Source organism: Enterocloster sp. (assembly GCF_057861365.1).
The window spans coordinates 1-57,671 of the sequence record NZ_DBMACH010000018.1 but is presented as its reverse complement, the minus strand read 5'-3'; the positions used below and the strand labels follow the sequence as shown (position 1 = coordinate 57,671).

Here is a 57,671-nt window from a genome sequence, read left to right as displayed (position 1 = left end):
GACTTTTGACGATTCCCGGAGTGTAGGTGCTGCCGCCTCCGGCGATGACAAGTTTAAATGTTTTCATTATATACCTCCTGAGTGATTACAAGTGAGTTATTCTTCACGTCCAAGGGCTTTTTCGACGATGGAACGTTTTTTGCTGACAACAGGGCCATAGATAATTTGTATATTATTTCCTTTTACAACAAGACCAGCTGCTCCTGTTGGGGCAAACCATTCTTTATCCTTTACAACAGAGGCGTCTTTTACCTCTACGCGCAGACGGGTCATGCAGTTTCCGATATTTTCAATATTGTCAGGTCCGCCCAGTCCCTCGATGATGCGGGCTGCGGTTTCAGCATCAGCTTCTTTCTTTGCTTCTGCTTTATTTCCGGAGCGGATCTGGGATTTTACTGCTGCTGCATTGGCAGCCAGGTCGATTACATCCTCGCCGTCTTCGCGTCCCGGTGTTTTCAGGTTGAATTTCACGATCAGGAAACGGAAGAGGAAATACATTACAACGATCTCAATCAGACCTGCAACTACATACATAGGCCAGTGTGTCCGTCCGATTCCTGCCGGAAGGTTCAGTACAAGGAAGTCGATAATGCCGTTGGTAGCACAGACACGGACATTTAACAGATATACGATCATCTGGAACAGTCCGTCCATGACAGAGTAGATGACCCACAGCATGGGAGCTGCAAACAGGAAGGTAAACTCCAGTGGCTCTGTTACGCCTACTAAAGAGGCAGTAAGTGTGGCCGGGATAACCTGAGCCTTTGTGGCGGCCTTTTTCTCTTTTTTGGCAGTAGCGATGAAAGCCAGAGCAACACCGATGACGCCAAAGGTCTTCATAAGTCCATAGGTTAAGAATCGGGCAGAGTCGGGCATGGAAGCAACAGCAGGGTCGCTGAGAAGAGCCAGGAAAACAGGCTTTGCGCCTACGATCTGCTCTCCGCCAATGATCATGCTGTCTCCGATTGCGGAATAGAGGAAGGGAGACCATACCAGATGATGGAGGCCGGTAGGGATCAGAATACGGTTTAAAAATCCATACAGGAATACTCCAAATGCGCCAGCGCCTGCCATAATGCCTGTGAGGGCATTGATTGCTGCAGCTGCAACAGGCCAGATATAGGCAGCTGCCAGTGCCAGCACTAATACAATGGGAAGAAGCACGATAAATACGAACTTGCTGTTTCCATACATAGCCATGGCACCCTTAAATTCAGTGTCAATAAAGCGGTTGTGGACTAAGGCTACGATTACGCCCAGGATCATGCCCAGGAATACGCCCATGTCTGTTACATGGTAGCCAAGACAGATCGTCTGGCCTGTACCGTAGAGTGCGCTGGCAGTATCACCTTCCGCCATCAGTCCCGCAACACTGAGCCAGCGAGAGTTGGCTGCAAGCCAGATCAGATAACTGACAAGTGATACGAATGCGGCGTCCGCTTTTTTCTTTTTTGCAAGACTCATTGAGACGCCTACACAGAACAGGATTCCAAGATTGCCGATTACTGCGCTGACTCCGCCATTGATAAATTTTCCAGCTGTATATAAGATACCCCCCTCTGATACAAATGCTGTGTTGCACATTACAGAAGACAGAGCCTGGAGCATACCGGCAATAGGTAAGAACAGAACAGGGCCCATCAAAGCTTTGGAAAAGCTCTGCATGGCGTTCATAACTTTTGCTTTCATGATTCATTCTCCTTTTTCATTCGTTTTCTGTCGGAAGGCGCCATTCCGTTTCGATGTTTGAATTATATCATTTTGAATAAAAAAATCTACTATTTTGTGATAGTTTTAAACATATTCACATAGATTGAAACATGTTTCATTAATGAAATCGGATGTAATGAGAATTGGTTGCGCAGATGGACAGAGTATCGTATAATTTCAGTGAAAATTACACAAAATATGGGTTTGGGATAAAATAGAGGGAATGAGAGATGAAACACGATATTTATAAGCTGGCAGAACAATATCATTTAAATGAAAGTGAACAGCAGATGTTTCAGTCGCTTTTAGAGGCGGCAGACCAGAATATACAGTACAGCGTAAGGGAGTTTGCAGCACGGAATTACGTTTCGCCGGCAGCACTGATCCGTCTGAGTAAAAAGATGGGATATACTGGTTATACGGATATGGTATATCGACTGGGATTTCTGGTACAGAATGAGATAAATAATAAGAATCATGAGTCAGATATTACAGCTTTTATCGGAGAGATACCATTTGAAAAAATGAATCGTTTTCCGGAACTTCTGAAAAAACACAGACATAATCCCATTTTGATTACAGGTACCGGATTCTGTGCCCCCTTAAGGGATTTTTTTGTGCGCAAGCTTCTGGTTATGGGTTACTGTGCCATTGGATCGAATAATTATGAGGTATATGAGGGAAATGCCCTTTCGGCAGGAATGGTAATTGCTATTAGCAAAAGCGGCACAACAGACACGATTATTAAGCCTGTCCGGGATGCCTGCGCACATGGAATTGATGTGGTGGCTTTTACGGGAGGAGCCCATTCTATGATTGCTGATATGGCAGAATTATCATTTGTACTTTTGGATGATAAAATATTAGATGATCGGAATCTTACAGCTAATTATTTTTATGCAAGAGTTCTTATTCTATTTGAGTATCTGATGGATATGACATGGGAAACAGAATAAAGTATAAGATAAAAACAGGACGCCGCACTGCAAATGATCGGTTTATGATCGTAATTGCTGTGCGGAGTTTGTTTTTTAGAGTTTATGTTAATGAGTTAATGTGTATTTTCAGGATGATCCGCATAAATTTTCCCCATCATTTTCCAGGCAATCACTGCGGCTATAAGCTCTGCTATGGGGAAGGAGATCCAGATGCCTGCGGGTCCCATAAAGCGTGAGAGAATCCATCCCAGAGGAACAATGATTACAAGCTGGCGCAGAAGGGAGATGATCAGGGAAGGGCGTCCCTGTCCCAGAGCCTCAAAAACTCCGGCTGCTATGAAAGCCACAGAGGAAATCAAAAAACTGGGGCCGATCATGCGCAGGGCTTCTGTCCCATACTGCATCAGCTCCGGATCTGCATCAAAAATACGCAGAATCGGGCCGGGAAAGAAAATGGATGCAATTGTTCCGGTGAGTGTAACAACGGTTACCAGGCCAAGGCTGCAGCGAATGGTACTGCGGACCCTGTCATGGCGTTCGGCTCCATAGTTATACCCGATAATGGGACGCATTCCCTGGAGAAGGCCGTTGCAGGGAAGGTTTACAAAGGTTTGGAGTTTAAAATACAGTCCAAAGGCTGCTACATAGACGCTTCCAAAGGTAGTCAGGATTCCATTTAAAATGCCGGTTAACAGGGAAGGCATGGCTAAAAGCAGACTGGATGGAATTGCAATACTATAAATAGAACGAATCAGTTCGCGGTTCAGATTCATAAGTCTGGGCCGAATGGATACGCCCAGATTGGTTTTTAAATACACAAGAATATATAGAAGCAACGCCCCAAACTGGCCGATCACTGTTGCAACGGCAGCGCCGGATACACCCATGGCGGGAGCGCCGAACCAGCCGAAAATAAGGATCGGATCTAAAACAATGTTGATCAGACAGCCGCTTGCCATGAGAAACATGGTGGTTTTCATCCGCCCTACACCCTGAAAGAGTTTTTCCATGTACATTTGCAGAACTTGACCGGAAGAGAGACAGAGCACAATGAACGTATAGCTGCAGGCCCATTCGAATATTTGGGGATTATCTGTAAACATCCCAAGAAATGGTCTTGTAATAAAAATGCCCAGAGCAATAAATAACAGACAGTGTATCAGGGCCAGAGAGAGGCCGGCAGATGCCAGATGATCGGCCTTGTTCCTGTTTCCTGCTCCAAGACTCATGGAAATTAAGGAGCTGACACCTACGCCCAAGCCCACTCCAAGAGCCATGATGATATTCTGAAGAGGAAAGGCTAGTGAAACGGCAGTGATGGCATCTGTGCCCAGTCTCGATACCCAGATACTGTCTACAACGTTATAGAGAGAATTGATCAGCATGGACAGCATCACAGGCACTGCCATGGAAACAAGAAGAGGAAAAACCGGCTTTTCCAGCAAAAAACGTTGATTCTGTTCCATAATAAAACCTCCTGTAAGGACAAAAAAAGCCCTCCCGCCTGTTTTGATGCGGGAAGGCTTGCATGCCATTGATAAATGGAAAATGTATAAAATTATATGTTCGCAATAGAAAAGTCCGACCCCGCAGCCTCTAATATCTGCAAAATCAGACCTCTCAGTGCGCCTCCAGGGACTCGAACCCTGGACAAATAGATTAAGAGTCTACTGCTCTACCAGCTGAGCTAGAGGCGCATGTCTATGTGTTGTTGTGTGACACGATAGACATTATAGGGGATAGAAAGTTATTTGTCAATAGTTTTTTGAAAAATATTTACATCCATCTGATTATAAGGAATTTCAATGCCTGCAGCATCAAATTCCAATTTGGTTTTTTCGATAATCCGCCAGCGGGCGCTCCAGTAATCCTCTGTAGCGGCCCATCCACGGGAACCAATGATTACAGAGCTTTCAGCAAGCTCGCTTACATAAACAGTAATGGGTTCATCTTGAATGATTTGAGGATCTTCTCTGTAAATGCGTTCCAGAATCGATTTTGCCTGTTTTAAATCTGAAGAGTAGCTGATGCCTATAGTCAGATCAATGCGCCGCTTTTCCTGAGCTGTCACGTTGGTAATTACAGCATTTGACAGGGTGCCGTTAGGGATGGTGATTCGACGGTTGTCAACGGTGAGCAGGGTAGTGTATACAAGGCCGATATTTAAAACCTGCCCCTCTACCCCCTCGGATACAATATAGTCGTGGATCCCAAAGGGCCGCATGACCAGAATCAGGATACCTCCTGCAAAGTTTCCCAGACTTTCCTGCAGAGAAAGGCCGATTGCCAGAGTGGCGGAGCCCAGCAATGCGATGATGGAGGTCGATGGAATTCCTATTTTTTCCAGTGCCATAAAGATAACAATAGCATAGGTAATGGCATTTGCGAGAGAAATAAGAAATTTACTCAGGCTTAAATCCATATTCATACGGTCAAAGGTGCGTTTTAAAAACCGGCGGAGATAAAAGGCGATCCGGTTTCCGATAATGATGATGACAGCGGCATAGAGAACGCGGTAGCTGAGGGATAAAAGTCCGGGCGTCCATGAGCGGATCGTTTCTAAAATTGCATTGGGCTTTAACTGCTGAAGGTCTTCGTGAACCTCCTGCACAATGGCCTGTGTTTCCTCTAAGGTGGGGATCGAGGGAGTTTGTAGGGTGAAGTGTATCATTCAAATAACCTCCTGTTGTCTGATGGTGTAAAAATTATAGCATAAATAAAATCTGAAAGACAGGAAATAATGTCAGGACTGCTCCTGCAGCTGTTTTTGTATATGGCAGATATAGGACGCATATAAGCACAGCATATCATAAGAATTGGTCAGGTTGCGTCCGCAGATCTCCTGAATACGGTGCAGGCCCGGATACGCAGAGAGCTTGATGAAATGGGGATTCCCTATGAAGAGGTTGTGGGAACGGGAACCATAGCGACACTGAAGGGAAAAAAGGATCATCCGGTGATTGGTCTTCGCTGTGATATTGATGCGCTTTCCATAAAAGAAGCGAAGGAACTGCCGTACCGTTCTGAAAACGACGGGGTGATGCATGCCTGCGGTCATGACGGGCATATCAGTATGCTTTTGACAGCGGCGAAAGTATTGTCTGATCACAGGGACGAACTGAACTGTACAGTAAAACTGATTTTTCAGCCGGCTGAAGAGAAAACAAACGGCGCACTAAAAATGTTGGAGACTGGAAGAGTGGGACATCTGGATACAGTGGTAGTAAGTATCTGTACCTTCCATTCCGGAACCATGGCCAATATTTTTGCAGAGACAGCAGAATTAAGCGGAACTGTGAGAACCTTCAATCCGGAGCTTCGCAAACACTGGTCAATGGAGCTGTATTTTATGTACAGTATTTATTAGATGCACAGGAACAGTTTTAGCAGGCAGAAACTGCTGTACCGCAACGAGGTACGGCAGTTTTTTATGTACATGAAAATCAAGATATGATACAATATTGATAAATATTAAGAAATAGGAGAAGGGCTATGAATACATGCTTTTACAATATTCGTCTTCTGTCAATGGACAAAAATATAGAGATTATACCGGGAGAGGTATGGGTAGAGGGGAATCGGATTACTTATGCAGGTCCGTCGATGAGGGGGGATGAACCGCAGGTTTTGGGATCTGCCCCTCCTGTCTGGGATCGTGAAATCGATGGAAATGGCAATCTTCTCATGCCGGGCTTTAAAAATGCCCATACTCATTCCGCTATGACGTTTCTGCGTTCCTATGCAGATGACCTGCCGCTTATGGACTGGCTCCATACTCAGGTATTTCCTATGGAAGCAAAGCTGCAGCCGGGAGATGCATTCTGGCTGTCCAGACTGGCTGTAATGGAGTATCTGACCAGCGGCATGACGGCAGCTTTTGATATGTATCCCTGGCCGGAGGAAATGGCAAGAGCCTGTGTGGAAAGTGGTTTCAGAACCGTTTTAGTAAGCGGGCTGAATGATTTTGTGTCATCTCCTGAGGGGCTGGAGGAGGATTATCTGAAATTCAATTCCTATGATCCGTTGGTAAGCTATCAGCTGGGCTTTCATGCAGAGTATACCACCAGCCGGAAGATTCTGGAGGCGGTAGCAGATCTGGCTCACAAGTATAAGGCTCCTGTGTTTACCCACAATTCAGAGACAAAGGGTGAAACAGAAGGATGTCTGGAGCGCTATGGGATGACGCCGACTGCATTTTTAGATTCTCTGGGAATGTTTGAATACGGCGGAGGCGGTTATCACTGTGTCCACATCACAGACGAGGATATGGATATCTTTAAAAAGCATGACATGACCATTGTTACCAATCCCGGTTCCAATGTGAAGCTGGCAAGCGGAATCCCCAGGCTGAACCGGATGCTTGAAAAGGGAGTTCGTCTTGCGATCGGAACAGACGGACCTGCCAGCAATAACTGTCTGGATATGTTCCGTGAAATGTTTCTGGTTACAGGCCTTACAAAGCTTCGCGAAAATGATGCTTCCGCCATGCCTGCGGAGGAAGTGCTCAAGATGGCCTGTGTGGGCGGCGCTTATGCCATGGGGCTTACAGACTGCGACTGCATCCGAAAAGGAAAACTGGCGGATCTGGTTTTGATCGATCTGCACCAGCCTAATATGCAGCCTGTCAATAATATCGTAAAAAATTTGGTTTACAGCGGCAGCAAGCAGAATGTAAAGCTGGTTATGATTGACGGAACAGTCCGGTACGAGGACGGAACCTTCTTTATAGGAGAAGATCCTGAAGAGGTATACCGCAGGGCCAATGCCATCATAGAGCGAATGAGACAGGAGGCGTAGAAGCCGGGAAAAATTATTCTGTCGAAAAATAAAAAAAGTAGTTGACAACTCTCTCAGCCTGAGCTATAATACTCGTTGTGTTCAGGAAAATGCGCCTCTAGCTCAGCTGGTAGAGCAGTAGACTCTTAATCTATTTGTCCAGGGTTCGAGTCCCTGGAGGCGCATTAAAAGGTCTGATTTTGCAGATAATGGAAGCTGCGGGGTCGGACTTTTTTTGTGTCTGAAAACAAGTGTGAACAGGCTGTAGGATTATTTTTTCTTTTTGCAGTTTAATGCTGTTTCCACTTCCTTAAAGCATTTGCTCAGATGAAGGAAACGCCGATCCAGATCCCGCCGGTCGCAGGTGGCGCGCTGGAGTTTTTTTACAAAACATGGAGGAAGAAGCATAAAAGTCATAAACCTTCTTTCTATAAATTATATTGATACCCCGGTATCCGGATTTATCTGTAGGAAGATCCGGCGCCGGGGCTTTTTGGAGTCTGCTTTATTCTTTATCATATGCCGGGATTTCCCTGGCTGCTACCAGCTTGCAGATGGGATTTCCCATAGAGGAAAATTTTTCCTCATATTCTGTCATTACATTTCCCTCATTCATGGGACTGTGGTGGAGATCGAAGGTATGGGCCTTGATCTGCCAGCCAGCCTGGGGGATAGCTTCCAGGGAATAATCGAAAAGTCCCCGGTTGTCTGTTTTAAACTCGATCACGCCGTCGCGGGCAAGAATCTGGTCATAGACAGCCATGAAATCGGGAGAGGTAAGGCGGCGTCTGGCGTGACGATCCTTAGGCCACGGATCTGAGAAATTTAGATAGATGCGGTTTACTTCGCCGGGAGCGAAATAGTCAGCCATGGCCTTTGCGTCAATGCAGAGGAAATAAATGTTATCCAGTTCCAGTCCGGCTCTTTTCTGCAGGCCTCTCAGAAGTACGCTGGAATACCGTTCGATTCCAATGTAGTTGATATGGGGATTTTTCTGAGCCAGCTCCATGATAAAGCGCCCTTTTCCCATTCCTACCTCTATTTCGATGGGATGGTCATTTCCGAATACCTGGTTCCAGCTTCCTTTGTGGAGGGCCGGTTCCTGGATCACATAGGGACTTGAGGTGATGGTTTCCTCTGCCCCGGGAATATGTCTTAAACGCATAGATGTATGTCCTCGTCTTTCTTTGCGGTCAAACCGCAGGGAAGTGTAGTTGTTTTATCCGCAGACTGCGGTTTTTGTAAGGATGATCGGACTTATTTTAACATTCAAATGGGGGAAATGCAACTGTGAAACGCAGGCGGAAGCCTGTCAAAAACGAGAAAAACGGTTTCAAGGTATATTTTTAGGATATGATCATATAGTTCCTTCATAAAATCCTTCCAATTCCTAGTGCAATTTCAATATAAATAAGGTATAATATGAACACAGAGAGTTTCTGTAGAAATCTGCTGATACAAAGGAGGAAGGGATATGTCAAACCTGGAGCATACCACCAGCTGGCAGCAGATCCAGCAGGGGGTCAAAGAGGCAGAACGTTTGATTGTGAATAAAAATTATAATCTGGTGATGGTAAAAGCAAGACAGACATTAGAGTGCATGGTTCGCTGTATGGCGGAGAAGGCCTGTCTGGTGGAGGGCGATCTGTCAGATACCATTGACCAGCTGTATGAAGGCGGCTGGATCAATAAGACGACAAAAGATAATTACCATACCATCCGCATTCTTGGGAATAAGGCGGTGCATGAAAATGACAATACAGCGTATAATGCCAATCAGGCATACCAGCTTTTAACCCAGGAGGTTCATGCTTTTTCTCATGATGGCGGCGCTTCCGGAGGGGGGCGGACCCAGAGAATATCTTCCGGAGGAGGCCGGGAACGTACTGGACAGAGGGGAAGCCAGAGGCCTGCATCTGCTGGAAACCGTGCGGGAGGCAGCCGGCCTGTCCAGGGGCAGAGAACCCAGACCGGACATTCCGGTTACAGCTCCGGACAGCGAAATCCAAATGTCAGACGGAGAAAACGCAGGGGAGTATCACCGCTGTTTTATCTGTGGCGTCTTCTGATTCCGCTCCTGGTGGTGATCCTTCTGATCGTAGTGATCCAGATGATCCGTCCCGGAAAGGATGAGGTTAAAGATACGGCAGCTCCCACTGAAAGCTCACAGACGGTTGAGAGTATGCCGGAAACAGAGCCGGAGACAGAACCGGAGACGCAGCCGGAGGCTGAACGTTATGTAGTGACAGGCAACAGCGTAAATGTTCGTACAGAGCCGTCCACCAGCAGCCGTATTCTGGTACAGCTTTCTCAGGGCACAGAGGTGGATTATGTAAAGCGGTATAATAATGACTGGACTGTGATTAACTATGACGGACAGGAGGCTTATGTTTCCAGCCAGTACATTGAGAAAAAGGCTTCGGAGAGTGAGCCTTCTTCCGAAGAGGATGCAGAAAGCGCCAGTGGAACAGACGCAGCAGAAGTTCAGGCTCAGTAGCAGAAAATTTCCAGATATTTGAAATTAAAGGAGATATGTCATTCATGGAAAAGGGAGGGCATATCTTTTTTATTGTATTGTTCTGAAAAAAAATTTGTTAAAAATTTATTTATTCTACAAAATGCCACTGGTAATTTCAGAAAAAAAGAGTATTATAAGGGAATATAAAAAGGAGGCGTAAAAATGGACAAAATAATTGACCGGTTATCTGACATTGAGAAAGCCGCCGGATCTTTAATGGACGATGCAGGAGTCCGAAAGAAGGCTCTTGCAAAGGAAATGGAAGAGAAAACGGCGGCTTTTGACAGAGAACTGGAGCAAAAAACAGCTGCGCGCATTTCATGCATCCAGAAGCAGATGGAGCAGGAGATGCAGGAGGAACTGGATAAGCAGGCCGCTGATGCCAGGGGCATGATCGCCCGTTTGGAGGAAACTTATGAGAAACAGCATAAATTGTATGCAGAGAGCCTCTTTCGGAGCATGATAAAGGAGTGAGCCTATGGGAAGCTTGATTCATTACAGCGGCATTTCTACCAAGATAAGGGCTATGGAACGGTGGCGTATTAAGCCGGAACAGTTTGAACAGATGGCCGCTTTGGAAAGCGTTCCTGAGGCAGTCCGTTTTCTTCGCTCCCTGCCGCCGTATGAGAAGATTTTTTCCGGTGTTGAGGATAAAGAACTCCACAGGGGGAGGATTGAACAGCTTTTGAACCTGGCCCAGTACGAGGACTTTGCAAGTCTGTATCAGTTTGCCAATATGAAACAGAGGCGGTTTTTAGACCTGTATTTCATGCATTATGAAATAGGGATCGTAAAGACCTGCCTGAGAAACGGAGCCGGACGCCGTGAGGCCGCTCAGGATCTGTCGGGTTTTAAGGAGTTTTTTGACCGCCATTCTTCTGTGGATCTGGCCCAGCTTTCTCAGTGCCGTTCTATTGATGAGGTGATTTCGGGTCTGAAGGGTACGATTTACTACAGTCCGCTGGAAAGCCTGCGGCAGAAGGGACAGGCAGTTCTTCCGGCGTGTGAGACAGCGGTGGATATGCTGTATTTTAAAACGGTGTGGAAAATAAAGGAAAAATATCTTTCTGGACAGGAAAAAAAGGATCTGACCCAGTGCTTCGGTACCCGGATGGATATGCTGAACCTGCAGTGGATCTGCCGGGCAAAGAAGTATTACCATCTGCCTGAGGGTGAAATTTATGCAATGATCATTCCGATCAGCCTTCATCTGAAAAAAACAGAGATCCGGGCTATGGCCCAGGCAGAAGATGTGGAGCAGGTTTACGCGCTGATCCGAAACAGCTGGTACGGACGGCTGGATCTGGGAAACCTGGAAAAAGGACAGAGCCTGGAAGAACCCTGCAGGGAAGTGATAGACCGTATTTATGAGCTTACCAGCAGGAAGGAGCCTTATTCTGCGTCTGTACTCAATTCATACCTGTATTTTAAAGAGAGGGAGATTGAGAAAATCATTACTACCATTGAGCGGATCCGCTACGGAGTGGCGGCCGGCATATAAAGGGGGTTTTAAAACGTGATCGAAAAGATGAAGTTCTTAAGTATTACCGGCCCCAGAGAGGATATTGACCGGGTGGCGGATACCTATCTGTCCCGATATGAGATCCACCTGGAAAATGCTCTTTCTGAGCTGAAAACGGTAAAAAACTTAAGACCGTATATTGAAGTTAATCCGTACAGGGATCAGCTGGCCATGGCCAGAAGCCTGATGGAGCGGTTTGGAGGACAGCTGCCGGAGGTAAAACGGTCCGGAGAGGAAACTCTGCCAGACATTCAGGAGGCGTCCGCTTTTGTGGAGCGCTTAAGTGAAGAGTTAAAGGAACTGACAGACCGCAGAGAGGAGCTTTTGATCCAGATCGAGGCATTGAAAAAGTCCAAGGATCGGGTGGCTCCCTTTACGGAGCTGAACTACAGCCTGCGGGAGATCCTGGGCTTTAAGTTTATCAAGTTCCGCTTCGGACGCGTTACCAGAGAGTATTATGATAAGATCAATAATTATGTATATGATACAATAGACACCGTTATGTTTAAGTGTCTGGAGGATTCAGAATATGTCTGGTTTGTATATTTTGTACCGGACAAGCTGTCGGAAAAAATCGACGCGATCTATGCTTCTATGCATTTTGAGCGTGTGTTCCTGCCGGATGAATATGAAGGCACGCCGCTGGAGGCAGAGCATGTTCTGGAAGAAAAGATCCAGGCATTGGAGGCCGAGAAGTTAGAGGCAGAACAGGCGGTAAAGACGATTCTGGAGGATAAAAAAGAAGAGCTTACAAAAGCATGGATGCGGCTGGAGCGCTTCGGGATCAATTTTGACGTGCGCAAGCTGGCAGCCTGCACCATGCACAATTCCAATAACTTCTATATTCTCTGCGGCTGGATGTCCGAAAGCGACGCCAGAGCCCTCAGAAAGGAAATTGAGGGGGATGAGAATACCTTCTGTATTGTAGAGGACAACCGGGGAAATATTACCAGCACCCCTCCGACCAAGATGAAGAATCCGGGACTGTTTAAGCCCTTTGAAATGTATGTGGAGATGTATGGACTTCCTTCCTACAATGAGATCGACCCGACGATCCTCATTGGGATTACTTATTCCATTCTGTTTGGATTTATGTTTGGAGATGCGGGACAGGGACTCTGTCTTCTCATAGGAGGCTTTCTTTTGTATCGATTTAAGAAGGTGCGTCTGGCGGGAATTATTTCCTGCTGTGGCTTCTTCTCAACGATTTTCGGCTTCCTTTTCGGCAGCATCTTCGGTTTTGAGGATATCATAGACGCCATATGGCTGCGTCCTCAGGAGGCAATGACAGACCTGCCCTTTATCGGCCGTCTGAACACCGTGTTTGTGGTTGCTATTGCGATCGGTATGGGTATTATTCTTTTGTGCATGATCCTCAATATCATAAACAGCGCCAGAGTCCATGATACGGAAAAACTCTGGTTTGATACGAACGGCGCTGCGGGCCTTGTCTTTTATGCGGCTCTGGCAAGCGTGATCGTGCTGTATATGAGCGGAAAAGCCCTTCCTGCTACGATTGTTCTGGTTATTATGTTTGTGATCCCTCTGGCTGTGATATTCTTTAAGGAGCCTCTGACAGCTATGGTGGAAAAGAAATCCGAGAAGATATCCGGCGGTGTGGGAATGTTTATCACTCAGGGTATTTTCGAGCTCTTTGAAGTGCTTTTAAGCTATTTTTCCAACACACTTTCTTTTGTTCGTGTGGGCGCCTTTGCAGTGAGCCATGCAGCCATGATGCAGGTGGTGCTGATGCTTGCTGGCGCTGAGGCGGGAGATCCCAACTGGGGCATCGTCATCGGCGGCAACCTCTTTGTCTGCGGTATGGAGGGACTGATCGTGGGGATCCAGGTGCTTCGTCTGGAGTATTATGAGCTGTTCAGCCGTTTCTACCGGGGCAGCGGACGGGCATTTGAGCCTTATGGAAGATAGGAAAATGTAAAAAATTACAATATAAGGAGAACAAAATTATGAGTTTATTAGTTAAGATCACATTGAGCGCAGCACTTATTTTAAGTATCGGAGTTCCCTTTGGAGCATTTGCGGCAGGAGAGAAGACAAAGGGACGCTATAAGACAGCTCTGGGAGCAAATCTGTTTCTTTTCTTCGGCACCATGGTGATCGCGGCTGTACTGATGTTTAACGGAAATGCATTTGCGGCAGAGGAAGCGGCTTCCGCAGTCGGTTCAGCGTCATCTGCAGCCGGTATGGGTTACTTATCTGCAGCTCTTGCAACCGGTCTTTCCTGTCTGGGCGGCGGTATTGCAGTATCTGCTGCAGCCAGCGCAGCGTTAGGAGCTATCAGTGAGGACAGCTCGATTCTTGGTAAATCCTTAATCTTCGTAGGTCTTGCCGAAGGTGTGTGTCTGTACGGTCTGATCATTTCCTTTATGATCCTTGGTAAGCTGTAATGAAAATGTATCTGATCAGCGACAACATCGACACCTGGACCGGCATGAGGCTGGCAGGTGTTGAAGGGGCTGTGGTACATGAGAGGGAGGAACTGAAACAGGAACTGGATAAGGTCCTGGCCGATAAGGATATAGGCATTATCCTGCTGACAGAGAAGTTCGGCAGGGAATTTCCGGAGATCATCGATAATGTAAAGCTGGAACGCAGGCTTCCATTGATCGTGGAGATCCCGGATCGCCATGGTACCGGCCGCAAGCCGGACTTTATCACCTCTTATGTAAACGAAGCCATTGGACTGAAGCTGTAGGGCGCAGCCGCCCAGGCACATTTTTTCAGAGAAAGCAGGTGAATCGCATGACAACAGAAGAAAAACTGAAGCATTTTCAGGAAATCTGCATGACAGATGCCAGAGAAAAAAGCGCCCGTATGCTGGATGACTGCGTCCGGGCTCTGGACGCGGCCTTTGGGGAGCATAAGGCAGAGGCAGAGCGCAGGGCTGCCATGCAGGAGGAGGCCCAGAAGGAAAAGCTGGAGCGTGAAAAAAATAAAAAGCTTTCCATCGGACAGCTGGATTTAAAGCGTGAAATAAGCCACAGACAGGAGGAGCTTAAGGATAAGCTGTTCGTGGAAGTAAAGGATATGCTGGCGAATTTTATGGAAACAAGAGAGTATCAGGAGCTTCTGGAACGGCAGATCCGGAGCGCTAAGGAATTCGCAGGAGATGAGGCGCTGATCGTTTATATGGATCCCTCTGATGAGGATAAGGCCCGCAGACTGGCTCTCCACAATAACGTGACGGTAAAGATCAGCGAGTATTCCTTCAGCGGGGGGATCCGGGCTGTGGTCCCGTCCAAGCATGTTCTGATCGATCATTCCTTTGACACCAAGTTAAAGGAAGCCAGACATGATTTTACATTTCATTTGGGAGGTAAGTAAATGACGAAGACAGGTGTGATCTACGGCATCAACGGCCCTGTGGTTTCTCTGGAGGGAGATCCCGGTTTCCAGATGAACGAAATGGTGTACGTTGGAAAGGAAAATCTGGTAGGCGAAGTCATCGGACTTACCTCACAAAAGACAACGATCCAGGTCTATGAGGAGACCAGCGGCTTAAAGCCGGGAGAGGTTGTCACCGGGACGGGAGCGCCTGTGTCCGTTACCCTTGCTCCGGGTATTCTAAGTAATATTTTTGATGGAATTGAGCGACCCTTAAGCAAGATCGCAGAGCACAGCGGTTACTCCATCAGCCGGGGCATCAGTGTGGACTCGCTGGATACTTCCAAAAAATGGGATACACATATTACAGTGAAAAAGGGCGAACGGCTGATGCCGGGAACCATCATTGCAGAGGTGCCGGAGACAAGAGCGATCGTACACAAGGTCATGGTTCCGCCGGACATGGAGGGCTATGTCATTGACGTGGTTCCAGACGGATCGTATACGATCAATGATATGCTTGTAAAAGTTCAGCTGATGGACGGTTCTGAGAAGGAGCTGACCATGACCCAGAAGTGGCCCATCCGTGTGCCAAGGCCCGCTGCCAAGCGTTTTGCGGCTACCCGCCCTCTGATTACGGGACAGCGTATCCTGGATACCATGTTCCCTCTGGCAAAGGGAGGTACGGCTGCCATTCCCGGCGGTTTCGGAACCGGAAAGACAATGACACAGCATCAGATCGCCAAGTGGTCCGATGCAGATGTGATCATCTATATCGGCTGCGGCGAGCGCGGAAATGAGATGACTCAGGTATTGGAGGAGTTTTCAGAACTGATCGATCCAAAGAGCGGAAATCCTCTGATGGACCGCACCACACTGATCGCCAATACTTCCAATATGCCTGTGGCGGCTCGTGAGGCAAGCCTGTACGCCGGATTGACCCTGGCTGAGTATTACAGGGATATGGGATATCATGTGGCTATTATGGCCGATTCTACCTCCCGGTGGGCTGAGGCGCTCAGAGAGCTGTCCGGCCGTCTGGAGGAGATGCCTGCAGAGGAGGGATTCCCGGCTTACCTGGCATCCCGTCTGTCTGCTTTTTATGAGAGAGCAGGCATGATGCGCAATTTAAACGGAACAGAAGGCTCTGTAACGATTATCGGAGCTGTGTCACCCCAGGGTGGCGATTTCTCCGAGCCTGTGACCCAGAACACCAAGCGTTTTGTGCGCTGCTTCTGGGGACTGGATAAGAGTCTTTCCTATGCAAGGCATTTTCCGGCGATCCATTGGCTTACCAGCTATTCCGAGTATGTAAATGATTTGTCCTCCTGGTATATGGACAACGTAGACCAGAAGTTTGTAGATTACCGCAACCGTCTCATGGCTCTTCTGACACAGGAGAGCAGCCTGATGGAGATTGTAAAGCTGATTGGTTCTGATGTTCTGCCGGATGATCAGAAGCTGGTTCTGGAGATTGCCAGAGTGATCCGTCTGGGCTTTCTGCAGCAGAATGCCTTCCATAAAGAGGATACCTCTGTACCCCTTAAGAAGCAGTTTAAGATGATGGAGATTATTTTATATTTGTACAAGAAGTCAAAGACCCTGATTTCCATGGGTATGCCAATGTCCGTCCTAAAGGAGGATCCTATTTTTGACCGTATCATTTCCATCAAGTACGATGTACCTAATGACCGTCTGGATCTGTTTGACGAGTATAAGACCCAGGTAGACCGGTTCTATGAAAATGTAGTGGAGCGCAACGCATAAGGAGGATTCAGATGGCAGTTGAATATTTAGGTTTAAGTGAGATCAATGGCCCTCTGGTGGTTCTGGAGGGCGTTCAGAATGCGGCATATGATGAGATCGTGGAAATGACCGTAGCCGGAAACACGAAAAAGATCGGCCGTATTATCGAAATATATGGAGATAAGGCAATTATTCAGGTTTTTGAGGGGACAGACGGTATGGCTCTGCGGAATACCCATACAAGGCTTACGGGACATCCTATGGAGATTGCCGTGTCTGAGGAGATGCTGGGACGGACCTTTAACGGAATCGGAGAACCCATTGACGGGTTGGGAGACATTATTTCCGATGTGCGTCTGGATATCAACGGACAGCCCTTAAATCCCGTTTCCAGAGAATATCCCAGAAACTACATCCGCACAGGCATCTCCGCCATTGACGGGCTTACGACCCTAATCCGGGGACAGAAGCTGCCGATCTTTTCAGGAAACGGCCTTCCCCATGACCAGCTGGCAGCCCAGATCGTACAGCAGGCGTCTCTGGGAGAAGGTTCGGATGAGTCCTTTGCCATTGTTTTCGGAGCTATGGGCGTAAAGCATGACGTGGCGGATTTCTTCCGCAGAACCTTTGAGGAGAGCGGCGTTTCCGAGCACGTTGCCATGTTTATCAATCTGGCAAACGATCCGGTGGTAGAGAGGCTGATCACTCCCAAGATCGCCCTGACTCTGGCAGAATACCTGGCCTATGAGAAGGGGATGCATATTCTGGTTATCCTGACGGATATGACCTCCTATGCGGAGGCGCTGCGTGAGGTTTCCTCATCCAAGGGTGAGATCCCTTCCAGAAAGGGATTCCCAGGCTACCTCTACAGTGATCTGGCTTCTCTTTACGAGAGAGCGGGGATTGTGGCAGGCCGTCACGGCTCTGTGACTCAGATCCCTATTTTGACTATGCCCAATGATGATATTACCCATCCCATCCCTGACCTGACGGGATATATCACAGAAGGGCAGATCGTTTTGGACCGGCAGTTAAACAGCCAGTCTGTATATCCGCCCATCAGCGTTCTTCCGTCCCTGTCCCGTCTGATGAAGGACGGCATCGGAGAGGGCTATACCAGGGCAGATCATCAGGATGTGGCAAACCAGCTTTTCTCCTGCTATGCCAAGGTGGGAGACGCAAGAGCGCTGGCTTCTGTAATCGGTGAGGACGAGCTGTCGCCTCTCGATAAAAAGTATCTGGAATTCGGACGGGAGTTTGAGAGCCGTTTTATCGGCCAGACCCACTATGAGAACCGTTTCATGACAGAAACCCTGGATATCGGCTGGGAGCTTCTTCGTATGCTTCCGAGAGAGGAACTGGACCGTATTGATACAAAGGTTCTGGATCAGTTTTACGAGAAAAGGTGAGGTGACGCAGCATGGATCCGAATACATTTCCCACCAAAGGAAATCTGATCGCGGCTAAAAATTCCCTGAAGCTTGCCACTATGGGCTATGGTCTTATGGATAAAAAGAGAAATATTCTGATCCGGGAGCTGATGGGGTTAATTGATGAGGCAAAGGGAATCCAGTCGGAGATCGACGCTGTGTTTACGGCTGCTTACCAGGCTCTCCAGGAAGCGAATATTGAGCTTGGGATCAACTATGTCCAGGAGATCGGCATGTCCATGCCTGTAGATGACGGTGTAGGGATCAAGGCACGAAGTATTATGGGAACGGAAATCCCTCTGGTGCGTCATGAACAGGGGCCTATGAAGGTGGCTTACGGTTTTAATAACACTTCAGAGTCCCTGGACATTGCCAGACAGCACTTTGAACGGGTGAAGGAGCTTACGATCAAGCTTTCCATGGTGGAAAATTCTGCCTATCGCCTGGCTAATTCCATCAAGAAAACCCAGAAGCGCGCCAATGCCTTAAAAAACATCACAATTCCCCATTATGAAGCGCTTTCCAGAACCATTTCCAATGCCCTTGAGGAGAAGGAAAGAGAGGAATTTACAAGACTTAAAGTAATAAAGCGGATGAAGGCTGAAAAACCTTGACAAATCTGAACAAAACAGATATAAATGATAAGGTAAAAACTGACATTATCGAAAGAAGCGGATTCCTGAAGGACTGTTTAAAACGGGTCTGCGCCGGGCGGCGCTTTCATTTCAGGACTCCCGTCATCTAGGAGGAAAAATTGATGAATAAGACAGAGTTTATCGCAGCAGTTGCTGAGAAGGCAGAGATTTCCAAGAAGGATGCTGAGAAGGCAGTTAAAGCGTTCACAGATGTTGTAACTGAGGAGTTAGTAAACGGCGGCAAGGTACAGTTAGTTGGATTTGGTAACTTTGAGGTTGCTGAGAGACCTGCAAGAGAGGGAAGAAACCCCAAGACAGGCGAGGCTATGACCATCGCAGCTTCCAAGACACCAAAGTTTAAGGCCGGCAAGGCATTAAAGGATGAGGTTAATAAATAATTCATGAGACTTGACAAGTTTCTTAAGGTTTCCCGCCTGATCAAGCGCAGGACTGTAGCCAATGAAGCCTGCGACGCAGGACGCGTCCTGGTCAATGATAAACCGGCTAAGGCGTCCTTAAATGTAAAAACAGGCGATATTATCGAGATCCAGTTCGGAGCAAAGGCTGTAAGAGCTGAGGTTCTGGATGTACAGGAAACTGTAAAAAAGGATGAAGCAAAGGAACTGTTCCGTTATCTGTAGGTCAAAGGTCTGATGGCCGGGGTTCGGAACAGGCTGTGGCATACAATGGCCCGCCTCCCCATATATTAGGTTTAGGGACTGCCCTTAAACTGAATATATGGGGAGGTTTTTGTATGGAAGAAACGCTTGGCAGCATCCGGCCCCACCGGATCACCATTCAGGATCGCAAGACTGCCGGAATTACCGGAGTATCAGACTGTGTGTCCTTTGATGAAAATGAGGTGGTGCTGGATACCGATATGGGACTTTTGACGATTCGGGGAAAGGATCTCCATGTGAACCGTCTGACTCTGGAAAAGGGAGAGGTAGATCTGGACGGAACGGTGGAAAGCTTTGCCTACAGTTCCAATGAAGCATTGCGGCGGTCGGGAGAATCCTTGTTTGCCCGCCTCTTTAAGTGATAGGAGGTGGGGGCAGATGAGCGAGCGTATCCGCTATGAGCTTCTTCTTACAGGCTTGAGCCTGGTTATGGGAGGATGGCTTATGATCGTCTATGACAGCCTAAGGCTGCTGCGCCTTTTGATCCATCATAATTCCCTTTTTATGGGAATGGAAGATTTTTTTTACTGGATCTATGCTGGAGGAGCCGTATTTATGCTGCTGTATGAACAGAATGACGGAAGCTTTCGGTTTTATGCCGTAGCAGGTGTATTTTTAGGTATGGCGGCATATGATCGTTTTGTGAGCCGTATCTTCTTCCGGTGCTTGAAAAAGTTTAGCAGATGGTTTAAAATAACAAGAAAGGATAATTCCGGATCATAGAGAGCGGGAGTCAGGAGAACAGGGATGGCATATTATGGGAGGTCAAAGCGTTTAAGACGCGGCAAATGGGAAAATCGGATGGCAATCATAGGTATAACTATGGTAGTCATTTCTCTTGCTGTGGCTGTAAATGCAAAAGGGGCTTCTTTAAAGCAGGCAGACCTGGATTACAGACAGAAGGAAGCGGATTTGGCCCGTCAGGTCCAGGATGAGGAAAACAGGACCAGAGAGCTTGAGGAATACAAAATTTATGTACAGACCAAGCAGTATGCAGAAGAAGTAGCAAAGGAAAAGCTGGGTCTGGTAAATCCGGATGAGATCCTTTTAAAGCCCAGACAGTAAGCCGTGTGTCGAATGGGGTCGAAGGATTTTTGCACCCTTTAACTGAATATGACAGATATTTCCTCTCCGGTCTGCGTATACTGGATAAGAGGCGGGCTTTTTGGTATTGGAAGTCCGTCAGCGCAGATTGGAGGGATTTTTTTGTTGTCGGGAAGACGGGAAGTAAGAAGCAGATCAGATGTAAATTATTATACAGCCAGGAAATTGGAGGATATGGCAAGATCCATGGAGCGGTTGGCAAAAGCTTTTGACGAGGGGATGCACAAGACAGGAAGCCTGACAAGAGATGACGGGCTGGCTGCTATGCAGACTTCCGCATCCATGGTGTGCCAGGACTGCAGCCAATGCGGTATTTATGCAGAGAGTGAGCGGGAGGACAGTTATTATCTGTATTATCTTCTCCGGGCATTTGAACAGAAAGGACAGATCGAAAAGGAGGATATGCCCCGCCCTTTTCTGGCCGGCTGCCGCAAAAAAGAGGATTATCTGGCCCAGTTAAACCGCAGTCTGGCCCGTGCTGCCATGAATCTGTCCTGGAAGAACCGTTTTCTGGAAAGCCGTGACGCAGTGGTATCCCAGTTTCGCGAGCTGTCCCTGATCCTGGGAGAATTTTCTCATCAGATCGATCAGGCGGCAGATATAACGGAGGAATATGGATACATAATGAAAAAGCTGTTCCGCAGGTGCCATGTGGCAGTGGAAAATATGCTCATCCTGGAGTATGAAAGCGGAAGAAGAGAGGCTTATGTTACAGCCCGCACCACCAACGGACGGTGCATGACTGCAAAGGATGCCTCAGAGCTTATGAGCGAGGTGATCCCCGGGACGAGGTGGAACCCTGCAAAGGACAGCCGCAGCATTATCACAAGACAGAGCGGAACCGTGCGTTTTGAGGAGGATGGGGAGTATCAGCTCCTTTACGGGGCAGCCAGAGTGCCGAAGCAGGGGGAACGGTGTTCCGGGGATAATTATACCTTCTGCGAAAGTCCGGGAAGTCAGGCCATGATCAGTCTCTGCGACGGCATGGGCTGCGGTGAGCCGGCCTGTGAGGAAAGCGGACAAGTGGTAGAACTGACGGAAAATCTTTTGGAAACAGGTTTTGGACCCAGAGCAGCCTTTAAGCTGGTAAATGCCGTGCTTTTACTGGCAGGAACGGAGCAGCATCCGGCGGCTCTGGACATGAGCTGCGTGGATCTGTACACAGGAGTGCTGGATGTTATGAAGCTGGGGGCAGCGCCTACCTTTGTGCTGGGACAGGAGGGGGCAGAGGTTTTGGAAGCAGGGCAGGTTCCGGCAGGGATTTTAAGTGAAGCGGAGCCGGTGATGCTGTCCAGAAAGCTGTGGGATGGGGATCACATTATCATGGTGACAGACGGGGTGTTAGATGCCCTTCCGGGAGAGGATAAGGAGCAGGCTATGTGCCAGTTTCTGGAAAGTCTGGACTTTATGCCGCCCCAGGAGATGGCAGAACGGATTTTGGAATTTGCCCTTTCCTTCGTGCCGGGAGCCAGAGATGATATGACCGTGCTTACAGCAGGAATCTGGAAAAAGGAGTAGAAAGAGAAGACAATGGATAAGCTGACAGAACGGGTCAGAAAGACGATAAAAGAGCATCATATGGTGAAGCCGGGAGACCGGGTGATGGCGGCGTTGTCCGGCGGTGCAGATTCGGTATGCCTGCTGCGGATCCTGGTTCAGTTGAGAGATATTCTGGGAATCCGGCTGAGGGCCGTTCATGTCCATCATGGGCTGCGGGGAGAGGAGGCGGACCGGGACAGCCGGTTTGCAGAGGAACTCTGCCGGGAGCTTTCCGTGCCTTTTTCCCTTATTTATGCAGATGTAAGGGGACTGGCGGACAGAGAGGGGATTTCAGAAGAGGAGGCAGGTCGTATCCTGCGGTATGAAAGCTTTGAGTCAGAAGGAAAAAAGTGGGAATCAGAGGAGCCAGGGGCAGGCACCTCCTCCGTGAAAACAGCAGTGGCCCATCACAGCGGGGATCAGGCAGAAACCATTTTACATAACCTGTTTCGCGGCAGCGGCCTGGGAGGGTTAAAGGGGATGCCTTATGTGCGTGGAAATGTGATCCGTCCTCTTTTGGATGTAAGCGGAGAAGAAATACGGGAATACCTGAGGGAGAGAGGGTTTTCATGGAAGGAGGATTCCACCAATCATACAGACCATTATACCAGAAACCGCATCCGCAGGGAGATCCTTCCGGCGGTGGAGAAACGGATCAATCCCGGAGCCGGGGCCAATATCCTGCGCATGGGAAAGCTGGCGGCAATGGCGGACAGCTATTTAAGGCAGCAGGCAGGACGGTGGCTTGAGATATGGGCGTTGGATGAGAATAATGGAACCAGGAGCATTTTTCTGCCGGAAAAACCGTTCAAAGAGGCCGATGCCATTTTACAGCTGTACGCAGTGATGGAGGTTTTAAAGGAGCTGGCTGGTTCATCAAAGGATCTGGGACTGGTTCACGGTCAGGCTGCTGCGGAGCTGTTTGACCGGCAGCCAGGACGCCGGATCGATCTTCCGTATGGTCTTGAGGCCAGGAGAGAATATGGGGGGATACGGATTGGGGGAATAAAGGCATTTTCTGGGAAGAACAGGGAGAAAGAGGGGGCATCAGAAGGGCTGGATTTTCTTCCAAAGCCGGTTTTTACTGTATTTTCTTACAAAAAAGGCCTTTCAATTCCTAAAAATATGTATACGAAATGGTTTGACTGTGATAAAATAAAGGGTACGCCCGTCATCAGGACCAGACAGCCGGGAGATGAGCTGGCCCTTTCGCCAGGGGTTCACAAGCCTCTCAGAAGGTATATGATCGATGAAAAAATCCCTTCTGAGCTTCGTGACCGGATTCCTGTTCTGGCAGATGGAAACCGTGTGATGTGGGTTATCGGATACCGCATCAGCAGCGATTACAAGATAGACGAAGCGACAAAAAGAGTATTTCAGGCAGAACTTCCCGACAGTGAGGAAAGGAAGCTGCCTGCAAAAAGAAAAGATTAAAAACGGAGGATAAAATCATGGCAGATAAGATCCGCGTATTGCTCACAGAGAAGGAAGTAGACGAGAGAATCAATGAGGTAGCAGAGCTTATTAACAGAGATTATGAGGGAAAGCACGTCCATCTGATCTGTATTTTAAAGGGAGGCGTGTTCTTTACCTGTGAACTGGCCAAGAGACTGACCATTCCCGTATCCATGGACTTTATGTCTGTATCCAGCTACGGCTCAGGCACTGTATCCAGCGGTGTAGTGCGTATCATCAAGGATCTGGATGAGCCGCTGGAGGGGAAACATGTTCTCATTGTGGAGGATATTATTGATTCCGGCCAGACACTGGCATATCTGATCGAGGTATTAAAACAGAGAGGCCCGGCGGATATCCGTCTGTGCACCCTTCTTGACAAGCCGGAGCGACGTGTGAAGAAGCAGGTAAAGGTAGACTATACCTGTTTTACCATTCCGGATGAGTTCGTAGTGGGATACGGTCTGGATTTTGACCAGAAGTACAGAAATCTGCCCTACATCGGAGTAGTAGAGCAGGAGGACTGATGTCCTTTGGTATGTACAGAGTATTACATCATTTGATTGAAGGAGGCAGACATTGAGACAGCAGCAGACATTCAGAGGATTTGTATTTCTCATTATGATGCTGGTACTGCTGGCCTTTGCGTTTAAATTTACGTCTACGGCAGGGGCAGGAGACAGGCTTACTTATCAGGAGTTTTTACAGGTTCTCGATACGGAAAAGGTAGAGGAGGCGGTAATCAGCCAGAATCCCCAGGCACCTACGGGTACAGTAACCCTGACTCTGGAGGGAGACCGGATCGCCCGTCAGAACGTTTCGGATGTAAAGGAAGCAGAACAGCTGCTCAGGGACCGCAACATTGATTATGCAGTAGAAGGCGTACCGCAGGAAAATACCATGCTTACTGTTGTGATGCCGTTTCTCCTTTCTATTGTTGTGGTAATTGTGATTATTACGATGATGAACCGCGGGGCGGCCGGAAACGGAGCAAATGCCAGAATGATGAATTTCGGCAGAAGCCGCGCAAGGCTCAGCCGTGACAGCAAAGTGAACTTTTCACGGGTAGCAGGACTTGAGGAGGAGAAGGAAGAACTGGAAGAAGTAGTTGATTTCCTGAAGAATCCTCAGAAATATACTAGCGTGGGGGCCAGGATCCCCAAGGGACTTCTTCTTGTAGGCCCTCCGGGAACAGGAAAAACCCTTCTTGCCAAGGCAGTAGCCGGAGAAGCTGGAGTTCCGTTTTTCTCTATTTCCGGTTCTGATTTTGTGGAAATGTTTGTAGGTGTGGGTGCATCCCGTGTCCGCGACCTTTTTGAAGAAGCTAAGAAGAATGCTCCCTGTATTGTATTTATCGACGAGATCGATGCAGTAGCCCGCCGCAGAGGAACCGGTATGGGCGGAGGCCATGATGAGAGAGAGCAGACCTTAAACCAGCTTCTGGTAGAGATGGATGGTTTTGGGATCAACGAGGGAATTATTGTCATGGCGGCTACCAACCGTGTAGATATCCTGGATCCTGCAATCCTGCGTCCCGGCCGGTTTGACCGCAAGGTTGCTGTGGGACGGCCGGATGTAAAGGGAAGGGAAGAGATCTTAAAGGTTCATTCCAAGGAAAAGCCCCTGGGAGAGGACGTGGATCTGCACCGGGTAGCTCAGACGACCTCCGGCTTTACAGGCGCGGATCTGGAAAACCTGATGAATGAGGCAGCAATCCTTTCTGCAAGAGAAAACCGCCGTTTTATCCGTCAAAATGATATTGACCGGGCTTTTGTAAAGGTGGGGATCGGAGCTGAAAAAAGGAGCAAGGTTATTTCCGAAAAGGATAAAAAGATCACAGCTTACCATGAGGCAGGCCACGCGATCCTGTTCCATGTGCTTCCGGATGTGGGGCCGGTTCATACGGTTTCCATTATCCCTACCGGTATGGGGGCTGCAGGCTACACCATGCCTCTTCCGGAAAAGGATGAGATGTTCAACACCAGAGGCCGTATGCTTCAGAGCATCATGGTGGATCTGGGCGGACGCATTGCAGAGGAGCTGATCTTTAAGGATGTGACAACCGGCGCTTCTCAGGATATCAAGCAGGCCACTCAGCTGGCAAGAGCTATGGTGACCCAGTACGGTATGTCCGAACGTGTGGGAATGATCCAGTACGGCAGTGATGAGGATGAGGTATTTATCGGCCGTGATCTGGCGCATACCAAGTCTTATGGAAATGGAATTGCAGATGTCATTGACGAGGAAGTAAAGAGGATTGTAGACGAATGCTATGCAAAGGCAAAGCAGATCATCTGCGACCATGAGGATGTGCTTCATTCCTGTGCGGCTCTTCTGATCGAGAAGGAAAAGATCGGACAGGATGAGTTTGAGGGTCTTTTTGCTGAGACTGAAGTAAAGGCATAAAGGCTAGATTTCATTTGTTTGAGAAAAAACAGAAACGTTTTGAGCATAAAAACGGAGCTTGATTCGTATTTGCGAAATTCAATCGTTATTTTGACTGTAAAGGGCGGAGAAAAAAATGCATGTTTGTGCACACTTTTTTCTCCGCCTGTGCTATTATAATAGACGTAACCCCCCCAATACATTATATAGTTTTTGCTACACCCCATAAGAAACGAAATACCTTCTCCTGAAAAGCCTGGCTACCCCGCCAGGCTTTTCACTTTATAAAAACAATGAGGAAAATCCGGGCTTTGTGCGCGTGGGACATTCACCGGATTGCGGGATTTTCCTTGTATATTTAAGTAAATTCAGATACAATAGAGATGCTAATTCAAAATATTATGAATCATTATGAAAAGGTAAGGAATTCATTGTGAAAGAAGAGGGAACAAATAAGATCAATCGGGAGGCGCTGTTTTCAGCAGAAACAGAGGATTACCGCAGCCCTATGGAGCCGAAAGAAGGGGAACGGGTACGTCTGCGGCTGCGTACCGCAAAAGCGGACGCGGATCAGGTATATTATATAGAAGGGGAGAAGGAGGCTGTTATGAAGAAGACAGCTTCTGATCCATATTTTGATTATTATGAGCACGAGATCGTAGTAGCTTCCGATCAAGTGCTTTATCATTTTAAAGTGAAAAAGAATAAGGAGATCTGCCTGTATAACCGTTTGGGTCCGGTGGATGAGTCAGATCCGGAATTTGATTTCAAAATCACACCGGGATTTTATACGCCTGACTGGGCTAAGGGAGCAGTGATGTACCAGATTTTTACAGACCGCTTCTGCAATGGAGATCCGGACAATGATGTGGAATCTATGGAATATGTATATATCGGAAAGCCTGTATACCGGGTAAAAGACTGGGGGAGAAATCCGTCTACCATGGATGTAGGCTGCTTTTACGGCGGAGATTTAAAAGGTGTCGGGGACAAGCTGGATTATATACAGAGCCTGGGAGTGGAGGCTATTTATCTGAACCCTGTTTTTGTATCGCCGTCTAACCATAAGTATGACTGCCAGGATTATGAGCACATTGATCCTCATTTTGGCCGGATTGTCAAAGACGGAGGAAAGCTGGTGGATAAAAATGGAACGGACAACCGACAGGCGGAGCGGTATGTGACCCGTGCGGCAGCCAGAGAAAATCTGGAAGCCAGCGACGCCCTGTTTGCGGAGCTGGTTGAGGAGATCCACAGACGGGGAATGAAGGTGATTCTGGATGGTGTGTTTAACCACTGCGGTTCCTTTAATAAATGGCTGGATGCGGAGGAGATTTACGAGCGTTCCGGAGATTATGAGCCGGGAGCATATCTTACCAAGGACAGTCCGTACCACAGCTTTTTCCAGTTTCACGACGACAGTGATGAAGCATGGCCAAGAAACAGGACGTATGACGGCTGGTGGGGTCATGATACGCTGCCCAAGCTTAATTATGAGGGTTCTGAAAAGCTGGTAAAATACATTTTAAATGTGGCAAAAAAATGGATTTCCCCGCCTTACAGCGTAGACGGCTGGCGTCTGGATGTGGCGGCTGACCTGGGGCATACGGCAGAGTATAACCATACGTTCTGGCAGATGTTTCGAAAGGCTGTAAAGGAAGTAAATCCGGAGGTTCTGATCCTGGCGGAGCACTATGGCGATCCCGCCAGCTGGCTTCAGGGGGATCAGTGGGATTCCATTATGAATTATGATGCGTTTATGGAGCCCGTGACCTGGTTTTTGACAGGGATGGAGAAGCACAGCGACGGTTATAACGGCGCTCTTTACGGCGATGGAGAGGCGTTTTTCAGAGCAATGAATTACCACATGAGCCGGATGCAGACAAATACGATTTTTACGGCCATGAACCAGCTTTCCAACCACGACCATTCCCGCTTTCTTACCCGGACGAACCAGATTGTAGGACGTTTGGGGAATATGGGGCCGGAGCGTGCCTCGGAGCATGTGAAAAAGCCGGTTCTCAGGGAGGCTGTAGTCATCCAGATGACCTGGCCCGGAGCTCCGACTCTGTATTACGGTGATGAAGCAGGCGTCTGCGGATGGACAGACCCTGACAGCAGAAGAACCTATCCCTGGGGGAAGGAGGATCTGGAGCTGATTGAATTTCACCGGTATATGACCGGAATCCACAAGCGGATTCCGGCGCTGCGCAAAGGCGCGCTGAAGCCTCTTTTTGCAGGACGGCATCAGATCGCCTACGGAAGAATGAGCGGGGATCACCAGACCATTACCGTGATATCCAACCGCCCGGAACCGGCTGTGATGGAGATCCCTGTATGGCAGCTGGGGATTACGGATGATATGATCCTTGGAAGGCCGATCTTGACCTTTGAGGATGGGTATAACGCAGGAATCGTGTTTTACCGTGTGGAAAATGGGATGTTGAAAGTTATCATGCCGCCATATGGTGGCGCTGTCTTCGTGTCCCGGCCAGAGGCGTTTTATCCGGTGATCGAGTCGCGGTTTGTGGGTGGGGAGGAAGTGCTTTAAAGCTGGATCAGGTTGTATCTGAGGTAAAGGAATCAGAAGAATGGGAGGGCGTAAAAATGAGCATTTTATCGGTCGGAATTGAGAAGGGAAATGCAGAAGGTATGATATAGGCCCAATTTCGGAAACTTTGGAAAAGCGAATCCGCAGCGAAACGGATCTGGAGACGCTGGGGGTATGGCTTAAAAAGGCTGCCAGGGCCTCTACAGTAGAGGAGTTTGAGCAGGAAATTGCATAAAATATTTCAAAGGGTATTGCAAACGGAAACATTGAGTTTGCAGTACCCTTTTTTAAAAAATAATCGTTCGTGATGGAAGAAAAAAATATTCATATCAAAAAATTATCCTTCTAATGCCCATATCTGGATAAAAATGCCGCTTTTCCCTGATTTTTGAGAGTAAATATGTTGGCACATAACTTGCTTAAAGGCCATTCAGGCAGATGGGAATGGTGTGGATTTGGTTGGCAGCTGCGGAACCGGCCATGCGGTGATCCGCAGCATTACGTTTGATGTAGGGGAAGCCCTGGTGGAGGCTGAGGTAGTGCTTGTCTCTGCTATGGCAAAACGCCACGAGGCCATTACGGACTGGATTGCACCTCATCTGAAGGGTGGGCAGATCGTATGCTTCTCAGCAGGAAACTGTGCTTCCATTACTCTGAAAAAGAAGCGGGGAGACAAAAAGGTGATTGTGGGCGAGATGCAGGGAAATATCGGCTCCTGCCGTCTGGTATCCCCTACAAAGGAAATAAAGGGAAATCCCCATGCCCTTCTTCCTCCGTCTTATGACTGGGATTCGGAATATCTGCGTATCACAGGAACGCCCAGAAAGGTTTCTGAATAAACGGATATAAAAAGAAAAAGCGCTGAAGGAACGAATCTGCGTTCCGGCAGCACTTTTGTTTCTGCTAAATATACAGCAAAAAACCTCTGTTCCCAAAAAACAGAGGTTGAGATCTAATGCCGCAGACCGGAATCGAACCGGTACGGGTATCACTACCCACGGGATTTTAAGTCCCGGGCGTCTGCCAGTTCCGCCACTGCGGCATTCCATATAGGAGTATATGCATACTTGGCCTGAAAACAAGAGCCTTTACATGCAAAGCACTGATGCTCTTAAGCTTACTCTGGTATGCAACTGGGCGAAGGTGGATTCGAACCACCGAAGGCAGTGCCAGCAGATTTACAGTCTGTCCCCTTTGGCCACTCGGGAATTCGCCCATGCTTTGTTTGATAAGCAGTGATAATAATATCACATGAGCGGGGAAAAATCAAGAGGGGGAATGAAATTATTTTATAAAATTTGGCGGGGTTTCGGCCGGTAGATTACTTCGCTGACCGTGTAAACTGTGACAAAGGCGGAAGGGTCTGTTTTTAAAAGATACGACATCAAAAGGGCGTATTCATTTTTATCCACGATGGTAATGATCTCTGTTTTAGGCTGACCGTCATAGGCGCCCCGGCCTTCATAGATGGTAGCGCCGCTGTGAAGGCGGTTCAGGATAAAACTGCGTATTTCAGCTTCTTTTTCAGAGATGATGCAGACTCGTTTTTTCAGATTTAGGCCGAATATGAAGTGGTCCAGTACAAGCCCGTTTAAATAGGTGCCTAAAAGGCTTAAAACGACCAGCTTTTTATCATAAAACAGGATAGAGGACAGGGCCACGCACATACCGGGAAGCGCCATGGCTTTTCCCATGTCCATGCGGAAATATTTGTTTAACAGCTTTGCCACAATATCCAGTCCCCCGGAGGAGGCATTTTCCCGGAATAAAATTGCAAGTCCGATACTTACAACAAAGATATAGCAGACCATATCCAGAAAGGGATCGCCGTTAATGGATGAAAAATCGGGGAACCATATTTCAAATATCCTTAAAAATAATGGAAGCAGAAGAGAGGTGTAAACCGTTTTTGCGCCAAATTCCTTTCCGATCAGGAGAAAGCCGATTATCAGCAAAAGCCCGTTAAGGATAAAAGTAATGATGGAGATATGGAGAGGGATGATATTGCCGAGGATCATAGCCAGACCGGATATGCTTCCTACAGACACCTGACTGGGGATCAGAAAGAAGAATACGGCGGCTGAAACAATGAGGGTGGCAAAGGTTATTACTATAAATTCTTTCATAAAGTCTGATTTTTTCATATGAATACTCCTGTATTAAAGATATTCTCTGCTGTCATTCCTACTATATTCGATTCTTTTTTGCGTGTAAACCGTTTTTTGTGCGTATCTTTTATTTTGCCTTACGGTTTGGAAAAGGCTTATGAAAGCTCCTGCGTTTCAAAATCCGTTTTCCAATGGACGAATCCGGGCAGATATGGTATACTCTATAAGATAGGCGTATTCCATTTTTGGGTACAAATTGGAGGAAGGATATGAAAGATAAAGGAAAGATGCGGTGGACATTTCGCGTATATCTGCAGTGGCCGCTGTATTTGACAGTCTTTATGGTCCTGCTTGCGGCAGCTGTGGGGGCGGTGTCGTTTACGGCGGGAATCATTGTTTCGGCTTTTACTCTTGTCTATATTGGAATTGCGCTGTGGCTTTACTGTTCCAGAAAAAGGGGAATCCTGGCAGGACTGATCGCATTTGCGGAAGCTTACGATCAGAGCAAGCAGGATATCCTGAAAGAAATGCTGGTTCCCTATGCAGTGACAGACCGGACGGGGCGTCTTTTGTGGATGAACCGCGAGTTTTCATTGATCTTAGGGGAAGATAAGACGGCAGCGCCTAATCTGACGGCCCTGTTTCCGGAGGTTACGAAGGAAATGCTGGCTACAGGCGGAGAGACAGTGAGCATACACAGCTCATATTTGGAGAGAAATTACCGGGTAGACCTGCGGGAGCTGGCGATTGCTTCCTTGTCTCAGGCCGTGGCTGATAATGGTCTGGAAACGGGAGAAGGCGGCATTACGGCTGTCTATCTCATGGATGAGACCCAGACGTTAAAATACAAACAGCAGGTCAATGATCAGAAACTGGTAGCAGGACTGATCTATCTGGATAATTATGAAGAAGCGCTTGAAAGCGTGGAAGAAGTGCGGCGATCCCTGCTTACGGCCCTGATCGACCGTAAGATCAGCAAGTATATTGCTTCCATGAACGGCATTGTAAAAAAGATTGAAAAGGATAAATATTTCTTTGCAATCTGCCAGCAGCACATGGCTAAGATGCAGGAGTCCCGTTTCCCCATTCTGGAAGATGTAAAGACTGTTAATATCGGAAATGAGATGGCCGTGACCTTAAGTATCGGTATCGGCATGAACGGTGAAAGTTATGCTCAGAATTATGAGTATGCCAGAACCTCGATTGATATGGCTCTGGGACGGGGCGGCGACCAGGCGGTCGTAAAGGATTCGGATAAGATCCAGTATTATGGCGGCAAGGCACAGCAGATGGAAAAGACAACCCGCGTGAAGGCCCGTGTAAAGGCCCACGCCCTGCGGGAATTGATGGAAAATAAGGATCGGCTGCTGATCATGGGCCACCGTCTGGCAGATATTGACGCCTTCGGCGCAGCCATCGGCATTTACCGGATCGCCATGTCCATGAATAAAAAGGCCAATATTGTGCTCAATGAGGTTACTTCCTCCGTCCGTCCCATGATGGAGCGCTTCCTGGACAATGCGGAATATCCGGACGATATGTTCCTAAAAGGGCCTCAGGCGGCAGAGCTGGCAGATGCAGGCACCATGCTTGTGGTGGTGGATGTAAACCGTCCCAGCATCACAGATGAGCCGTCCCTTCTGCGCCTGGTGCGGACGATCGTTGTGCTGGACCACCACAGAACCAGCAACGAGGTTATTGACAATGCGGTGCTTTCCTATGTAGAGCCCTATGCTTCTTCTACCTGTGAAATGGTGGCAGAGGTGCTGCAGTATATTGCAGACGGCATCAAGGTGCGGCCTGCAGAGGCAGACGCCATGTATGCGGGTATTGTGATTGATACCCAGAATTTTACAAATCAGACCGGCGTGCGTACCTTTGAGGCAGCAGCCTTCCTGCGAAGAAGCGGGGCGGACATTACGAGAGTGCGCAAGCTGTTCAGGGAAAATATGAAGGACTATCAGGCCAAGGCAGAGGCTGTGCGGGCAGCAGAGGTGTATATGGATGCGTTTGCCATCAGCGTGTGCCCGGCAGAGGGGCTTGACAGTCCGACGATCACCGGAGCCCAGGCAGCTAATGAGCTCCTTGAGATCAAGGGAATAAAAGCTTCCGTGGTTCTCACCGATTACAATAATACCATTTATTTCAGCGCCCGTTCCATTGACGAGGTCAATGTACAGGTAATGATGGAGAAGCTGGGCGGCGGCGGCCACCGTACCATCGCCGGAGCCCAGATGCAGGGCGTTTCCATACAGGAGGCAAAAGACCGCCTGAAAGAAGTAATCCGGCAGATGCTGGAAGAGGGCGACGTATCATAGAGACAGAAAGGATGGATCAATATGGAAATTGTATTATTAGAGGATGTAAAGGCACTTGGAAAAAAAGGTCAGGTTGTAAAGGTAAATGACGGCTATGCGAGAAACTTTATCTTGCCTAAAAAGCTGGGCGTAGAGGCAACTGCCAAGAATTTAAACGACTTAAAGCTTCAGAAGGCAAATGATGCGAAAGTTGCAGCAGAGCAGCTGGCAGCGGCTAAGGAGCTGGGAGAGAAGATTGAAAAGTCCAAGGTGGTTGTTTCGATCAAGGCAGGAGAAGGCGGAAGAGCCTTTGGCGCTGTTTCTTCCAAGGAAATTGCCAAGGCAGCAGCCGATCAGCTGGGGCTGGATATTGATAAGAAGAAGATCGTTTTAAACGATCCCATCAAGGCCATCGGAAGCTTTGAGGTAGCAGTTAAGCTTCACAAGGAAGTGACTGCAAAGCTGGCTGTGAAGGTAGTAGAAGCGTAAAAAGGACGTAAAGGGGGCGGCGTATCGTATTCCGGAAGGAAGGGATGCGCCGTCCTGTTTTCGCAGGCTTCCGGACAGAAAATTCCGGAGCGCAGGTTTGGCAAATATTATAGTAGGAGGAAAGAGTCATGGAAGAAGCCCTGATTAAGCGGGTGCTTCCCCACAGTCTGGAAGCGGAGCAGTCGGTAATCGGCTCCATGCTGATGGACCGGGAGGCTGTGATCGCGGCGTCAGAGATTATAACAGGCAGTGATTTTTATCAGCAGCAGTACGGCATTATGTTTGATGCTATGGTGGAGCTTTTTAACGAGGGAAAACCGGTGGATCTGGTTACTCTGCAGGACCGTTTGAAGGAAAAGGATGTCCCACCTGAGGTCAGCAGCCTTGACTTTGTCCGGGATATTATGACCATGGTGCCTACCTCGGCCAATATAAAATCCTATGCCAATATTGTAAGCGAAAAGGCTGTGCTGCGCCGGCTGATCAAGACCACAGAGGAGATTGCAGGGGCCTGCTATGCGGGAAAGGAACCGTTGGAAAATATTCTGGCAGATACGGAGAAATCGGTATTTGACCTTCTTCAGAATAAGGGCGGGCAGGAATTTGTACCCATCAAGCAGGTTGCCATCAATGTGCTGGAAAAGATCGAGGACGCCTACCGCAATCAGGGAACAGTTACGGGTATTCCGTCCGGCTTTATTGACCTGGACTACAAGCTGTCCGGCTTTCAGCCCTCTGATTTTATCCTGATCGCTGCCCGTCCCTCCATGGGAAAGACGGCCTTTGTGCTGAATGTGGTAGATTATGTCTCAGTGCGGAAAAATCTGCCCTGTATGGTATTCAGCCTGGAGATGTCCAAGGAACAGCTGGTAAACCGTATGCTGTCTATGGAATCGAACGTAGATTCCCAGAAGCTGCGTACCGGTACTCTTACGGATGCAGACTGGGATGCAGTGGTAGAGGGAATCGGCGTGATCGGAAATTCCAAGCTGATCATTGACGATACGCCGGGCATTTCCATCACAGAGCTTCGATCCAAGTGCAGGAAAATGAAGCTGGAGCACGGTCTAAGCCTTGTGATCATTGACTACCTGCAGCTGATGAGCGGCAGCAAAAAGGGCGGAAATGACAACCGCCAGCAGGAAATTTCCGAGATTTCCCGTTCCTTAAAGGCCATTGCCAGAGAGCTTCATGCGCCTGTGATCGCTCTTTCCCAGCTGTCCCGTGCCTGCGAGACCCGTACAGACCACAGGCCCATGCTTTCGGATCTTCGAGAATCAGGAGCTATTGAGCAGGATGCGGATGTGGTAATGTTTTTATACCGCGATGATTATTACAACAAAGATACGGAGCATCCCAACGAGGCTGAAGTTATTATTGCAAAGCAGCGTAACGGCCCTATTGGAACGGTGAATTTGATCTGGAAGCCGGAGTACACGAAGTTCGTCAATGCAGCACGGCCTCAGGGCGGGAATTCAGAGGGTTAAAATTTCAGTCATAATAGCAGTTCTCAACGCATACATTAAAAGTAAGGTCAAACCGGACCGCGCAGGGCACGGCGGAGGATCGTTACATTAAGCAGTGTGAAGGAGAGAACAGTTATGGATGAAGTACATTATCTTATATCAGACGCGTCCAGAAAGGTGGATGTGGAAGCCCATGTATTAAGGTACTGGGAGGAAGAACTGGAGCTGGATATTCCCAGAAATGAGATGGGACACAGATATTATACAGATTTTCATATCCGTATGTTTAGGCAGGTAAAGAGCTTAAAGGAAAAGGGGTATCAGCTGAAAGCCATTAAGCATGCCCTAAACCAGGTTCTGCATCAGGATGGGGAAAATGGAGCGCAGCTTACGGACGAACTGCTGGAAAAGGATATGGATGCCGCTTTAAGAGGGTTTAAGGAGGAGGAACGTCTGGCGCCATTAAGGCCGGTTCAGGCAGAAACAATCCCGGCTGTTTCTATGGAGGAACGAATGGCCCAGTTCCAGCAGATTATGAACCTGATCATCGGACGGGCTCTGGAGGTTAATAATGAGAAGCTCAGTCAGGATATCAGCAGTCTTGTAAACGAAAAGCTATCCGGGGAAATGGAGCTTTTGCTTCAGTCCTCAGACCGGAAAGAAGAGGAGCGATTCCGCCAGCTGGACGAGGTGATCCGCTCCTTCCAGAAGAGCGGACAGGCTGAGGCGGCAGCTGCCAGAGTGCCGTTTTTTAAGCGGAAGCCATTTAAAAGAAGTGGAAAAAGCAGGAACGCATCAGGCCATCCTCAGCGGTCCGGGGGGCTGATCCCGTAAAAAAATCTCGCCATTTATATCGGAATATGATAATATGATACTGAAAGTGAACGAGACAGCACACCGGGATTTTACATCCGGTATCATATTGTTAAATCCGGCCATATTTCAGGCTGAGTCATACAAAGGAAGGATCAAGAGCAATTTCATGAACCAAAGATTTAGATACAGAAAATACCTTACATATGCCCTGGCCTCAGGGATACTGGCAGCCTCTCTCACACTGGGAGGTTGTGCAGACCAGACAGCAGGGGGGATGGCGGCAACTCCGGCTCAGGCCCAGGCACGGGCGGCAGCCCCTGAGGAGGAAACAGAAGCTATCGCACCTTTAAACTTAAGCGGCCAGATCCTGCCCGATCTGGATGATGTAGAGCTTCCGGAGAATGCGGAGCCGGTTCCTGAGTACTTAAGGGAAGGCGTCCGCCATGAGATCGTAAAGAAGCTCCAGCAGCGTCTCATGGATCTGGGATTTATGGATAATGATGAACCTACCGATTATTTCGGCCAGGTAACACTTCAGGCTGTAAAACATTTCCAGAGACAGAATGAGATGCCACAGGATGGAATTGTAGGAGATGCCACCTGGGAGGCTCTGATGGCTGAGGACGCCAAGTATTATGCCGTTTCCAAGGGAACCCAGGGCGACGATATACAGCGGATCCAGCAGCGTCTTTATGAGCTGGGTTATCTGGCAAAGGCGGATCAGGTAACTGGTAATTTTGGAGATTCCACGGAAGCTGCGGTAATTAAGCTTCAGGAGGTCAATGGCCTAAGCCCGGATGGAAAGGTAGGACAGAAAACCTATAACCTTCTGTACAGCGATGAGGTCCGCCCCAACCTCCTGTCTTACGGCGAAAAGAGTGAGGTGGTTTTAGCCTGCCAGCAGCGTCTGAAGGAATTAGGATATCTTACAACCACACCGGACGGCGCTTATGGACAGGATACGGTGATTGCTGTAAAGCAGTTCCAGGCCAGAAACGATCAGGTCGTAGACGGCTACCTGGGTCCATCTACCCGTATTGCCTTAAATGATCCGTCGGCTCGTCCAAATGGATTGATGCTGGGCGAACAGGGCGAAACGGTTACCAGAGTACAGCAGCTTTTAAGCAAATATGGATATTTAAGCTCTGCCAATGTGACCGGATATTATGGAGAGGTAACAGAGCAGGCGGTTAAAAACTTCCAGAGCCGCAACGGACTGGCAGCAGATGGTCAGGTCGGCATCCAGACCATGACAAAGCTTACCAGCGACAATGTGAGACGTCCGGCAGCAAACTCCGGCGGAGGAAGCTCTGCACAGACCGGAGGAGGAAGTACGGGAGGAAGCGGCGGAAATAAGAAGCCGGCAGGAAATAACGGCAGCCAGGGCGGTTCTTCCTCTGCGCCGAAGGCACCTTCCGGTACAGGCGTATCTGCTTTGATATCTGTGGCTTCATCCAAGATCGGAAGTCCTTATGTGTGGGGAGCTAAGGGTCCCAATGCCTTCGACTGCTCCGGTTTTGTATACTGGTGTCTGAATCAGGTAGGTGTTCGTCAGAGCTACCTTACTTCTTCCGGCTGGCGCAATGTGGGACGCTATACGAAGATCACCAACTTTAATGATATTCAGGCCGGCGATATTGTGGTAGTAAACGGCCATGTAGGTATTGCGGCAGGAGGCGGGACTGTGATCGACGCATCCTCCAGTAACGGCCGCGTAGTACACAGAAGCTTAAGCCAGTGGTGGAGAAACAACTTTATTTGTGCATGGAGAATCTTCTAAAAGCTACAGAGAATCTCTGAAAGAAAGAGTCAGGCAAAGCCATAACACATCCGCGGCACATGTCCCGCGGATGTGTGCGTTTTGGAAAAAAATGGGAGGAAATACAAATGCAGACAATTTTAGTATGCGACGATGACAAGCAGATTGTGGAAGCCATTGATATTTATCTTACAGGAGAAGGCTACAAGGTAATTAAGGCGTATGACGGCTATGAGGCCCTGGAATATCTGGAAAATAACTCCGCAGACCTGCTGATCCTGGACGTAATGATGCCCGGACTGGATGGTATCCGGACGACTCTTAAGGTAAGGGAAAACAGCAGCATCCCCATTATCATCCTGTCTGCCAAATCTGAGGATGCAGACAAGATCCTGGGATTGAATATCGGGGCAGATGACTATATTACAAAGCCGTTTAATCCTCTGGAGCTGGTTGCCAGAGTCAAGTCCCAGCTGCGCCGCTATACACAGCTTGGCAACTTAAACCAGCAGGAGCAGGATCAGGTTTACAAGTGCGGCGGCCTTCAGATCAATGATGATAATAAAGAGGTTACAGTAGACGGAGAACCCATTAAGCTGACTCCTATCGAGTATAATATTCTCCTGCTTTTGGTAAAGAATGCGGGCAAGGTATTTTCCATTGATGAAATATATGAACAGATATGGAATGAGGAAGCGATCGGGGCAGACAATACAGTAGCGGTCCATATCCGCCATATCAGGGAAAAAATTGAGATTAACCCAAGAGAGCCGAAGTATCTTAAAGTAGTCTGGGGCGTAGGATACAAGATTGAAAAACAGTAGGTGGACCTATGGAGCAGAGCAGAAAGAAAATACGTATTCAGAAGGTGGTTTTATCCCTTCTTTCAGTGATATTCCTCGCTATGGCCCTGGCGGGCATCAGCGCCATGTATTTAAACGGAGGCTACGGAAGAGGGATCAGCTGGGTCTATGAGGAAACCTACGAGGACTCTGATACCTTCAGCATGAAGCTGGGAAAAGATATAGAAAATATTTTTACATATATCGGCTATAAGGATCTCTTTGAAACAAACGGACAGCTGGATATGAGCAAGCCCATTGTCCGGCTTACGGATGGGCCGGGGGTAGATGAGGACTGGACACTGGATCAGATCGTCCGGTATGCCAGGATCAGAGGCTACTATCTGGGAGAAAACTTTACGGTTCAGGGTTCCCCTATGTCCATGGACGATGACGACATGGAGGTTACAGTCCAGTTTTTGAATACAGGCTTTGATTTTCTGAGCATGGGTGAAATGGAAACCCGGATGACAAAGGAAGAACTGGCTCTGGATATTCTGGAATGTCTGGGACAGTATTATTCTATTTATTACAATTTCATGGAGCACCAGACCAATGTGCGCTTCCGGGTAGTTTATAAGAGCGATGAAGGAGTGGAAACGGTGTATACCAATGTACCGGAACTTTCGCTGGATGAGCTGAGAGGATTTGGAAAATACCTGTTTATTCCCGGAAATACCATTCGTATGGATACGAATCTGGCGGTCATTCCCCAGAATGCGGCTGCTCTTTTGGAAACATGGAATCCGAATAATAATGACCAGAATTATCTGGTGGTTTCGGTTGATACCACATATCCTTATGTTGACAGCTATTCCGAAGAGTCTGCCCAGTACCGCAGTGTGAGAAATGCGTTTATTATGGGAATGGGCGGAGTAATTGTCGGATTCATCGGTCTGTTTGCGGCGTTAGTATGGCTGGTGTTCCTGTCGGGACATACAGACAATCTGGACAGCGAGATACGCCTTTATCCGGTTGATCGGATTCCTACGGAGGTATGCATTCTCCTGGGGGCTGTAGCAGCAGCGGTGCTCCTTTTGTGGGGGAAACGGCTTGGAATGATGGTAATCGGTCTTTTTTTCAGTGAGGAACATCTGCCTTTCTGGAATAAGATGCTTCGATATCTGATCATTTACAGCTGTGCAGTTCCCTGCGGTTTCAGTCTTCTGCGCCGATACAAGGCCGGAACGCTTTGGACGGGGAGTCTTGGAAAAAGAGGGACTGCGGCATTTAAAGCTTATCGGGAAAAGACCAGCTATGCAGTAGGCGGAGCGCTGTGTTATCTTACTTTTTTAGGCTGCAACGGCTTTATGATGTGGCTGATTCTCTTTTTATTTACAACCAGAGGAGAACGGATCAGCTACCGGATCATGTATTATGTTGTGCTTGTGCTGTTTGTATGGCTCGACGGCTGGGTATTTCACCGGCTGTTTAGGGAAGCCTGCCAGAGAGATCTGCTGGATCAGGCCATCAGTACCATTTCTACCGGAGATACGGGCTACCGTCTGGACACTTCCATGCTCACAGGCAAGGAAAAGAAAATGGGAGAGCATATCAATAATATTACCAGCGGTCTGGACACTGCTCTTCAGGAAAAGGTAAAAAGCGAGCGGTTAAAGGCAGATCTGATCACCAATGTGTCCCATGATATCAAGACGCCTCTTACTTCTATTATTAACTATGTAGATCTCTTAAAGCGGCAGAAAATCCAGGATCCCAAAATCGCCGCTTATCTGGAGGTGCTGGATCAGAAGTCTCAGAGATTAAAGACGCTGACAGAAGATCTGGTAGAAGCCTCAAAGGCCAGTTCAGGCAATCTGAAGCTGGAGGTTTCGGATATTAACCTGGTAGAGCTGGTTCAGCAGACAAACGGTGAGTTTGAAGAGCGTTTTGCTCTGCGCCGTCTGGAGCTGATCCAGACGCTGCCGGAGGAGATCATTATGATCCGGGCAGATGGAAGGCGCCTGTGGAGAGTTCTGGAAAATCTGTATACGAACGCCTTTAAATATGCCCAGGAGGGCAGCCGCGTCTATGTAGACGTAAGAGAAGAGGGAGATAAGGCCGTATTTACGATCAAGAATATTTCTGAAAAGCCTTTGAATATCAGTCCGGATGAGCTTACAGAGCGATTTGTACGGGGCGATGTGGCAAGAACCACAGAAGGCAGCGGATTGGGACTTTCCATTGCAAGAAGCTTAACACAGCTTCAGAAGGGAGAGTTTATCATCAGTATTGACGGCGATCTGTTTAAAGCCCAGGTAGCTTTTCCTGTGGAACGGCGGGAGAGGAAGGCGGAACGAATAGCGGAGGAAATACCGTCTGATTCCAGCGAATGGGAAGATACATAAAGAAAAAGGCTCTCCGAAATCAGCTTCGGAGGGCCTTTTTGAACCCTAAATAATGTGATATGTAAGATCGGTCTACTGTTTACTGATACTCAAATACATTGATCCAGCTCTCTAAGAGCTCCTTTTCCTCAGGACGCTTATAGGCCAGCTGAGCTGCGGCTACTACAGGGAGCCAGCCCTGCACATAGCGTTTTTCTGTACCGGTTTTTTCGCAGAACAGATCCATGTACAGCTCCGCTCTTTTGCGGTCCTTTAAGCTTAACAGAAGGTAGGTTCTCGCCACATCGGCGCTGGCATTTCCCTGGGAAGCATGTACCCAGTCAATGACATACCATTTGCCATCATCACTTACGATGATGTTGGATGGATTGAAATCGCCGTGGCAGAGCTTGGTATGCTTGGGCATTCCGTCCAGTCTGGTCATCAGCTCATAGCGTGTGCTGTCGTCCAGCTGCTCCACGGATTTGAGGGCGCGGATGGTTTTTTCCTTCAGTTTGTTTAACAGAGGGCAGGCCTGCTTATGGATCAGAAGGTGGAGATCCACCATGCCTTCCATGTATTCTTCCAGCTTGTCCGGATTTTCATCCATTAACTGCTGTAAGGTCTTTCCCTCTACGTATTCCTTCAGGATGGACCATTTTCCATCAACAACAGAAACCCCCAGGATCTTAGGAACGTTGAGCGCCTCGATATCCTCCACCCGCGCGTTGCACAGGGCTTCATTCAGAACCTCGGCTTTCGGGAATCCATCACAGAATTCCTTGATGGCAGTGCTGCCGTCACGATAAACGGTTTTCTTTTCACTTGTGAAAACTAATTCTCTTGCCATAATCATACTCTCCTTCCACACATTATATACGGTACTGCGCCGGTTTCCCGCCGCACTGTACTTATTCTACTACAAGGGCGGTAAAAAGTACATACTAAATTTGATAAATTTTTAACGTACTTTTGGGAAATACACTGGTAACAATTCCCTTTTACTTAAAATCGGAAGATGGCCGTACCATAAGCGGGGAGAGGATAGGCCACAGAATAGGGCTTTCCATCGCATTCTTCCTTGACGGATGTGTAGGAAGGACACTGAGAAGCCTTGTAGGCACCGTGTTCATTGTCCAGTAGCAGCGTATATTTACATTTTTTAGGAACTCCTACCCGGTAGTCGGGACGGGCTACGGGTGTGAAATTTATAACAAACAACAGGTTCTTTTTGCCGGTTTCATCTCTGCGGATAAAGCTGAAAATACTTCGGTCCCCGTCGTTGGCATTTACCCATTCAAAACCGTTCCAGTCATTGTCCAGACGGTACAGACAGGGATATTTTTTATAAATGTGCAGCAGATCACGGACGTATTCCTGAAGCTTTCTGTGGCTGTCTTCATCTGCCAGATGCCAGTCCAGAGCCACCTTTTCATCCCATTCATGCCACTGGCCGAAATCCTGTCCCATAAAGAGCAGCTTTTTGCCCGGATGGCCCAGCATAAAGGTATATCCGGCTTTCAGGTTGGAAAACTTGTCTTCTCCCAGACCGGGCATTTTGTTGATCATGGAGCATTTTAAATGAACTACCTCGTCATGGGACAACACCAGGATATAATTTTCGCTGTTAAAATAAGTCAGGCTGAAAGTCATCCGGTTGTGGTTATATTTGCGGAAATAGGGATCCAGCTTCATGTACTCCAGAAAATCGTGCATCCAGCCCATGTTCCACTTAAAGGTAAAGCCCAGTCCGTCCTGCTCAGGATGCTTTGTCACATTGGGCCAGGCGGTAGATTCTTCCGCGATCATCAGTACGCCGAGATTGCGTCCCTGAACGACAGTATTTAAGTGCTTGAAAAACTCAATGGCCTCCAGATTCTGGTTTCCGCCGTAGATATTGGGTACCCACTGTCCGTCCTGGCGGCTATAGTCCAGATAGAGCATGGAAGCAACTGCATCCACTCTCAAACCATCCACATGGTACTGCTCTACCCAGTAAAGGGCATTGCTGATGAGGAAGTCCTTGACCTCGTTTTTTCCGTAATCAAAAACCTTTGTGCCCCAGTCCGGATGTTCGCCCTTGCGCGGATCTTCATATTCATAGAGGGGATGGCCGTCAAAATCAGCCAGTCCGTGGGCGTCCTTTGGAAAATGGGCAGGTACCCAGTCCAAAATGACGCCGATACCGTTTTTATGGAGATAATTTACAAAATACATGAAATCCTTTGGCGAGCCATATCGGGAGGTAGGCGCAAAATATCCGGTTACCTGATAGCCCCAGGAGCCGTCATAGGGATGTTCCGCAATTCCCATAAGCTCTACATGGGTGTATCCCATTTCCTTCACATAGGCAGCCAGCTCATGGGCGGCCTCGATATATGTATAGCAGCCGTCTTTTTCCGGGCGATTCTTTTTACGCCAGGAGCCCAGATGAACTTCATAGATGCTCATGGGCTGCTTTTCAGGGTCTTTCTGAGCCCGCTTGGTGATCCAGTCTGTATCTGCCCAGGAAAAGCCGGAGAGGTCGGCTGTTACAGAAGCGGTGCCGGGTCTGTATTCTGCGCTGAAAGCAAAGGGATCGGCCTTATAAAGGATTTTTCCCGTATCGGTAGTAATGGCAAATTTGTAGAGTTCACCTGTTTTCATATCTGGGTTAAAGTATTCCCAAATTCCCATATCAGAGATTTTTTTCATGGGATTGGCATCAGGGTTCCAGCCATTGAAGTCGCCTACCAGATGAACCTGCTCTGCATGCGGAGCCCAAACGGCAAAATAAATCCCTGATTTTCCTTTAAAAGTCATGGGATGAGCCCCCAGTTTCTGGTAAATATCATAATGAGTGCCGGCTCCGAAGAGATAGCAGTCCAGCTCCGAGATCATACCTGTTCTGGCAGGCGCTGAAGCTCTGGAAGAAGTTCCTGTTTTTTTTGCGGCAGCGGTTGGTTTTTCCGGTGTGCTTTTTCTTACAGCCATATTACGGTTCCCCCTTGATCTTAAGAACTGCTCCGTCACAGCCCTTTAATGTAATCTGCAGTTTTCCGTCTCGAATGGGGAGGATCTCGCCATCCTCAAGAAGATTTACAGCCTGAGAGGCAGCCATGGGAACAGGAATATTTAATACAGCTTCGTTATCGTCATTGTTTAAAGCGGTAATGATCAGGCTGTGTTCACCGTGTCTGGCAAAGGCGTATTGACGGTTGGTTAAAAGCAGTTCCTGATAGCGTCCCATATGAAGCTCTTCATTCTCCTGATGAATGATACCCAGCTTTGAAATACGGTCTGTAAGGGTACAGCGGAGGGAATCAAACGCATCTGGTGAAATGGCAGGCCGCAGGGCGTCGTCGCAGGAGGGCGTCCGTTTCCCTTCGATTCCCCATTCGCCTCCGTAGTAGATGGATGGGATGCCCGGAAGGGTCATCAGGCAGGTGTATACGGGAAGCAGATGCTCCTTTGTACGAAGCTTACTGGCAATTCGATCCTCATCATGGTTGTCTACAAAGGTGTACAGACTGCGTCCGATAGCCTCCAGACGGCGTACATTGTGGGCGATTTCAAAGAAATTGTGGTCGTTAAAGCCGGAGTAAATGCTCTTGTGGAGTTCGTAGTTGGTTACAGAGTGGAGCATATGGTCATTGACCCAGCGGCCATAGTCTCCGTGGATGACTTCTCCCATGAGCCAGAAATCCTCTTTCATGGTTTTCGTTTCCCGGCGCATTTCTTCCATAAAATGGAAATCAAGTACGTTTGCGCAGTCCAGACGGATGCCGTCAATGTCAAAGGTGTCGACCCAGAACCGGATCACGTCAAAGAGATACCGGCAGACCTGGGGATTGGCATGGTTGAGACAGGGAAGTTCAAAATGTCCCTGCCAGGCCTCATAGCCGAAAGGGTCTCCCAGAGGGCTTGACCAGTCAAAGTTTACGCCCTTGTACCAGTCTTTATAGGGAGAATCCCATTTCTTTTCCTGAATGTCTTTGAAGGCAAAAAATTCCCGTCCCGTGTGGTTGAATACCCCGTCTACGACGACTCTGATCCCGTTTTCATGGCAGAGGGAAATGAAATGACGGAAGTCTTCGTTGGAGCCCAGACGGCGGTCGGTCTGTTTGTAATTTCTGGTATCATAGCCATGGCTGGTGGATTCAAAAAGGGGGCCTATGTAAATGGCATTGCAGCCCAGCGCTTTTATATGTGGAATCCATAATTCCAGCTCATCAAACCGGTCTGTCTGTTCTGTTCCGGTATTCTGCTTTGGGGCACCGGTCATACCAAGGGGATACATATGATAAAAAACTGCTTTTTCATACCAAGCGCTCATAGTTGTTGTCCTCGCAATTCTGCCGGGAGTCAAAGCTCCCGGCTTTTAAATTTTCTTAAAAGGAACTGGTAACGCAGCTGCGCTGCATTCCATTCATAAATACAGCAGTCGATCAGTGTAGGATCTACTTCCTGCTCAAAATGGTTTCTGGCCGTTTCAATGGCATGTCTGGTATCTTCAATCTCGGCCCTCAGGCGAAGAAGCTGCGGATCCTGTTTTTTAAGAGTGGCTGCTGCGGTCTGGCAAACGGCCTTCATCCAATCACTCATAGAATATTATCTCCCTGCGCGTCTGCCCAAAACGGCAGAGCGGATTTTGACGGATTTACCGGTAACACAGTCAGTATATCCGAAAAATACCATTATATGCAGGATTGGGGAATAGAACCGAAGTCTTTTTAAAATATAAATTCTTCAATCCGGAAACCCAGTTCCATCAGCTGCCTGGTAGGCTCCCGGAGGGTGAGATAGTAGTAATTGGCAGTGCCGTCCTCGCGGACATCTACCAGTCCGGCGGCTTTCAATATTTTTAAATGATGGGAGATGGCCGGACGCGACAGGCTGGTGCGCCGGGTGATCTCGTTTACATTCATAGCGTGATCTGCAAAATCCACCGATACGCCTGGTGAATCCAGTGCCATGGCATTTTCCGTTAGGGCTTCTATGATGGAAAGCCGGACTTTATCACCAAGGGCAATGAATATAGGCATACAGGAATGAAACTGCTTCTGCAGTTCTGCCGCAGTGGTCATCCTTTGATCTCCTCCTTTGGTTTAAAATTTTAAACTAATGCTATTTTACCATTGTGATGAATGCGGGTCAAGATAAAATGGGTAAAATGCATAAAAAATAAAATGGAAAAAGTGATAAATTATTCATTAGAACGACACAATTTGATAAAATGAACAGATGAAGGGAAAAATATGGTGTAAAATGAAAATAGCCCTTGACTTTTGTCGGAGGGTGGGGCATAATGTAGTAACATTCATTTCAAAATTCTATTTTTAATTCTAATTTTGTAATTCTTATGAGAGTCCATCCCCTGTCGGGGAGAGAATTTCAGATTTTTAAGCAGATCACAGCAGAGGACAGACGCGCAAACAGAGGGGTTTCAGGGCAGTATGCGTCGTTTTTTCTGGAAGGAGGAATATAGTCTGTATTTTGTATGTAAATTTTTATATTGGCTTTTTATGGCAGCAGCTGCGGCAGGAGATATCAGGGAGTACAGGATTTCCAACCGATATCTGGGGTTTGCGCTGATCGCCGGAATCAGCGGAGCGCTGACTTGGGGAGAGGGAAGTATGGCAGAACGCAGTTTGTTTGCGGTCGGTTTTATGATCCGTCTGATTACAGTGGTGATATTGGGATTTCCCATATACCGAAGGGGGATGATCGGAGCTGGGGATGTAAAAATGGCAGCCTTGTTTACTGCATGGCTGGGGGTTCGGGATGGTCTAAAGGCCTTAACGATCGGATTTATGTTAGGAGCAGTTCTGGCTCTTCTTAAAATGCTGCGGCAGGGCAGCATGGTCAAACGATTTCTTTATTTATCAGCCTATATCAGGCACAGTTTTCAAAGCAGAATGATGGAAATATATTATGATCCCTCAAGGGACGGAAGAGAGGCGGTCATCCCGCTGGGAGCCTGCTTTTTTGTGGGAGCAGCCGCGGCAGAGATATGGCAGAGGCTGTGAACGGGGAGCCTGAGGCAGTGGGAGGAGGCGCATGGCAGAGGAGGCGTGGCATCCACAGGCCGGGTAAGGCAGAGAAGGGAAGAAAATCAGAAATACAGCAGGAGGAGTAAAGATGGTAAAAATAATGGCGGTGTATGATGAGGATGCGCTTTATGCCAGAAGGCTGGCAGAGTATGTAAACCGGAGGGAGACCATTCCTTTTACAGCGATGGCCTTTTCGAATCTGGAACGGTTAAAAGAGTACGGAGACAGCCATGAAATTGAAATTCTTTTAGTAGGAGAGACTGTAAAAGCGGCCGCAGATGAAGTGAAAGCAGGTTTAAAAATGGTGCTCTGCGGCGGAGAGTTTTCCATAGGGAAGGAGGAACCCTCTATTTATCGGTTTCAGTCGGGAGAAGGGATTTTGCGGGAGATCATGACCTGCTACTGTACAGCTCCTCCGGAGCCTGCACTGGCTCTTTCGGGAATGGGTGCGCAGATTTTGGGTGTGTACTCTCCGGTGAACCGCTGCGGAAAAACAGCCTTTGCATTGACCTTGGCCCAGGTATTGTCCAGAACGGAATCGGTACTTTTTATCAGCCTGGAGGAATTTGCAGGATTTGAGGCTCTTTTGGGAGAAGATGTGAAGCAGGATTTTTCGGATGTGCTTTATCTCTGCCGTCAGGGAAGCTTTAACTGGATGAAGCTCCGGGCCATGGTGTGCTCTGTGGGACAGGTTGACATGATCCCGCCGGCAGCTTATGGGGAAGATCTGGACCAGATGGAGCCCGAGGAATTAGCCCTTCTTTTAAGGCGTATTGCCAGGGAAAGCGGATACAGGCGGCTGGTAGTGGATATGGGCCACATGGGAAGGGGATCGGCGGCGCTGCTGGACTGCTGTGACGGGGTGTATCTGCCGGTTTTAGAGGATCCGGTATCCAGGGCCAAGCTGCAGGCATTTGACAGGTATCTGTCAGCTGCAGGCGCGGTTTCCCTTAAAGAAAAAATCTGCCGTCTCCGTCTTCCAAAGACATGTCCTTTGAGCAGCATGGAGAACTGTATGGATCAGCTTCTCTGGGGAGAGATGGGAGATTTTGTCCGGGCTCTTTTAGAGGGAGGAGGGGGAAATGACTGAAAGGAATCCAAGGGAGGGAATCCGCGAAGAGCTGCGCCAGAAGATTATGGAACAGCTTCAGGAATGCAGCCGCATGGAGGATGATGAGCTTTACGAACAGATTGACCGTGCGATCCGGGAAAAAGGGCAGGAACTATTTCTGCCTCTTAAAGAGCGGCTGTGGCTCAGGAGCAGCCTTTATGACAGTTTTCGGCGTCTGGACATCTTACAGGAGCTGTTAGATGACAGAAATGTAACAGAGATCATGGTAAATGGAGCCGGGAAGATTTTTATCGAAAGAAAAGACGGAACAGCTCTGTGGGAACGGAGATTTGAACGGCCGGAGCAGCTGGAGGATATTATCCAGCAGATCGTAGGGCGTGTAAACCGGGTGGTAAATGTGTCTTCGCCCATTGCAGATGCCCGTCTGGAGGATGGCTCCCGCGTTCATATCGTGCTGCCTCCGGTTGCGCTGGACGGCCCGGTGGTGACTATACGAAAGTTTCCGGAACCGATCACGATGGAAAAGCTGATTGGCTTTGGGGCTGTTACAGAGGAAGCGGCACAGTTTCTAGAAGGGCTGGTAGCTGCCCGGTACAATATTTTTGTCAGCGGGGGAACCAATTCAGGAAAGACGACATTTTTAAATGCCCTGTCATCCTTTATTCCCAGAACGGAGCGGGTAATTACCATTGAAGATTCGGCAGAGCTGCAGATTTCTCAGGTTCCCAATCTGGTGCGTTTAGAGACAAGGGACGCCAATACAGAGGGAAAGGGACAGATTACCATCAGCCAGTTAATCCGGGCTTCGCTGAGGATGAATCCGGACCGGATCATCGTGGGAGAGGTAAGAGGCGCCGAGGCTCTGGATATGTTGCAGGCTATGAACACAGGCCATCCGGGTTCTCTCTCAACGGGCCACAGCAATTCAGCCAGAGATATGCTCAACCGTCTGGAAACTATGGTTTTAATGGGAGCCAGACTGCCGCTGGAGGCGGTCCGAAGCCAGATCGCTTCGGCTTTGGATATTCTGGTTCATCTGGGACGGCTGGGAGACGGAAGCAGAAAGGTACTTTCCATTGTGGAGGTAAGAGGTATATCTATGGGAGAAATAGAAACAGAGGAGCTGTACAGATATGACAGAGAAACAGGGCGGCTTGAAAAGACGGGTGAACTTAAAAATAGGGAAAAGCTTGGAGATACAGGAAATTGTTAGGATAAAAGGGAAAAAATGGGAGAAAACTGCCGTGAAAACCGGGAGAAAAGGGCAGCCAGGCAGGAGGATTTCCCTGCGGGGCAGCCCGAAGCCCCGGGCTCCGGATGGAGAGGATTACCGGGTTTACCGTTTGTCTGCTAAAGAATATATGGGGCTTTCGGCAATCGGACTGGGGCTTTGCGGTCTTACTGCCTATGTGTTTTACCGGAGTTTTTTTGCCTTTATTCTCCTTATGCCTCTTGGTTTTTTGTATCCTATTTATAAAAAGAAGGATCTGAAAAAGAAAAGGTTGCGGCAGCTGACGCTGCAGTTTAAAGAGGCGATCCAGGTTTTATCTTCTTTTTTAAGCGCAGGATATTCGCTGGAAAATGGTCTTTTTATGAGCGTGCGGGAATTGGAAGCGCTGTACGGAAAAGACGCTATGATCACAGAAGAATTTGAACGTCTGGCAACAGGGGTTCGGATGAACCGGCCGGTGGAGCAGCTTCTTGCCGAATTTGGAGAACGGAGCGGGATTCAGGATGTGGATCACTTTGCTCAGGTATTTGGAATGGCCCGCAGAAGTGGTGGGGAGCTGGTAGAGATCATCCGGCAGAGCGCAGGGGTAATCCGGGATAAGATCCAGGTTCAGGAAGAAATACAGACCATGACAGCGGCACGGATCTTTGAACAGAAGATCATGAATGGCATTCCTTTTGGAATGATTCTCTATATTGATTTCACCTCTCCGGGATTTTTTGACGTTATGTATGGAACCTGGATGGGAAGACTGATTATGACCTTATGTCTGGCTTTTTATATGGGAGCAGTCATGCTGTCTGGAAAGATTCTGGATATTGAGATATAAGGGGGCAAAGAATTGAAGAAATGGAGTGGGAGAAGGGAAGGCTTCTGGAAAAGGGAAACAATGTCACGCTGGAAAAAGCAGCTGGCATGTGCGGCCGCAGGACTGTTTTTAGGTATTTTAGCCCAGTATTCAGGGGGATTTGATCCGGTTTTAAAGGACGGATACATTTTAAACAGAAATCCTTTGGGCCAGGAAGAAGAGACATATCTGCTGGAAGTAAGGGGGCTGGCAGACAGCAGGGAGCCGGAGCGTCTGGAACTGATCCTTGAGGCAGAGCAATATACAGAGAAGGAGGCTGAGACAGTCTATGAGCAGGTTATAGGGGAACTTCCGGGGTATATTTTAGGGGATAATCCTTCACTGGAAGAGGTGCGGCTGCCTTTAAAGCTTATTTCAGAGCTCCCGGAATATGGGGTAGATTTAAGCTGGCGGTCCGGCTCTCCTGATCTTTTAGGATCAGACGGACAGATACATGGGGAGGGAGTGCCGGAGCAAGGGGAGCAGGCAGTGCTTTTTGTGCGGCTCACAGACGGGAACTGGCCCAGAGAATATGAAATTCCTGTAAGGATAAAACCGCCTCTTATGACGCCGGTTCAGAGGGCTGCAAAAGATCTGGAAGAGCAGATAAAAGAGATGGAGCAGGACAGTCGGTATGAAAGTGCATTTTCCCTGCCTCAGTTTCAGGAGGGGAATCGGCTGAGCTATGATATTCCGGGAGGGCTTCCGCCCATCCTTTCTCTTACGGCACTTGGTCTGGCGGGAGCGTTTTTGATAACGCTTAAGGAAACGGTGGATCTGAAAAAACAGGAGGAACGCCGTAGACAGCAGATGCTCCTTGACTATTCAGAGGTTTTATCGCGTCTTATCATTTTTCTGGGGGCAGGAATGAGTATCCGAAGTGCCTGGGAACGGATTGCTGTTGATTACCGCCGGTCGGTGGAACATGGGGTGCATCAGAAGCGGTATATATATGAAGAAATGGTTCTGACGGAGAGCCAGTTAAAAAGCGGTGTTTCTGAAAGTCAGGCATTTTATGAATTTGGAAGCCGCTGTGGCCTGCAGCCGTATATGAAGCTGGCTGCCCTTTTGGAGCAGAGCCGGAAAAACGGGGCCAGAAGCTTAAGGGAACGGCTGCGCCTGGAAATGGCAGATGCCTTTGAACAGCGCAAACATCAGGCCAGACGGCTGGGGGAGGAAGCCGGAACGAGACTTTTAATCCCCCTGTTTCTTTTGCTGGCAGTAGTAATGGTAATGATTGCCGTTCCTGCCTGGCTGGCCTTTGGATAAAAACAGATTGATCAAATAAACGAGAAGGAGGAAAGAGTGTATGGAATTACAGAAGGACAGAGAAAATTTAAAGGACATTAGGGCGTTTGCGGCAGATGAATCCGGCGTGGGGGTGATTGAGCTGGTGCTGATACTGGTCGAAATATTTACCCCCTAATTCACGCTATATATTATGTAAATATAGTAAAAATAGCGGAAATAGAGTAACGGTATAGACAGGAGTGTATATGAAGTACAGTGGTAATAGTAAGGTGTATGGAATTAGGTATTTTAATGTATGGTTCTATTTATATGCTGAAACAGAGATGGATGATTATAAGATTAACATGTTAGGCGATTGCATAAACACAGGTAGTTTGATGAAAATGAAAGATATTCATTGGTGGTGTATTAGGCATAACATAAAGTATAAGGTAATATTTAAGTACAGAAAAGAGTATCCAGTACAAGCTAACATATGGAATTTTTACACATATTGTCGTTTTAGGCTTGAGACTATACGATAAGTTATTACCTTTTTGTTAAAAGATATCGAAGAGGCGGATACAAGATATAATTATATAGTAAAAAAAATAACATTTGTAATTAGAATGTTGAGTCAACAAGGTATATGGTTTATAATAAAAAAAGGAAAATATTTTTGGATTTAAGATGAATAAAATAATTGAATTTATACATATTTATACAGGAGAAAATGCTACATTATGGAGAAAAATGAAATAGGAACAAATATTGATAAATTAGTAATTATTCTCGATACTAATATCCTTTTGTATTTATATAAATGTTCATTTAATACGAGCCAAAATATAGTGGAGTTGTTTAGTAAAGTAAAAGAAAAAGTTGTAATACCTAGTAGGGTTTATAAGGAGTATTTGGTCCATAAAGATGAAGAGCAGGCAAAGATTGATAGAAAATATGATTCATTTACAAAAGATTTGAAAAAACAAGTAAATGAATTAAAAGATAAAATAAATGGGAGTATTTCTGAAAGCCGAAAATATGATTTTCCTGATTGTGATTTACTGGAGACAGGGATTGGAACTTTTTTAAATAAAATTATTATGGCTATCTCAACATATGAGAATTCTTTATCTTCAGAGAAGCAGAATAAATCAGTTCAAATAGCAAATGTTGAGCAAATATTGCATTATTGGAGCAGTCAGGGGAAAATTAAATCAGAGCCTACCATTGTTCAATTAATGGAATACGTTAAAGAAGGAGAATTTAGATTTAGGTATAAAATGCCACCAGGATATAAGGATGAGGAAGAAAAAGACAAAGAAATAAAAAAAGATAGTAAAAAAGATAATTTTGAGGGAAGGATAAGAAAATATGGGGATTTATTTGTTTGGAAAGAAATCATTGATATTGGTAAGGAAAGGGAAGGAGAGGTAATTGTATTTTTAACAAATGACATAAAAGAAGATTGGTGGGTATTAAAAGGTGAACAAACCAATAAAGAAGCTGTTTGTATGAGAGAAGAATTACGCAAAGAGTACATTGCGATAACGGGTAGTGATAAAATCGAATTTATGACTTTGCCGAGATTTTATGAATTATTTTCGGACTATTATAAGATTTGTGACATAAAAACAACCTTAGAGTTGGAGTATCAGTCATATGTACAGGGACAAATTCGTACCAAATATGAAGAACAGATTGAAGAAGAAATTATTAATAATTTAAAAGGGATAGACTGGGGAGAGGTAAGCACAGATTTTGAGGATATCATAGAGCCGGATATTGATATTGATGATCTATCAATTGAGGAGATAACCCTTCATTATGATGACGATGGAGAAACAGCAATATATGATATAAAGATTAGTGCGAAAACTTTTCCGATAGAAATGAATAAAAAAGATGATGAACTTGTCTTATGGATTGCGGAAGTACAAGTGAAAGGAAATCTTGCTATTCAGATACAGAGGGACTTGAGAAATTTAGAAGAGAGTGGAATTTCTTTCAAATCATTTTCATATGATGTACTTTCTAACAGAGATTCAGAGGAGGTACTTCTTGAAATGAAAGAGGAAACTTTATCAGAAACAATGGATACATTAGAGGACTATTACAATCATTGATAAGGAAGCGGTTATTATGTTAAATGTAACATGTAGAGACTTAGATGAGATAACAAAAGAAATTTTAGAACCTATCGTTCATGATTTTCAAACACGATATCCTCGTGTTGAAGGGGAGGCGTATTTGGGATATCCGATATACTTTAATAGAGTTACCAATGAGAAAACATCGGTGGATATGGCATTGATAACAAAGATAGGTGTTTTCATATTTAATGTATTGAAAAATACGGTACCCAATTATGATGAGATACAGAATGATATATATTATAGAGTAAAGGAAAAATTTCAACGTTTGCCCCATTTGAGAAATGGAAAAAAATTGAAGTTTGAATTTTTTTCGATAACTTATTCAATGGGACAAATAACACCAATAGATGATTGTCCTATAGCATTTAGCGTAGAAGATGTCAGAGAATTTATTGCCGCCAATAAGCGACAAGAAGAATTTTCTGATTTTGACTACAATGCAATTCTTTCCGCAATTCAGGAAGCATACGGTCTTAATTATAGGGTTGAACGAGTAGGGGCTAAAATTGGTACAAAGGCCTATAAAATTAATGAAGCTAATGCTTTAATTGAAAAGTATGATCATGCTCAAATGGATGCAATATTAGGAGATACAACAGGAATTCAGAGAATAAGAGGCATGGCGGGTTCTGGGAAAACTATTGTGTTGGCAAGAAAAGCTGTGGAAATATATATGGCGCATAGAGATTGGACAATAGTAATAACATATTCAACTCGAGCGTTAAAAAATCAGCTTGTAAGATATATTAGCAAATTTTATGCGGATAAGAATGATGGAGAAATGTATGATACAGATAAAATTAAAGTGATGCAGGCATGGGGATCGGCATCCTCTGTTGGGGTATATTATGATGTGTGTGTACATCATGGATTAGAACCGCTTAATTTTACGCAGGCTAAAACTAAATATGGTAAAAATAGAGCTTTTTCAAAGGCGTGTGAAGAGGTGATAAAAACTATTCCCAAAATGGAAAAGATGTATGATTGCATTCTGGTAGATGAGGCACAAGATTTCGATAAAAATTTCTTGTCATTATGTTTAAAAGTTCTTGGAGAAGAAAAACGACTTGTGTATGCTTATGATGAATTACAACAGTTAAATGAGGAAACGATGCCAACACCTAAAGAAATCTTTGGTGAAGAGATTCAAAACGATACGCCTTTAACTGTTTGCTATAGGAACCAAAGCCCTGTTATTGTTACAGCACATGCAATAGGTATGGGAATGTATAGAGAAGGATATGATTTACCATTGCAAATGCCAAGTTCTCCCAATGTATGGGAAGCAATAGGATATGAAAGTTCAAAGGAGATTAGGGATGGTGAAGAAGTAACACTTTATAGGACAACTAGAACAAGTCCTGAATTATTGAAGGTAGACCGTAATGAAATTATAGAATTTTTGGCTTATGAGGATTTTACTGAATTGAAGAAAGCACTTATCCAATCATTACGAAATGATATTAATAAAGAAATGTTATTACCTTCTGATATTATGATTATTGATATGGATGCAATTGGGAGTCTGACTAACAGAGCCAGTATTATGACTATGGTCAATATGGAGGACAATTATGAAGGTAATTTATCTATTCATATGGCTGGATCATTAAGCCCAGAAGACTTCTTTAGAAAAGATTCTATCGTATATACTAGTGTTTTTAGAGCAAAAGGAAATGAGACATTTATGGTGTATATTGTTAATGCCCAAAGATGTATTAACTCATTGATTCCTAGAAGTGATAGAAATGCTTTATTTACCGCTATTACTAGAAGCAAAGGCTGGGTAAAAGTAATGGGATATGGTGAGGAGATGAAAGTTCTTTGCAAGGAGTTTGAACAAGTAAAGAATAATGATTTTAAATTACACTTTAGCCATTATCCTACAAAAGATGAAAGAAAACAGATGATTCTTAATAATAGCGATTTAGATGAGCAAACTTTAAAATCAATTCAGGATGCAAGAAGTAGAGTTGCTAAGGCTAAGGCAACAGGTAAGGCTATGAACAATTTACAGTTAATGATGGAAATTATGGGAGTATCGACAAAAGAGGAATTAATGAAAATGCTTATGGATGATAACGAATGATTATTTTTTCCAATTAGCCATAATAAATAGGTTTTGATATGATATAAAATTAAAATGGGAGATAGTACGAAATTTGTGCTTCTCCCATTTTTTAAATAGATTAAAAGATAAAATGAATTAAGAAGATGGTGGAAGAAATCAAAAGAAAACTGAAGTATGATTTCATTTGTAAAGAGGAGTCTGAATTCATCTGTTATGTAGAAAAATCGGATTTGAGAGATAAAGTGATTTTAATGTAGCCATTTGTAGAGAATTAAGATGAAAGGCTGTGAGAGTTTTAAAAGTTAAGAGTTTGGAAACACTGTCGAAACATCATCTACCTACCAGGAGAGTGGAGAGGCCAACTGACAGATTGCTGAAAAGGAGAAGTTGCTCAGTGTGAAATCAAAGTTGATTATGGAAAAAAATGTATATGGATTTCTATGCGAGAATATTCATTTTTCGGTTTCACTTAGAGCAGAAACAAAAAGGCTTCTTATTACAATTACAAGAGAATATCAAAGAGATTCATATATTTTCTGATATGAAGATAAATTGATAGAGGAAACCTGTATTTGTATTAGAAGCAGATAAGCCAATCATGTTTTATTTACTAGAACATGGTTGGTTTTTTTGTGTTAAAAAGTTCAAAGAAAAGGAGAGTGTGGTAATTGAAGCAACTGAATGAAAAAAAGCTAAAAGAAGATTTGAGATTTCATTATGGATGGAATAAGGGAGATACCTGTGTGATGATCACAAATAAAACAAAAAAAGCACCTGCGAATATATGGTAAAGAGTTATGACGGAAGGTATTTTGGAGTACGAAGTCATACTGGACTTTATCATCGAGTTTCACCGTTGAGAATGTTTCGTACAAGGGAGGAGGCGGTTGAAACATTATCAGAATCAAAAGAACAAGGATATGGAGGAATGACATTAGGGTAGAAGGAATGGAGATATTGAGGAGGAAGGATACATTGATTCGATTTATGAGTGATACACATTATGCTGGACTGGAAAAGGAAATGCAGCATATACCAGGATTTCGTCCAAGAAGGAGTGGACTGGTTATCAGTCACCTTTCTGATTGTTTAGAAAATCAGAGAAGCCCATGTGAACGCCGTGTGACCGATTGTGTCCCGTTTTATGAGCTTCTGGAGGTGTTGGCAGAGGAAGTGGCTGTCAGCACCTTAGTAAGTCGTGTGTGCCGTCTGACAGGGAGAAGAAATCCGTGCTTTTTTCAAAATGGTCATAGAGAACGGTTTTTGGCTATGGGAGAGAAGTGTAGCAGAGTCATTGAAGAAGCAGCGACCTGTTCTGCAGTCTATCTTCTTTCCGCAGATCGATTTTTGTGTAGCAGAGCTTTGGCGGCAATTGACCAGGAGGGGATTCATTTTTCCAAAATCCATATCCATGGTGTTGATTTGGATGGCTACGTTTTGTTTCATATGGCAAGGGATCTGTATCAGGGAAGTAGGCATATCCGTTTATCAGAACTTACAGATCCAGAGCTGGTTAGTGATCGAATATTTGAATGGATTATGACGGCCTGTGTGATTCGCAGGCATGGAAACAGAGTTTTACGAGAGGAGGAAAGAGGTATTGACAGGAGTAAACTCGGACAGCATCAGTGAAAAAACAACAGAGTGGTCTGTACTTCGGCTTTTCAGCCCTTTGATAGCTACCGTGTATGCGAAGGATGACTGGGGAAATTTGGAGGAATATGGCGAGGAGTTATTTCCAGCTGAGTTGTGCAGCTATGAGACGGAAATTCTGGAACAGATTGCAAAGGAGTGCCTTCCGGAAGAAGGAGACAGAGGACTGGCGGTCTATTTGGATATTCCAGAATTAAAAGAAAAGATTTATAGCATGAAGCCTACTGTGGAAGTCTGGCGGGGGGAGCTATGGGGAGTTCTGGAAGTAGAAAGTCATAACCAGCTTTCAGAAAGAGAGATTGAAGCAGTAAAGGAGTACTGGGAAGGTCAGGAAAGTGATGGGTGGGGAGAAGGATTTGAACAGCGGGGAATCAAAATTCCAGAGGGAGAACTGTATGTCAGCTTTTGGAACAGTGGAGATGAATTCTTTCTGACCACAGAGGAAGGTCTGAAAGGAGTAGAGCAGGAACCGGCGATTCAGAAAGGCGGGATTGTTTTTGGAGCATTATGATAGAGAATTTTATATCTTTCAATAGTTTAGTCCATGAAAGGAGAGCTGTATTTTTGAATAGTACGAAGGAAGGTATTCATCTGACTGCTTATTAGATAGAAAACTATTACATTGTGACCAAATAGTGGAAAACAGTATGAATGAGGTGTGGAGGAGAATAGAAAATGACCTATAAAGAGTTTTTAGAGTTAACAGAAAAGAATTTAAAACGATTTTTTCCGGAATCTTTTCAGGAGAGAAAAGTGGAAATCAGAGAGGTTTTAAAAAATAACAACATCAAATTACAGGGAGTATATCTGTCAGGTAGCCCAAGCTACACATCCGTTCCACTTTTATATCTGGAATCCTATTATCAGGAGCTTGAGAACGGAAAGAAGCTTGAAGATGTGTGGCAGAACATCGCTCGGGATTATCAGAAGTGTCAGGAAAC

Annotated in this window: 54 protein-coding genes and 4 tRNA genes (1 of these 58 running past the window's edge); 44 read left to right on the top strand and 14 right to left on the bottom strand. The window is 46.7% G+C overall.

The annotated features are described in order from the left end of the window. Together ACZM6M_RS15250 and ACZM6M_RS15245 are read right to left on the bottom strand one after the other, a co-directional pair. Nucleotides 1–67 carry the beginning of a 6-phospho-alpha-glucosidase gene (locus ACZM6M_RS15250; RefSeq protein WP_066545212.1) on the bottom strand. 1,262 nt of this gene lie to the left of the window's left edge, so 67 of the gene's 1,329 nt are visible here — the first part of the coding sequence; the start codon lies at nt 65–67; its stop codon lies off the left edge, out of view. Nucleotides 68–96: 29 nt separating this feature from the next. Beyond that, nucleotides 97–1,689, bottom strand: coding sequence for a PTS transporter subunit EIIC (locus ACZM6M_RS15245; protein ID WP_066545207.1), 1,593 nt, complete (start codon nt 1,687–1,689; stop codon nt 97–99). Nucleotides 1,690–1,940: 251 nt separating this feature from the next. Here ACZM6M_RS15245 and ACZM6M_RS15240 point away from each other — a divergent pair, with 251 nt between their 5' ends. Further along, complete coding sequence (locus ACZM6M_RS15240; protein ID WP_178275172.1) at nt 1,941–2,666, top strand: MurR/RpiR family transcriptional regulator; 726 nt, start codon at nt 1,941–1,943, stop codon at nt 2,664–2,666. Between the two features lie 95 nt (nt 2,667–2,761). On the opposite strand, the gene ACZM6M_RS15235 is transcribed toward ACZM6M_RS15240, so the two are convergent. The 3 genes from ACZM6M_RS15235 to ACZM6M_RS15225 form a co-directional block, all read right to left on the bottom strand. Further along, nucleotides 2,762–4,114: an MATE family efflux transporter gene (locus ACZM6M_RS15235; protein WP_418762289.1), complete on the bottom strand. Its 1,353-nt coding sequence runs from the start codon at nt 4,112–4,114 to the stop codon at nt 2,762–2,764. A 158-nt stretch (nt 4,115–4,272) separates the two neighbouring features. Then, nucleotides 4,273–4,345, bottom strand: a tRNA-Lys gene (locus tag ACZM6M_RS15230). Nucleotides 4,346–4,395: 50 nt separating this feature from the next. Next, entirely contained in the window at nt 4,396–5,319 is a 924-nt protein-coding gene (locus tag ACZM6M_RS15225; protein WP_489490537.1) for a mechanosensitive ion channel family protein, read from the bottom strand. 213 nt (nt 5,320–5,532) lie between these two features. Between ACZM6M_RS15225 and ACZM6M_RS15220 the strand changes: the two genes are divergently transcribed. From ACZM6M_RS15220 to ACZM6M_RS15210, 3 genes are all read left to right on the top strand, one after another. Continuing rightward, nucleotides 5,533–6,015 carry a M20 metallopeptidase family protein gene (locus tag ACZM6M_RS15220; protein ID WP_418926330.1) on the top strand — a complete coding sequence of 161 codons (483 nt, stop codon included), beginning with the start codon at nt 5,533–5,535 and terminating at the stop codon, nt 6,013–6,015. Between the two features lie 125 nt (nt 6,016–6,140). Beyond that, the gene (locus ACZM6M_RS15215) at nt 6,141–7,445 is read left to right on the top strand and encodes an amidohydrolase family protein (protein WP_483200816.1); all 1,305 of its coding nucleotides are present in this window, start codon (nt 6,141–6,143) and stop codon (nt 7,443–7,445) included. 91 nt (nt 7,446–7,536) lie between these two features. Continuing rightward, nucleotides 7,537–7,609, top strand: a tRNA-Lys gene (locus tag ACZM6M_RS15210). 320 nt (nt 7,610–7,929) lie between these two features. Here ACZM6M_RS15210 and trmB read toward each other — a convergent pair. After that, nucleotides 7,930–8,589, bottom strand: a complete 660-nt coding sequence (gene trmB, locus ACZM6M_RS15205) for a tRNA (guanosine(46)-N7)-methyltransferase TrmB (protein WP_418496505.1) — start codon at nt 8,587–8,589, stop codon at nt 7,930–7,932. Nucleotides 8,590–8,898: 309 nt separating this feature from the next. Between trmB and ACZM6M_RS15200 the strand changes: the two genes are divergently transcribed. The 21 genes from ACZM6M_RS15200 (at nt 8,899) to ACZM6M_RS15100 (ending at nt 29,173) form a co-directional block, all read left to right on the top strand. Further along, complete coding sequence (locus ACZM6M_RS15200) at nt 8,899–9,921, top strand: SH3 domain-containing protein (protein WP_418762295.1); 1,023 nt, start codon at nt 8,899–8,901, stop codon at nt 9,919–9,921. Between the two features lie 183 nt (nt 9,922–10,104). Then, complete coding sequence (locus tag ACZM6M_RS15195) at nt 10,105–10,416, top strand: ATPase (protein WP_066545157.1); 312 nt, start codon at nt 10,105–10,107, stop codon at nt 10,414–10,416. Nucleotides 10,417–10,420: 4 nt separating this feature from the next. Next, entirely contained in the window at nt 10,421–11,443 is a 1,023-nt protein-coding gene (locus tag ACZM6M_RS15190) for a V0D/AC39 family V-type ATPase subunit (RefSeq protein WP_066545151.1), read from the top strand. Nucleotides 11,444–11,458: 15 nt separating this feature from the next. Continuing rightward, nucleotides 11,459–13,393 (top strand): V-type ATPase 116kDa subunit family protein, encoded by a 1,935-nt coding sequence (locus ACZM6M_RS15185; protein WP_178275160.1) that lies wholly within the window; start codon nt 11,459–11,461, stop codon nt 13,391–13,393. 38 nt (nt 13,394–13,431) lie between these two features. Then, nucleotides 13,432–13,872 (top strand): ATPase, encoded by a 441-nt coding sequence (locus ACZM6M_RS15180; protein WP_178275159.1) that lies wholly within the window; start codon nt 13,432–13,434, stop codon nt 13,870–13,872. Continuing rightward, nucleotides 13,872–14,180: a V-type ATP synthase subunit F gene (locus tag ACZM6M_RS15175; RefSeq protein WP_066545146.1), complete on the top strand. Its 309-nt coding sequence runs from the start codon at nt 13,872–13,874 to the stop codon at nt 14,178–14,180. Before ACZM6M_RS15180 ends, ACZM6M_RS15175 begins: the two co-directional genes overlap by 1 nt. A gap of 47 nt (nt 14,181–14,227) precedes the next feature. After that, nucleotides 14,228–14,809, top strand: coding sequence for a V-type ATP synthase subunit E (locus ACZM6M_RS15170; RefSeq protein ID WP_489490536.1), 582 nt, complete (start codon nt 14,228–14,230; stop codon nt 14,807–14,809). After that, nucleotides 14,810–16,576: a V-type ATP synthase subunit A gene (locus ACZM6M_RS15165; protein ID WP_178275157.1), complete on the top strand. Its 1,767-nt coding sequence runs from the start codon at nt 14,810–14,812 to the stop codon at nt 16,574–16,576. Between the two features lie 11 nt (nt 16,577–16,587). Next, complete coding sequence (locus ACZM6M_RS15160; RefSeq protein ID WP_418762296.1) at nt 16,588–17,964, top strand: V-type ATP synthase subunit B; 1,377 nt, start codon at nt 16,588–16,590, stop codon at nt 17,962–17,964. A gap of 11 nt (nt 17,965–17,975) precedes the next feature. Then, nucleotides 17,976–18,599: a V-type ATP synthase subunit D gene (locus ACZM6M_RS15155; RefSeq protein ID WP_178275156.1), complete on the top strand. Its 624-nt coding sequence runs from the start codon at nt 17,976–17,978 to the stop codon at nt 18,597–18,599. A 143-nt stretch (nt 18,600–18,742) separates the two neighbouring features. Next, a complete protein-coding gene (locus ACZM6M_RS15150) occupies nt 18,743–19,018 on the top strand; it encodes an HU family DNA-binding protein (protein WP_066545132.1) in 276 nt (91 codons plus the stop codon). A gap of 3 nt (nt 19,019–19,021) precedes the next feature. Further along, entirely contained in the window at nt 19,022–19,261 is a 240-nt protein-coding gene (locus ACZM6M_RS15145; protein WP_066545130.1) for an RNA-binding S4 domain-containing protein, read from the top strand. Between the two features lie 113 nt (nt 19,262–19,374). Beyond that, nucleotides 19,375–19,662, top strand: coding sequence for a sporulation protein YabP (gene yabP, locus ACZM6M_RS15140; protein WP_066545128.1), 288 nt, complete (start codon nt 19,375–19,377; stop codon nt 19,660–19,662). 16 nt (nt 19,663–19,678) lie between these two features. Further along, on the top strand, nt 19,679–20,023 hold the full coding sequence (gene yabQ / locus ACZM6M_RS15135) for a spore cortex biosynthesis protein YabQ (protein ID WP_066545127.1): 345 nt from the start codon (nt 19,679–19,681) through the stop codon (nt 20,021–20,023). Nucleotides 20,024–20,047: 24 nt separating this feature from the next. Further along, nucleotides 20,048–20,365, top strand: a complete 318-nt coding sequence (locus tag ACZM6M_RS15130) for a septum formation initiator (protein ID WP_066545126.1) — start codon at nt 20,048–20,050, stop codon at nt 20,363–20,365. A 141-nt stretch (nt 20,366–20,506) separates the two neighbouring features. After that, nucleotides 20,507–21,922 (top strand): SpoIIE family protein phosphatase, encoded by a 1,416-nt coding sequence (locus tag ACZM6M_RS15125; protein WP_489490535.1) that lies wholly within the window; start codon nt 20,507–20,509, stop codon nt 21,920–21,922. Between the two features lie 12 nt (nt 21,923–21,934). Continuing rightward, nucleotides 21,935–23,377 (top strand): tRNA lysidine(34) synthetase TilS, encoded by a 1,443-nt coding sequence (gene tilS / locus ACZM6M_RS15120; RefSeq protein WP_418926326.1) that lies wholly within the window; start codon nt 21,935–21,937, stop codon nt 23,375–23,377. A 17-nt stretch (nt 23,378–23,394) separates the two neighbouring features. Beyond that, nucleotides 23,395–23,925, top strand: a complete 531-nt coding sequence (hpt, locus tag ACZM6M_RS15115; RefSeq protein WP_066545123.1) for a hypoxanthine phosphoribosyltransferase — start codon at nt 23,395–23,397, stop codon at nt 23,923–23,925. 52 nt (nt 23,926–23,977) lie between these two features. Then, nucleotides 23,978–25,804: an ATP-dependent zinc metalloprotease FtsH gene (gene ftsH, locus ACZM6M_RS15110; RefSeq protein WP_337434224.1), complete on the top strand. Its 1,827-nt coding sequence runs from the start codon at nt 23,978–23,980 to the stop codon at nt 25,802–25,804. 487 nt (nt 25,805–26,291) lie between these two features. Beyond that, the gene (locus tag ACZM6M_RS15105) at nt 26,292–28,334 is read left to right on the top strand and encodes a glycoside hydrolase family 13 protein (protein WP_178275182.1); all 2,043 of its coding nucleotides are present in this window, start codon (nt 26,292–26,294) and stop codon (nt 28,332–28,334) included. 449 nt (nt 28,335–28,783) lie between these two features. Further along, a complete protein-coding gene (locus tag ACZM6M_RS15100; RefSeq protein ID WP_178275151.1) occupies nt 28,784–29,173 on the top strand; it encodes a hypothetical protein in 390 nt (129 codons plus the stop codon). 117 nt (nt 29,174–29,290) lie between these two features. On the opposite strand, the gene ACZM6M_RS15095 is transcribed toward ACZM6M_RS15100, so the two are convergent. The 3 genes from ACZM6M_RS15095 to ACZM6M_RS15085 all read right to left on the bottom strand — a co-directional run bounded on the left by ACZM6M_RS15095 (nt 29,291) and on the right by ACZM6M_RS15085 (nt 30,478). Then, nucleotides 29,291–29,376, bottom strand: a tRNA-Leu gene (locus ACZM6M_RS15095). Nucleotides 29,377–29,468: 92 nt separating this feature from the next. Beyond that, nucleotides 29,469–29,550: transfer RNA gene (locus ACZM6M_RS15090), tRNA-Tyr, on the bottom strand. Nucleotides 29,551–29,623: 73 nt separating this feature from the next. After that, a complete protein-coding gene (locus tag ACZM6M_RS15085) occupies nt 29,624–30,478 on the bottom strand; it encodes a YitT family protein (protein ID WP_066545325.1) in 855 nt (284 codons plus the stop codon). A 233-nt stretch (nt 30,479–30,711) separates the two neighbouring features. Here ACZM6M_RS15085 and ACZM6M_RS15080 point away from each other — a divergent pair, with 233 nt between their 5' ends. The 7 genes from ACZM6M_RS15080 to ACZM6M_RS15050 all read left to right on the top strand — a co-directional run bounded on the left by ACZM6M_RS15080 (nt 30,712) and on the right by ACZM6M_RS15050 (nt 40,459). Continuing rightward, nucleotides 30,712–32,760: a DHH family phosphoesterase gene (locus ACZM6M_RS15080; protein ID WP_407407789.1), complete on the top strand. Its 2,049-nt coding sequence runs from the start codon at nt 30,712–30,714 to the stop codon at nt 32,758–32,760. A 21-nt stretch (nt 32,761–32,781) separates the two neighbouring features. After that, the gene (gene rplI / locus ACZM6M_RS15075; protein WP_066545103.1) at nt 32,782–33,228 is read left to right on the top strand and encodes a 50S ribosomal protein L9; all 447 of its coding nucleotides are present in this window, start codon (nt 32,782–32,784) and stop codon (nt 33,226–33,228) included. 128 nt (nt 33,229–33,356) lie between these two features. Further along, on the top strand, nt 33,357–34,715 hold the full coding sequence (gene dnaB, locus ACZM6M_RS15070) for a replicative DNA helicase (protein ID WP_066545101.1): 1,359 nt from the start codon (nt 33,357–33,359) through the stop codon (nt 34,713–34,715). 114 nt (nt 34,716–34,829) lie between these two features. Next, a complete protein-coding gene (locus tag ACZM6M_RS15065; protein WP_178275149.1) occupies nt 34,830–35,528 on the top strand; it encodes a MerR family transcriptional regulator in 699 nt (232 codons plus the stop codon). Between the two features lie 148 nt (nt 35,529–35,676). Beyond that, the gene (locus ACZM6M_RS15060) at nt 35,677–37,290 is read left to right on the top strand and encodes a C40 family peptidase (protein WP_178275148.1); all 1,614 of its coding nucleotides are present in this window, start codon (nt 35,677–35,679) and stop codon (nt 37,288–37,290) included. A 107-nt stretch (nt 37,291–37,397) separates the two neighbouring features. Continuing rightward, complete coding sequence (locus tag ACZM6M_RS15055) at nt 37,398–38,093, top strand: response regulator transcription factor (RefSeq protein ID WP_178275147.1); 696 nt, start codon at nt 37,398–37,400, stop codon at nt 38,091–38,093. Between the two features lie 8 nt (nt 38,094–38,101). Beyond that, entirely contained in the window at nt 38,102–40,459 is a 2,358-nt protein-coding gene (locus tag ACZM6M_RS15050) for a sensor histidine kinase (RefSeq protein WP_340277699.1), read from the top strand. A gap of 79 nt (nt 40,460–40,538) precedes the next feature. Here ACZM6M_RS15050 and ACZM6M_RS15045 read toward each other — a convergent pair whose 3' ends face one another. From ACZM6M_RS15045 to ACZM6M_RS15025, 5 genes are all read right to left on the bottom strand, one after another. Beyond that, a complete protein-coding gene (locus ACZM6M_RS15045) occupies nt 40,539–41,288 on the bottom strand; it encodes a phosphotransferase family protein (RefSeq protein WP_489490534.1) in 750 nt (249 codons plus the stop codon). 155 nt (nt 41,289–41,443) lie between these two features. Beyond that, a complete protein-coding gene (gene glgB, locus ACZM6M_RS15040; RefSeq protein WP_489490533.1) occupies nt 41,444–43,411 on the bottom strand; it encodes a 1,4-alpha-glucan branching protein GlgB in 1,968 nt (655 codons plus the stop codon). Nucleotide 43,412: 1 nt separating this feature from the next. Beyond that, nucleotides 43,413–44,753: an alpha-amylase family glycosyl hydrolase gene (locus ACZM6M_RS15035; protein WP_407407796.1), complete on the bottom strand. Its 1,341-nt coding sequence runs from the start codon at nt 44,751–44,753 to the stop codon at nt 43,413–43,415. Between the two features lie 29 nt (nt 44,754–44,782). Continuing rightward, entirely contained in the window at nt 44,783–45,022 is a 240-nt protein-coding gene (locus ACZM6M_RS15030; RefSeq protein ID WP_066545087.1) for a YaaL family protein, read from the bottom strand. Nucleotides 45,023–45,150: 128 nt separating this feature from the next. Then, nucleotides 45,151–45,504 (bottom strand): ArsR/SmtB family transcription factor, encoded by a 354-nt coding sequence (locus tag ACZM6M_RS15025; RefSeq protein ID WP_296036702.1) that lies wholly within the window; start codon nt 45,502–45,504, stop codon nt 45,151–45,153. A 369-nt stretch (nt 45,505–45,873) separates the two neighbouring features. Here ACZM6M_RS15025 and ACZM6M_RS15020 point away from each other — a divergent pair, with 369 nt between their 5' ends. The 12 genes from ACZM6M_RS15020 to ACZM6M_RS14965 form a co-directional block, all read left to right on the top strand. Next, nucleotides 45,874–46,446 carry an A24 family peptidase gene (locus ACZM6M_RS15020; RefSeq protein ID WP_296036699.1) on the top strand — a complete coding sequence of 191 codons (573 nt, stop codon included), beginning with the start codon at nt 45,874–45,876 and terminating at the stop codon, nt 46,444–46,446. Continuing rightward, the gene (locus ACZM6M_RS15015; RefSeq protein WP_278283689.1) at nt 46,431–46,556 is read left to right on the top strand and encodes a hypothetical protein; all 126 of its coding nucleotides are present in this window, start codon (nt 46,431–46,433) and stop codon (nt 46,554–46,556) included. Before ACZM6M_RS15020 ends, ACZM6M_RS15015 begins: the two co-directional genes overlap by 16 nt. Before the next feature lie 2 nt (nt 46,557–46,558). Further along, the gene (locus ACZM6M_RS15010) at nt 46,559–47,560 is read left to right on the top strand and encodes a P-loop NTPase family protein (protein WP_337434219.1); all 1,002 of its coding nucleotides are present in this window, start codon (nt 46,559–46,561) and stop codon (nt 47,558–47,560) included. After that, nucleotides 47,553–48,755, top strand: a complete 1,203-nt coding sequence (locus ACZM6M_RS15005) for a TadA family conjugal transfer-associated ATPase (RefSeq protein ID WP_337434218.1) — start codon at nt 47,553–47,555, stop codon at nt 48,753–48,755. The genes ACZM6M_RS15010 and ACZM6M_RS15005 overlap by 8 nt, the downstream gene beginning before the upstream one ends. A gap of 148 nt (nt 48,756–48,903) precedes the next feature. Continuing rightward, complete coding sequence (locus ACZM6M_RS15000; protein ID WP_489490539.1) at nt 48,904–49,602, top strand: type II secretion system F family protein; 699 nt, start codon at nt 48,904–48,906, stop codon at nt 49,600–49,602. A gap of 12 nt (nt 49,603–49,614) precedes the next feature. Continuing rightward, nucleotides 49,615–50,889, top strand: a complete 1,275-nt coding sequence (locus ACZM6M_RS14995; protein WP_489490532.1) for a hypothetical protein — start codon at nt 49,615–49,617, stop codon at nt 50,887–50,889. A 704-nt stretch (nt 50,890–51,593) separates the two neighbouring features. Further along, nucleotides 51,594–52,976 (top strand): PIN-like domain-containing protein, encoded by a 1,383-nt coding sequence (locus tag ACZM6M_RS14990; RefSeq protein WP_489490531.1) that lies wholly within the window; start codon nt 51,594–51,596, stop codon nt 52,974–52,976. Between the two features lie 16 nt (nt 52,977–52,992). Beyond that, a complete protein-coding gene (locus ACZM6M_RS14985) occupies nt 52,993–55,095 on the top strand; it encodes a DEAD/DEAH box helicase (protein ID WP_489490530.1) in 2,103 nt (700 codons plus the stop codon). A 650-nt stretch (nt 55,096–55,745) separates the two neighbouring features. Beyond that, entirely contained in the window at nt 55,746–55,868 is a 123-nt protein-coding gene (locus tag ACZM6M_RS14980; protein WP_489490529.1) for a hypothetical protein, read from the top strand. Between the two features lie 184 nt (nt 55,869–56,052). Then, complete coding sequence (locus ACZM6M_RS14975; protein WP_489490528.1) at nt 56,053–56,709, top strand: hypothetical protein; 657 nt, start codon at nt 56,053–56,055, stop codon at nt 56,707–56,709. Then, on the top strand, nt 56,678–57,241 hold the full coding sequence (locus ACZM6M_RS14970) for a hypothetical protein (protein ID WP_489490527.1): 564 nt from the start codon (nt 56,678–56,680) through the stop codon (nt 57,239–57,241). Before ACZM6M_RS14975 ends, ACZM6M_RS14970 begins: the two co-directional genes overlap by 32 nt. 164 nt (nt 57,242–57,405) lie before the next feature. Next, on the top strand, nt 57,406–57,671 hold a 266-nt coding region (locus ACZM6M_RS14965), incomplete at its 3' end, for a DUF5688 family protein (RefSeq protein WP_489490526.1).

Excerpts from the sequence above, each read along its gene's own strand:
- ACZM6M_RS15010 (WP_337434219.1), top strand. The coding sequence starts at position 46,559 with ATGGTAAAAATAATGGCGGTGTATGATGAGGATGCGCTTTATGCCAGA.
- ACZM6M_RS15215 (WP_483200816.1), top strand. The coding sequence starts at position 6,141 with ATGAATACATGCTTTTACAATATTCGTCTTCTGTCAATGGACAAAAAT.
- ACZM6M_RS14990 (WP_489490531.1), top strand. The coding sequence starts at position 51,594 with ATGGAGAAAAATGAAATAGGAACAAATATTGATAAATTAGTAATTATT.
- glgB (WP_489490533.1), bottom strand. The coding sequence starts at position 43,411 with ATGGCTGTAAGAAAAAGCACACCGGAAAAACCAACCGCTGCCGCAAAA.
- yabP (WP_066545128.1), top strand. The coding sequence starts at position 19,375 with ATGGAAGAAACGCTTGGCAGCATCCGGCCCCACCGGATCACCATTCAG.
- ACZM6M_RS15060 (WP_178275148.1), top strand. The coding sequence starts at position 35,677 with ATGAACCAAAGATTTAGATACAGAAAATACCTTACATATGCCCTGGCC.
- ACZM6M_RS14985 (WP_489490530.1), top strand. The coding sequence starts at position 52,993 with ATGTTAAATGTAACATGTAGAGACTTAGATGAGATAACAAAAGAAATT.
- ACZM6M_RS15175 (WP_066545146.1), top strand. The coding sequence starts at position 13,872 with ATGAAAATGTATCTGATCAGCGACAACATCGACACCTGGACCGGCATG.
- ACZM6M_RS15165 (WP_178275157.1), top strand. The coding sequence starts at position 14,810 with ATGACGAAGACAGGTGTGATCTACGGCATCAACGGCCCTGTGGTTTCT.
- ACZM6M_RS15015 (WP_278283689.1), top strand. The coding sequence starts at position 46,431 with ATGGCAGAGGCTGTGAACGGGGAGCCTGAGGCAGTGGGAGGAGGCGCA.
- ACZM6M_RS15045 (WP_489490534.1), bottom strand. The coding sequence starts at position 41,288 with ATGGCAAGAGAATTAGTTTTCACAAGTGAAAAGAAAACCGTTTATCGT.
- dnaB (WP_066545101.1), top strand. The coding sequence starts at position 33,357 with ATGGAAGAAGCCCTGATTAAGCGGGTGCTTCCCCACAGTCTGGAAGCG.
- ACZM6M_RS15030 (WP_066545087.1), bottom strand. The coding sequence starts at position 45,022 with ATGAGTGATTGGATGAAGGCCGTTTGCCAGACCGCAGCAGCCACTCTT.
- ACZM6M_RS15085 (WP_066545325.1), bottom strand. The coding sequence starts at position 30,478 with ATGAAAAAATCAGACTTTATGAAAGAATTTATAGTAATAACCTTTGCC.
- tilS (WP_418926326.1), top strand. The coding sequence starts at position 21,935 with ATGGATAAGCTGACAGAACGGGTCAGAAAGACGATAAAAGAGCATCAT.
- ACZM6M_RS15130 (WP_066545126.1), top strand. The coding sequence starts at position 20,048 with ATGGCATATTATGGGAGGTCAAAGCGTTTAAGACGCGGCAAATGGGAA.
- ACZM6M_RS15055 (WP_178275147.1), top strand. The coding sequence starts at position 37,398 with ATGCAGACAATTTTAGTATGCGACGATGACAAGCAGATTGTGGAAGCC.
- ACZM6M_RS15080 (WP_407407789.1), top strand. The coding sequence starts at position 30,712 with ATGAAAGATAAAGGAAAGATGCGGTGGACATTTCGCGTATATCTGCAG.
- ACZM6M_RS15245 (WP_066545207.1), bottom strand. The coding sequence starts at position 1,689 with ATGAAAGCAAAAGTTATGAACGCCATGCAGAGCTTTTCCAAAGCTTTG.
- ACZM6M_RS15145 (WP_066545130.1), top strand. The coding sequence starts at position 19,022 with ATGAGACTTGACAAGTTTCTTAAGGTTTCCCGCCTGATCAAGCGCAGG.
- ACZM6M_RS15160 (WP_418762296.1), top strand. The coding sequence starts at position 16,588 with ATGGCAGTTGAATATTTAGGTTTAAGTGAGATCAATGGCCCTCTGGTG.
- ACZM6M_RS15235 (WP_418762289.1), bottom strand. The coding sequence starts at position 4,114 with ATGGAACAGAATCAACGTTTTTTGCTGGAAAAGCCGGTTTTTCCTCTT.
- ACZM6M_RS15220 (WP_418926330.1), top strand. The coding sequence starts at position 5,533 with ATGGGGATTCCCTATGAAGAGGTTGTGGGAACGGGAACCATAGCGACA.
- ACZM6M_RS15190 (WP_066545151.1), top strand. The coding sequence starts at position 10,421 with ATGGGAAGCTTGATTCATTACAGCGGCATTTCTACCAAGATAAGGGCT.
- ACZM6M_RS15240 (WP_178275172.1), top strand. The coding sequence starts at position 1,941 with ATGAAACACGATATTTATAAGCTGGCAGAACAATATCATTTAAATGAA.
- ACZM6M_RS15005 (WP_337434218.1), top strand. The coding sequence starts at position 47,553 with ATGACTGAAAGGAATCCAAGGGAGGGAATCCGCGAAGAGCTGCGCCAG.
- ACZM6M_RS15200 (WP_418762295.1), top strand. The coding sequence starts at position 8,899 with ATGTCAAACCTGGAGCATACCACCAGCTGGCAGCAGATCCAGCAGGGG.
- ACZM6M_RS15180 (WP_178275159.1), top strand. The coding sequence starts at position 13,432 with ATGAGTTTATTAGTTAAGATCACATTGAGCGCAGCACTTATTTTAAGT.
- ACZM6M_RS15020 (WP_296036699.1), top strand. The coding sequence starts at position 45,874 with ATGCGTCGTTTTTTCTGGAAGGAGGAATATAGTCTGTATTTTGTATGT.
- ACZM6M_RS15050 (WP_340277699.1), top strand. The coding sequence starts at position 38,102 with ATGGAGCAGAGCAGAAAGAAAATACGTATTCAGAAGGTGGTTTTATCC.
- ACZM6M_RS15150 (WP_066545132.1), top strand. The coding sequence starts at position 18,743 with ATGAATAAGACAGAGTTTATCGCAGCAGTTGCTGAGAAGGCAGAGATT.
- hpt (WP_066545123.1), top strand. The coding sequence starts at position 23,395 with ATGGCAGATAAGATCCGCGTATTGCTCACAGAGAAGGAAGTAGACGAG.
- ACZM6M_RS15170 (WP_489490536.1), top strand. The coding sequence starts at position 14,228 with ATGACAACAGAAGAAAAACTGAAGCATTTTCAGGAAATCTGCATGACA.
- ACZM6M_RS15105 (WP_178275182.1), top strand. The coding sequence starts at position 26,292 with ATGGAGCCGAAAGAAGGGGAACGGGTACGTCTGCGGCTGCGTACCGCA.
- ACZM6M_RS15195 (WP_066545157.1), top strand. The coding sequence starts at position 10,105 with ATGGACAAAATAATTGACCGGTTATCTGACATTGAGAAAGCCGCCGGA.
- ACZM6M_RS15000 (WP_489490539.1), top strand. The coding sequence starts at position 48,904 with ATGGGGCTTTCGGCAATCGGACTGGGGCTTTGCGGTCTTACTGCCTAT.
- ACZM6M_RS15155 (WP_178275156.1), top strand. The coding sequence starts at position 17,976 with ATGGATCCGAATACATTTCCCACCAAAGGAAATCTGATCGCGGCTAAA.
- yabQ (WP_066545127.1), top strand. The coding sequence starts at position 19,679 with ATGAGCGAGCGTATCCGCTATGAGCTTCTTCTTACAGGCTTGAGCCTG.
- ACZM6M_RS15025 (WP_296036702.1), bottom strand. The coding sequence starts at position 45,504 with ATGACCACTGCGGCAGAACTGCAGAAGCAGTTTCATTCCTGTATGCCT.
- ACZM6M_RS15035 (WP_407407796.1), bottom strand. The coding sequence starts at position 44,753 with ATGAGCGCTTGGTATGAAAAAGCAGTTTTTTATCATATGTATCCCCTT.
- ACZM6M_RS15065 (WP_178275149.1), top strand. The coding sequence starts at position 34,830 with ATGGATGAAGTACATTATCTTATATCAGACGCGTCCAGAAAGGTGGAT.
- trmB (WP_418496505.1), bottom strand. The coding sequence starts at position 8,589 with ATGCGTTTAAGACATATTCCCGGGGCAGAGGAAACCATCACCTCAAGT.
- rplI (WP_066545103.1), top strand. The coding sequence starts at position 32,782 with ATGGAAATTGTATTATTAGAGGATGTAAAGGCACTTGGAAAAAAAGGT.
- ACZM6M_RS15225 (WP_489490537.1), bottom strand. The coding sequence starts at position 5,319 with ATGATACACTTCACCCTACAAACTCCCTCGATCCCCACCTTAGAGGAA.